This window comes from Paenibacillus sp. 79R4 (genome assembly GCF_013393165.1).
GTDB lineage: Bacteria > Bacillota > Bacilli > Paenibacillales > Paenibacillaceae > Fontibacillus.
In genome coordinates, this window is the sequence record NZ_QJOT01000003.1 from 230687 (window position 1) to 288357 (window position 57671).

Genomic DNA, 57671 nt, shown 5'->3' on the forward strand with positions numbered 1-57671 from the left:
GTTGACCATTTTGAGTCCATAATCCAGGTCAAGTATCATTCGATTTTTCACTTCGGGATTAATCGAGCTATTGGCATCAAGATCGCTTCTTAGGGATTCGATCTGTTGCTTAGCGATGGTTGCTGTATCAGCTCTCATATCTTCATTCGTATTCAACGCTTGAACTGTCGGTTGAATTTTGTGAATAAGGGTATCGCCTTCCTGTCTGCTCATCCCTTGGAAAGGAACGTAAATCTCATTGATTTTACGGATCATTTCTTCCATTACGGTTGCTAGCGGCTTGGTCGTATCATATTCGGGCAAAATAGCTTGATTACGATACACCCCAATCTTCAGCACCTTGTCATACTTATAATTAAATAGTCCTTCGAATTCAAATAATGCGGCTCCAGCTCCATCATTTTTTGTTGCTTCGATAATCTGATCCACAACAGCTGATGTAGGATTACCTTGAAACGCGTCTAGTCCCGATGAGACGAATGCATTGTGTCCTGCTAATGCCATGGAGTTTCTCAAGTCCGTTACCGTTAATTCCGAACCCGGCGCATAAGACATATGGAACAAGTGATCGATTAAATTGTGATCTAACCAGTATTTTACTTCTTGTGCATGCGATTTCGGTGCTTCCTCATAATTCGGCCATACTGCGGCAGTAATTTGTAGCTCTGGTTTGATTTGATGCGCTTCGTCAACTACCCGAACGACCCAGGTATTGATCATGTCCGCACGGAATTGCAGCCATTCATCCCAATAGTGATCTCCTGGATGAAGGTCAAGCGGATCAACGCCATATTTCTCGCTAAATAAATTGCGGGTATACGTGTCATAACCAAAGTCATTCGTGTAATCCTTGGAATCTGGATACCTCGCATAATCCAAATGCAGTGATGCAATGTCATATTTTGTGATGAGCTCATTGTATACAGAGGCAACGAAATCTCTAGCCTGCGGAAGCGCTGGATTAAGCCAATACCACTTGGCATTGTTCAAGCCCACTTCATAATCAATACCTTGTCTGCTGATCATACGCCAATCGGGATGATTCACCACAACCGGTCCGCCAACAAAGAAGTTCTCTACCCAGGCATGAATTTCAATCCCTTGTTTCTTGCCCTCCTCAATAAATGCTCCAAGCACATCAAAGCCTTCATACAAAGGATTTAATTCGGTGTCCGGCAAAGACGTTGGCCAAGTGGTATATCCATTCCACCACGTTTCCAGATAAATGGTATTGATCCCGGTCTCTTTGATTTTCTTCACATGATCTCGAACCTGCTCCAGGTTCTTTTCCTTCGGCCTCATCCAGAGTCCCCTGGTTTGTACTTTTGGAGACTCAAAATTCATATAACTTGCATCCGTCACCTTCTGATCCAAGTCATTCAGTAAATCCATCAACCCGTTGGTACCGCTTTCATTTAATCGTTGTTTGGCCAACTCATAAACGGCCTTCGCTTCTACAATCTTCTGTTCAATATCGGCATAAGGCACATCCATAAAATGATCCTTGGATAATTGGAGCGCTCTCTCTGCACTATCGATACTGATCGATGCTTTATCTAAGTAAGATTCCGGCGTAAAAATCACCAACACTTCTTTTTTTGCAAAATCCAGACTCAATTTAGCTCCGACCAGGGCGTTGTTCTTTAACCATGTATTTTTAACCCCATGACCGGATAATACATAGCCGCCTTCAGGAATTTTACTGTTGTTCCCGCCATTGTTCGTCACATATCCATTCGCATTAACAATGACTTCATTGCCCCATGGGTTCGTGCCAGTCTCCTCGCCATAATTACGATCATAGACGATCAACTGATCCGATCCACGGAATCCTGGATAAGGCACATTGCCGACATCGTCCCAGCCTGCGGGATTATCTTCTTTTACTTTCGGATTAAATGCATCATACGAGGTTCTAGCGGCTTGGTAAATTAAACTATCCGTTACCAGCTCAACCTCTGTGCCGATACTCACTTTATCCGCTAGTTGGTTATAGTATGGACTTGACGCTTGAATCGACAGCACATATCCATCCGCTGGAATGGATGAGTTATTATCAAGATACCCCCCTGTATTGGGATCGCTTGCAATCGCCACGGTATTGGTCACCTTATTGCCAACAACAGTAAGCTCCATTCCCCAAGCATTCTGATTAGTGGTTGCGCCATACGTAGGCTGGTACAACACCACTTCTCCCGTTCCACGCGGTCCATTTATTTTATCAATGCCTACCGCAATACCATTCACTTTCAAATATTTGCTGGGCAAAATCGGAATATCTATGTTAATTGCTTGCACGGACTGCCCCACCACTAAACTCAAGGATGACGCAGCGCTGCCAGAAACCGAAATGACATAACCATTTGCAGGAATATAGGTTCCATTCTGACCATGAACATCATAGGTGCTTTTCACCACCGACACATCATTGGTAATGATATATTGAACGGTATCTTCAGAAAATGGTCTTGTCATCTCGCCAAAATGTCGTGTATAAACCGCGATGGTGTTGGCCGGCTGATCCTGATCCACGACGTCGATCGGTAGGATGCCCTGTTCTGTGATGAGCTGTGGACCTCCGACAACAGGTACAGGTAGCGTGTAGCCAATAATCTCAACCGGGTCTCCCGGACTCATATTGTCTTTAATCCACTGTTCACTCGATCCGTGACCAAACAATACAAAGCCATTCGTTGGTATTTCTACAGCACCTGCACGATAAGTGACTTCCGTTACGCTGTAAGTACCTTCATGGTAGTCTACAACTGCGGCGGCCGCGTAAGGATTGGGATCCGTGAGCTTACTGCTGTTTTCCCTAGTAAACAAAATCATTTCATCCGAGGCTGCAATGGCTCGATTTACTGCTGTAATGCTAATGGTGCTGCCATTTGCAGCTTTCGCTGTGATAGCTTCCGCTTCATCGGCCAACACATTCAACGTCATTCCAGAAAAAAAGAGAGCAAAACATAAGATGAAAGACAGCGTATTCTTTAATCTCATTACCGTACCTCCCCATAGGATTCATGAAAAAGCAGCTTCCCCAGCACTCCCTCTTCATACAGCTCATCTCGTCTAAATTTCTATTTTCGTTCGCGAATTTTTTACGAGCATCACCTCCCATATTTATTTTGGAATACTCCTCCTTATATTCTTCTTTGGGAGAAAAATTCCTCCTTTATAAGATAAAAAAAATAACTTTTCTTTCTTTAAGCTGCAAATTATCGCCGGAAATTTTATTGATCCTCTGCCTATGCTTACATTTTTTGAATCCTCCAAGGTTCTATTCCGTATACAATAAGGAGAATAATACCATACAGGAGCTCATAACCTGCTTGCGTATTTACCGAATTACATAATTTTCATTTAAACTATAGGGGGATACAGCGTGAAAAAACTTGCAGCCGTATTACTATCTTCATCTATTTTATTAAGTACACTTCCAAGCGGGCTTGCCCAAGCAGCAGAAGCAAATGTGACCCGGGGAGAAGTTGTAAATTATCTATTGAAAGTCGTAGATGATTACAATCCTGGTGTCAAAAAGGAAGATATTCTGAAAGGCTATGGCCAAGGAGATGCAAAGGAAAACCAAGATGTATCCCGAATTGAAGCTTTAATAATGCTGAGTCGAGCGTTCTCCGAGCTGCCTGAGCCAAAAGGCAATGATCTGCGTATTGCCAACATCACTGCTGAATTCATTGACATCCCGAAATGGGCTGAGGATGAAATTGCCAAGCTAACAGCGACGGGTATCATTAACGGTTATCCAAACGGAAAGCTTGGAGCTTCCGACCACATTACCATGGAGCAGTTAAATACCTTAACGAAACGCTTGATGGCCCTCAAAGGATCGAATCCACGCGATGATTATTATGAATTCGTGAATAAGACCTGGCTGAATCAATCCACTATCCCAGCTGGAGAAATGACTAATGGTGTATTTAATGAACTGGCAACCTTGAACGAGGATCGCGTCAAAACCATCATCGATGAAATCGTGCAGAAACCACAGCAGGCAGGCTCCATAGAGCAAAAAATTGCCGACTTTTACAAAACCGCTCTTGATGTGGAGCATCGTAACCAACAGGGAATCAAGCCGATCGCTCCTTATTTGACCGCGATTGATAAAGCTTCTTCCATTCAGCAATTGCTTGATACAACTCTAGAAATGGAGAGTGCGATGTCGAACGGTTCCTTGCTTTCTTTTGCCGTTATGGGAGATGCCAAAGACAGTAATGTCAACACTTTGTATTTCTCGGGCCTAGGCACCGTACTTGATAAGAACAGCTATGTTTCCAGAGATGAGCGGACCAAAAACGTATATATTGGTTATTTAACAAAATTGTTCAAACTGTCTGGAGCAGATGAGAAATCTGCAAAAACACAGGCTGAAGTTATGTATTCCTTCGAAAAAGAATTGGCTGCAGCGACCATGGACATTCAGGATCAAGGAAACGTAAATAACTTCTATAATGCCTACAGCAAAGACAAATTTGTCGCACTCTTTAAGTCATTTGATATGGCGAAGGTGATGAAAGAGCTTCACTTCGACAACACGGATAAAGTGATTGTAACCGATATCGGTTTGGTTAATAAAACAGCTGAAATATTAACTGATCCAAATCTCGACACGCTCAAAACCTATGCCAAAGCCCTATTATTAATGAATACAGGCAGTATGCTGTCAGAAGACTTCGTTAAAATCAGCCAAGAGTTCCAGTCTGAAATGTTCGGTGTAGAAGGTGAAAAAACAAATGAGGAAATCGCCCTGATGATCACTCAAGGAGTGATGAGCGATTATCTTAGCCAAGAGTTCGCAGAACGCTACTTCAGCCAAGAAGCCAAGCAAGATGTCGAGCAAATGGTCAAACAGTTTATTGAGGTTTATAAAGAACGAATTCAAGACCTCGATTGGATGTCCGAGACAACCAATGCCAAGGCAATTAAAAAGCTTGATAAAATGACGATCAAAATCGGTTATCCGGATAAATGGGACGATTCACTTAAAAACGTAACTATTAAATCCTACGAGGATGGTGGATCGTTGTTCGAAAATATTGTGGCCATCTCCAAGGCTAGTAAAGCACGCGCGGTTGCTTCGCTCGGCCAGCCTGTTGACAAGAATAGCTGGATGATGAGCGTCTACGACGTAAATGCTTATTACAACCCGTTGAACAACGAAATCGTGTTCCCGGCAGGAATCTTGCAGGCTCCGTTCTATGATCTGAAGGCCAAGCATGAGACAAATCTGGGTGCAATCGGCATGGTTATTGCGCATGAGATCAGCCACGCTTTTGATAATCTGGGCTCCGCCTATGATGAGAACGGAAATGCAGTCGACTGGTGGACAACAGAAGATTATAAGAAGTTCCAGGAAAAATGTGAGCAAGTGATTGCTTATTACGACGGCGTTGAAGTCGTTCCTGGCGTGTATAACAACGGCAAACTGACCGTAAGCGAAAATATCGCCGATCTCGGCGGTATGGCTGCTTCACTTCAGGTGTTGTCCAAAACGGAAAATCCGGATTACAAAGCTTATTTCGAAGGTTATGCCACAATCTGGCGTACTACAATGAACAAAGAAATCGCTAAGTATATGTCAACCGTCGACACCCATTCTGCGAACAAGGTACGTGTAAACCGCACGGTCTCAAACTTCCCAGAGTTCTACAAAGCCTATGAAGTAACCGAAAAAGATGCCATGTACGTGGCTCCCGAGAATCGCGTAAGCATTTGGTAATTCTATAAAAAAGCCGAATGAAATCCAGAAAAAAAGCTGATGCCGAAAAAAAGGGCATCAGCTTTTTGGTTGAAGCGAATCGTTTAGCTTGACATTTGTTGTTTGAATGACGCATCCAATGGGATACACAAGATTTAAGGGCGCTATTTTCAATCGCTGCGGCCTTACGGCTTTCAATGCACGCATTCGGGCAGGATGCGACAGAAATATACTGCAAGATCACGCCAGTTGACGGCTTTCAATCTACGCATCCGTGTAGGATGCGACTATGTACCACCCCATTAAACGCGAAGACCGTACACTTTCAATCCACGCATCCGTGTAGGATGCGACCGCAAACTCCGTTGCATTATCCATCTGAGACGGCTTTCAATCCACGCATCCGTGTAGGATGCGACCAAAGATCGACTGTATGACATCGTGAATTGATCTCTTTCAATCCACGCATCCGTGTAGGATGCGACTATTAAGAGAGGTAAAGGATAATTTGGCACATGGACTTTCAATCCACGCATCCGTGTAGGATGCGACGGATGGGCAATGTTCATGTACTGAATGTTATTGCTTTCAATCCACGCATCCGTGTAGGATGCGACATCCGGTCCGGTACACATTTATTACATTCAGAAAGGACTTTCAATCCACGCATCCGTGTAGGATGCGACGTATAGGAGATTCAGGGAGCAACAAAAGTAAAGCTTTCAATCCACGCATCCGTGTAGGATGCGACCTTGAAGACCAAAAGCAAGCATTGCAGGATGAGAACTTTCAATCCACGCATCCGTGTAGGATGCGACATGGTCAAGGTCGCATTGGTATCGTTGGCGTAGACTTTCAATCCACGCATCCGTGTAGGATGCGACCGTTATAACAACAACATAGATAAGTGGCATAATGACTTTCAATCCACGCATCCGTGTAGGATGCGACCTCGGCGGCAGAAAGAGAGCATCATTACAATGTATTGCTTTCAATCCACGCATCCGTGTAGGATGCGACACCCGGCTCCTCTGCTAACAGCAGCGCCGGATCAAACTTTCAATCCACGCATCCGTGTAGGATGCGACTCCGATTTTGGGGAGAAAATGTCCACGTATCGGTAATTTCTTATTGAATTAATTAATTTGTAGGGTTAACAAATTACATTTTAATCCAATCATGGATAAAAACAATGATATTCATGGTGCGAATCCCCTAGGGATTTCATGTTCGCTTGAGGTTCGCACCAAATTGTTGACAAATATTATAAAAATAATATTCAACTCATCTGCTCAAATTTCCTCTATTTCATCATAAAAATGAGGCAACTTATTCTTAATGAGTTACCATTGATTGAAAATCATCTCGGCTGGATTGATCAGCGTGGTAAAAGACTATATCTCCATCCATCATAGTGAAGGTACGCCCATACGGATCAGTAATCTTGCGCCGGAAACCTTCCATCTGCTGCCACTGATTCATCAGCGGAGCATAGACATACTGTAAATATGGCTTGTCTATCTGCCCATCGCGTATCGTCTCACTGTTAAAATTCACGACAATATAGCCCTCTTTCAGAAAAATCGGAGACTTATCCGTTAAACCTTGATGTGTACGTCCATATTCTGCTACATTTGTCCCTGCCTCTACCGCGAACAATTCTGCAGGCAGACTATACTCCCCATACCATCGTTGAATCGATGCACTGGCCCGTGCTGAATCCACGCCAACAGGCAGACCATTTTTCGGTCCCAGCAAGGTGCGAACGTTCGCAGGAAGCTGTAACAGACTAAGACGACCGATTATTGTTTTTTGCTTAGTCATCTTTTCCTTATAGTACTGAACGTACTGAGCTCGTCCAATATTGGCAACCTGTCCAAACGTATACTCGTGATCATATTTATAGAGCGCCGTATCTGTTAATTCCTCGTCTGGAACATTCCGTAGCCGTTCATTCAGAACAACATAACGTTCCACCTCATCCATCGGTGAACCGATCCTAACATAACTGCTGCGCCCAGTATGATAATACAGATCCACCGGGGTTCGCTTACCATCCTGAGCACTAACAAAATAAAAAGTCGGAGTAATGCGAATCTGATCCTGAGCACCGAACATATTGCCCTTCGTCTTCAAATCAAACTTAAAATGATAGCCTGATTTGATCACCGCATTTTTATAAACAGGATGACTCCCAGGGCGAATCGGTAACGTATACCTCTCCGTATTGCCACGCGTAACCCCATCTATACCGTTAAGACCTACCCAATAGGAAACCCCAGTTGATAACGCTTGTCCTATCTCCGTCCGAAAGACGCTTTCCCAGTTGTAATCGGCAATATCGGTAACATGAAAATCATACACGCGCCCGATTACATCTACAGGTACTATAGCATAGGCGATATGATGCGATAAATTCAGGTTTGCATTCGTCTCATGCGTGGCCCCAGTTGGAGCATTATGAGCAACCGTTTGAAACTCCACATCGTAAAAACCTTCATCCACCCATACCGGCAAATAAAAGGTAAAGAACTCCTCAGACTTTTCAACTTCAATCCAGGTGTTCTTCGGATAAAACTTAGTCTTCGCCTCGTTATACACATCAAATGGGAAACGAATCTGTTTACTTCCTATGTAATTTAAATAATCACGATTCCCATACCCCAGATATTTGGCATGCTGCCCGCTATTCGGCATCTGTACCGTAAAGAGACGCTCCAGAATAACTGCCGAACGATTTAATGCCGGATTCGTCTTCTGGTTATGAGCCTTATCATCCGATACTCCCGGATAAATAACAACCGGAGTATGTACGGTAACCGGATTAATACCATAGATGGCAAAGTTCATCGTATCGGACCCATTAACTTGTTCATAATAAATGGTCCCTGAACTGGGTTCATTTGCTTTATTTGTCTTGCTCATTGGAATGACGTTGTTAGGACTATAAATAACATTGTCTCCTGTCATGGTAGCTATGGGAATCGGCCTAGGTGTTGGTCCATGATTACTTGTGGTTGATCCGCTCATTAACGTCTGATTATAAAAAATAAAAGTATCATTATTGACGTTTACATACACGGCTGACTCTGCAGCTGCCTGTGGATCTGCATCAAAGTTGACCGTAATATCTTCTGGAACAGAAGACGGTTCATAACCTGCAGTCTGCGCTGTTGAATAATACGGAGCGTTATACCCACTTGGCTGAATCCGAATACCTCCATTATTAAAGGCATAGTTCCACAACGCGGATTCCTTAATCTGATAAATCTTGATTCTCTCTATCGTCCAGTACGAATATTCTTTCTCTACGATGACTTGAACTGTGGTTCCCGACTCTCCTGCATCTTCCCCATGATCTGGATTCGGGTCAGGAGTAGGTTCACTCGGAGCTGAGGGCGAGGGCATAACCGTCACATTCACTTCAAAAGTACACTTGCCTACCATTTGTTGATATTCATATTTACTAAGGTAATCCTTCGACCATACATTTCCGTACAAGCTTTCTGTCGTAGGAACGCCATCGAGTACATTGAAGCGTTCATTTCCGCGGCTATCCGCTTTAATGACAGCACTGACGTTAGGGTATAAATCTTCCCCAGCGATCGATTGACCAGGAAGGGGATCTGTACAATCTACACTCCCAGGAGGAGGTGGTGGCGGTCCACACCCAGATTCATTCGGATCAAGCACACAAGAATCAGGCTCATCTGCATAGTATAAATAGAGGTAATAGATTGAGTATGTCCCACTATAAACGATGGTCGGTGGTTTTCCTGGTTTGATTTCCCCTCCGCTTGGAGCTTTCTGATTACTTGCTTTATACCCTTGATATTCCCATGTAACTGTTGAAGGCGTTGCTTCGAAAACATATTGTTGATCTTTTTCAAGCTTTACTTCATAGTCCTTAAACCCATCTATCCCATTAAGAGGATCACCTTTAGTTGTGAAGTGCTTGATGACCGCTTTTCCTTCTGCCGGTTCAAGGGTAATGGTAAATAAGGTTGGAAAGTAGTAGCGCCAACCTTCCACACCTTTGGAAAACTGTTGGCCCTTGGCTTCTTCTTCCTTCCTCCTGTCAATAGGTTCAACCGCTTCTAGAAAACCACTTGTTATATACACTGGGTAAGTTGCAATATTGGTTCCGATTCCTACTGGAGTATATTGTGTATACGAGTAGCCTTTTTTTGAAGTTGCATTTTTATAGTAGTTAAGAGGCTTTTCTTCTAGCTCACCTGTCCTTGCCGCATTAAATACTCCTTCCCAGTTATTTCCTGAGTAAGTAAACTGACTAGGAACAATACTCTTAATTCTCCTGTTAGAATTAAATTGAAATGTATAGTCGAACCCATCAATTACTGGAGACATTCCTGGTCCTACTCCATTTGTCCACATACCACTAGCATTTTTCCAAACCTCGTAATACACCATTCCGAGAAAATAATATACATTTTCATCTCCCGGATCCTGATACATTCGAGTGGGGCCAATGGCCGCTTCAGCTTTGTCAGGATAAATCATAACTATAAAACTAAAAAGTAATATGGCTACAAATATTGACATGATCCATTTCTTTAGTTTTGTCATCCGTGTTCACCCACTTCCCTCATCTAAAAGGATTAGTAAACGCGACGATATAATTTTTAGGGTAGGTTGAATCAAATGCAATGTAATCAGCTGTTTTGAGATCATATTTCTCCCAATTAACATCCGTGTAGATCCCATTCACAAATTTATCCGAAGCACTTAGTACCGGATAATAATTCGTGATCGTTCCATCCCCATGCTTAGTACCAGCATCCAATCCATCACGTCGGTACTTTGCGTTACTATTAGCAACCATATGATAAATAGGCGAACCATTTTCGTTACTACGAATAGCTATATAATCTTGTCCATATATTTTGACCAAGTAAATATCGTATAGAATAAAATCATCGGCCATTTGGATTGGGAGCTGCGAAATATTAAATATCTTAATCCCTTCATATGGATCGTCTGAGACATTGTTCAGTAGATACGCGCTTTTCTTATAGTACTTACTAAAATCCCCCAATTCCCGCATCCTAAACTGCTCATCGTCCGTGCTCAGGATGGTCTTTTCCCCGATCCAGACCCAGTTACCAGCTTTGTCCCAGCTTACCTTTTCGCCAAGGTTCTCGCTGACAAAACGCAGAGGAACATAGGTCCGACCTTTTACTGCTTTGGCTGTAGTATCCATAGTGACTGATTTTCCATCTACTTTCGCAACTTTACTTCCAAGGGTCAATGAAATAGTCTTATCTCCCTTGGTATAGGAGACGGATTTCCCCTGGAAACCCACTTCTGCTCCTAACGCTTCGCTAACACCTCGCAAAGGAACTTGAACACGCCCATTTTCCATCACCGGATCACCGCCATCGAACATAACCTTTTTACCGTTAACGATGACGGCAAGCTTAGGAGCTCCAAAGACTACAGGGCTTTGTTTGCCAGCTGCACCAACAGGTGATGTTACAGAAGAACCTCCCAAATAGATCACACTAATTCCAAGACTTATCCCCAACAATACTTTTACTAGTTTCTTCATCACCAACCACTCTCCTTATCTTCTTTTTTAAATGTAATTCAAAAGTCCACTTTTGATCACGAAGTAAGCCAAGAAGAAATCTCGGCGTTGAATCTTAAATTCACCCCAGCCTTTCGGTGTTCTTATACAAACTACGTACGCTCCGTTCCTCAGTCCAAGCTTTATCCAACCTTCTCAATGCTGAAAACTGGTTTTCGAACAAACTTCTATGAATAGCCAAACCCAATAAGCCCGTCCAAAGCTAGTTATATAACAACAAAAAAGCACACCTCTATTATCAAAAATAAGTAGAAGTGTGCTTCACTGGTTCCATTATATAGAAATTATGGGTATTAGTAAATAGGAAACTTGACCGAATCTACTTGTCTTCGCTTCTGGTAAATCCCTCCCAGGTCGTCTTCAGAAGCTTTGTGGCCCACTCGATATGCCTCTGATCCTCATATTTTCGGTAAGCACATTCAATATGTAAAATAAGAACCAAATACAAATCATAGATTTGGCTCCGAGTCTTCTCGGACGGGGTTAATTGCTCAATACCGTAGCCCCGTAAAAAAGCTGCGGATTGGCCCGACACTGTGCGAAAGTTAAATTCCAGCAAATAATCGCCCCAGAGTGCCCGCTCGCAATCGATCAAACCTGTAATGCGGCCGTCCCGGATAAATACATTGCCATCCCATAAATCCCAATGGACCAGACAAGGGGTCTTCACCTCTTCCAAGCTGGCCTGCGCTTGATCAAGCACTGACCATATCTCATCCTCTGTCATAGGCAAGCTTACCCCGGCATCCCGGGCATCGGCAAGAATTCCACCAAACATGGATCTCAACACATCCGGCCACTCCGTCCCCTGCTGCTCTTGCAGAGCATAATAGCCAAATCGTTCCCCCTCAATATCGTTAATTAAGCGATTAAGACGGCCTAGTTCAGCCTCAATGACTTCTCTCTCTTCCTGAGGCAGCGATTTCTTCACCTTAACAAAGGTTACACCGGACATATATTCCATAATAAAATACTCCAGATCCGTCTGATCGCCACTATAGTAATACACCTCGGGAACCGGAATATCTCCCCGAGCCCGCAAAAGACGAAGAACCTCCACCTCACAGCGCATCATTCCTTTTTCATAACGCATCGACTGTATGGAAGAATCGGGAGCAACCTTAAGTACGACCTTCTTTCCATCGTTCAAGGTTAAGGTGTACGCCGTGTTATACATTCCATCTGTTAACTCTTCCGCATAAGCTATGCTTTTAGTGCCTGCAAAGGCTGTCCTGATAGCCTGATTAAGTTCACTGCGCGCCATCTTTCTCCGAATTGCATTCTGCAATTTCATTCCTCCCCATATCGATGAAGCCACTCGCAGGATGACGAGTGGCTTATCGGTGTATACGGATAATACTTCTTTATTGTAAATTTTTCAATAGATTTTAAAGCTGCTCCAATATTTTGACCCCTCGGCCCGGAATAACCATCCGGCCGCTCACACTCTCAGAAGTTAGTAGATCCACAGCTTTCTTACTCCCCAGATCCACCTCGACATCCGCTGCGTTATGGTTCAACACGAACAGATAGGAGACGCCCTCGTTCACACGCTGAGTCGTCTCAACCCCTGCCGGAGCATTTAATAGCGGCTCAATGCCCTTCTCCGCACACAAATTGGCCAGGAATCCTTTAAGAAACGCAGCTTCCGGACTGCTTGCCACATAGTAAGCTTTGCCCTTGCCATATTTATTTACGGTCAGCACCGGCATGCCTTGATAGAAATCCGAACCGTACTCGGCCAGAACCTTAGCCCCCTCTGCATGAATCAAGTCACAGAGCAAACCACATTCATATTTCCCCTGCAATTCTCCCCAAGTCTGCTTCATCACGATCTGATTATGCTGATCCGGAAACAAGGCATCGATCTCTTCTGCCCAGATACCAAGCAATGGACGCAGTTCTCCAGGATAACCACCAAGCGTAACCAAATCATTCTCGTTCACGATCCCACTGAAGAATGTAGTAACAAACGTGCCGCCGGCAGCTACATAATCCTCCATTTTCTTTGCAAAATCTTCCTTCACCATATACATCACTGGGGCGATTACGATATCGTACTTGCTCAGATCTTCATGAACACCCGCCATATCTGCTTCAATATTCATCTCAAAAAGAGCGTCATAATACTTATGGACTTCCTTCACATAATCGAGAGCTACGGATGGCCCGCTCGACAATCCGACCGCCCAACGGTTCTCCCAATCAAATAAAATCGCCACCTTGGCATGAGCCCGAGCATCCAGCAGCTTATCAGACAACACATGCAATTCCTGCCCAAGCTCTGCGCACTCTCTGAAGACGCGGGTGTGCTCATGACCGACATGCTCAATGACCGCTCCATGGTATTTCTCGCAGGCCCCTATCGAACGGCGCAGCTGGAAGAACATCACTGTATCCGCGCCGTGCGCGACAGCCTGATAGCTCCAGAGGCGCATTACGCCTGGCCGCTTCAGAGAGTTGTACGCCTGCCAGTTCTGTTGGCTTGGTGTCTGCTCCATCAGCATAAACGGTTGACCGCTCTTTAATCCGCGCATCAAATCATGCGTCATCGCCGTATAGCTGACCGGGGTATCCAAAGCGGGGTAGTTATCCCAAGAGATTACATCCAGATACTCCGCCCATTTAAAATAATCAAGCTCGGGATACAATCCCATCATATTCGTCGTTACCGGAATATCCGGTGTATATTTCTTGATTTCTTCATACTCCAGCCTATAGGCATCCAGCAGGCTATCCGATTGGAAACGCCGATAATCAAGTGAAATCCCTTGGAAATTTGTCCGGTTCCCGTCCCATTCCTCACTTAGTTCGTTCGGTGGAACAACTTCGTCCCAATCATAAAAGGTGTGTCCCCAGAACCGGGTATTCCAGGCATGATTCAATCGATCTATCGTTCCATAACGCTCTTTGAGCCAGACGCGAAAGGCCTTTGCACAGTTATCACAATAGCAATAGCCGCCATATTCATTTGAGACATGCCACACGAGCAGTCCTGGGTGATCCTTATAACGCTCAGCCAGTTTCCCAGCCATAAGGGCTGCATATTTGCGATAAGTTGGCGAGTTAGGACAGGAGTTATGGCGTCCGCCAAAGCTGCGTTTTCTTCCCTGCCCATCTACTCTTGTTACATCTGGATACTTCTTGGCCATCCATGCCGGATGAGCAGCGGTGCTTGTTGCCAAACATACATACACCCCGCTTTTGTACAAGCGATCCATGGTCTCATCCAGGGCTGAAAAATCATAGGTGACTTCATCCGGTTGAAGCATCGCCCACGAGAATACATTGATGGTTGCCACATCGATCCCCGCCAGCTTGAACATGCGCTCGTCCTCTTTCCAGGTTTCCGGGTCCCATTGCTCAGGATTATAATCTCCGCCGTACCAAATCTTTGGAAGCTTGTTATTGATCATTGCAAGCACATCCTTTATCCAGAAATATAATTATATTTCAATTGTAACTTTATTACTTTCCGCTTTATATATAATAAAACCGAAACCTAATATGATAATATGGAACTACAAGAGATTGTTTTAAAAGTCCATTTATAAAGCTATTCGACATCGAATCTTGAACTCAGCCGGGCCTTCCGGTGCTCACGTACAAACTACGTACGCTCCGCTCCTCAGTCCCTAGCTTCATCCAAACTTCTCGGTGCTGAAAACTGGTCTTTTTAAACATGCATATAGAAAAAGCGAGGTAACTTTATGAATAGATCTTCATGGCTTGCTGATGAACCTGCCTGGCAAAGATTCGTCTTCGCCCCATCTGGCAATTTGCGGCTTCCGCTTCAGGTTGAGAGCATCGGATGCAATCCGAATCAAGAGAAAATCAATCGTCCGGAAGGCTACCCTTGCTATCACTGGCTGCAAACCGAGGCGGGGGAAGGCGTACTCTCATATGGCCAAGGCAGCTTTACGCTGGCTCGCGGCAGCGGCGTGTTGCTTCCACCCGGCATTCCGCATGCTTATGAATCAATGGGCGAGGCTAAATGGGCCACCGTCTATTTAACTTTTGGCGGAGAAGCCGCCGGAGCGATACTGTCCGCCTTCGGTATCCGTGAATCAAACTTTTTCCGTTGGGAGCAGGATTCCCCGCTGGCCTATTTTCTGGGCGAAATGATCGAAAATATCGGGAAAGGCCCTGACATATTCGGCCTGGAGGCATCCGTAAATGCCTATCGCTTCCTCGGCCTGCTTAGTAAATTCGGGCAGGTCAGCAATTCGTCCGTAACCCGTAATATGGAGAAGCTAGCCCCTTTGCTCCGGTGGATGGAGAACAATTACAGCAACGCCGATATCGGGCTGAATGATCTGGCCCATGTGCTGAATGTGTCAGGGCGGTATTTAAGCCAGCTGTTCCAAAATACTTTCGATCTTTCGCCTTACGCCTATTTAGTGCAAATGAGGATTCATAAAGCCAAAGAAAAGCTGGCTGCGGATTCCCTGTTAACCGTCGCAGAAGTTGCTCATCATACCGGTTTCCGTGATGTCAGCCATTTTATCGCTACCTTTCGCAAGCACACCGGCATGACACCACAGCATTTTCGCAAGCTCCACTAACTCCGGCGAAGCAAAAAGGCAGGGTAATCCTATGATTCCTATCCTGTATAGCTGTAGGATTTACAATTAACCCCCACACTTCACCAAATAACGCGTGCCCGCTTCAAGCCAAACCCGATCGCCATCTCGCTTGGCCTCTCCATCCTGGCTTGAAATATCCAACAACTCGGCATAGCTTACTTTACACCAGCCCGCTTCAGCAGCAAGAATGGAGGCAGTGCTTAGTTTGCCATTCTCCCAAGCTATGTCGACCGTGAAATTTCCCCTGGCTTTTAAGCCTGTCACATGCCCTGAAGACCAAGCTGAGGGCAGCGCCGGCAGCAAATCTATTCTTCCCCGATGGCTCTGCAGCAGCATCTCGGCCATGCCAGCCGTTCCCCCAAAGTTGCCATCGATTTGAAAAGGGGGATGGGCATCGAATAAATTAAGATAGGTAGAGCGTGAAAGCAATGTCCTGACATAATGATAGGCTTCGTTCCCATCCCTTAACCTGGCGTATAGGTTGATCAACCAGGCGCAGCTCCATCCGGTATGTCCGCCTCCATGTGAAATTCGGTAATCCAGCGAACGCCGTGCTGCTTCAGCCCATTCCGGGGTACCATCCGGAGTTATTGCTGAACCAGGATACAGGCCATACAGATGAGAGACATGTCGATGTCCCAGTTCACTCTCAGCATATGAATCGATCCACTCCATCAGTCTCCCATCGGCCCCGATCCGTGGACTGGCCATTCTTTCCAGCGTATCTTCAAGAAGCTCCACCCATGCTTTATCCGCTTTAAGGAGCTGCGCAGCCTCGATGCAATGCCCAAACAGCTCGCGAATCAAGAACAGATCCATCGTTGACGCATAGGAAATACTGCAGGGTTCCCCGCGCTCCGTCAGAAACATATTCTCGGGAGAAGTCGAAGGAGCTGTGACCAGTAAACTGTCCGGGCCCGGAACGAGCCAATCGATACAAAATTCGGCAGCTCCTTTTAGGACAGGGTAAGCCGTGTCCTCCAGATAGACTTTGTCCAAGATGTAAGCATAGTGCTCCCACAAATGACGGCTAAGCCACACTCCCCCCATCGGCCAGCAAGCCCAGCTTGCACTTCCATCCGAGGGCGTCGTTACTCGCCATAGATCTACATTATGGTGAGCCGTCCAACCATTGCAGCCATAATGGATCCTTGCAGTCCGGGCTCCGGCTTCGCTGATCTCTTGCACCATATTGATCAACGGTTCATGACACTCGCTCAAATTGCATACTTCCGCAGGCCAATAGTTCATCTCCGTATTAATATTTGTCGTATAATTGCTGTTCCAGGGCGGCTGCATATGTGGATTCCAGATCCCTTGCAAATTAGCCGGCTGCGTGCCCGGCCTGGAGCAAGCTATCAATAAATATCGCCCATAATGAAAATATAACGCCTCCAGCTCCGGGTCACATGCTCCCGCCTGGTACGCAATCAGCCGTTCATCTGTTGGTTTTGCTGCGGCTAATGCCATCATCCCCTTATCCATTACGGGAACAGACTGCTTATCTGAAGCCTCCTCGGCCCGTAATTTTGACTCCTGACCCTTGTCTAATTCCAGCTCCACCCGGCGGAACAATCCACGATGCTCCTTGATATGCCTACTGCGCAGTTCAGCATCCCGGCGCATGAATGCCGATTGCATCACTGATTTACAACACTCCTCCGGTATTGAATCTGCGCCTTGCCCCTGCCCGGGCACTACATCATAACCTTGAAAATCAGTAGCCGCTGCCAATAAAAGCGTGATGCTCCGTGCATCCTCTATTCGCAGTTTATGATCATCTGTAGCCCTAAGCCTGCCTGCTTCATGCCTGACACTGACCTGTGCTGCGAAGTTTAATCCACGACCTTCCTCATATAGAACAGACTGCGGATGATCTCCCCTATGATTGTCTGCAATATGGCTTGGGCATGAGCCACGCATCATTAGATATCCAGCTTTCTCCACAGCTTCTGCAACATGCTTCAGCGGGGAGTCCAGCGCTACGGTAACCGTGAACGGAGAGTGGTCTTCGCAGTCTATATGTACAACCAATACCTGATCCACGGCGCTGACATACACCTCGCGTGTCATCGTTATGCCCCCGCTTCGAAAGCGAACGGAAGCGATTCCCGTATCCAGATTCAATTCACGCTCATAGTCCGTCACTTCTTCAAGCCCAAGCTGATCGATCCGCAGATTTCCGAGTGGTAAATAGGCTTCTGACCGTGGGCCGAGCATGCCTTTCTCTACCAAAGCTTCAGCTTCTTTATATTTCCCGGAAAATATAAGCTCCCTGACCGGCTGCAAATGCCGAAGTGCTTCATAATTTTGCGGATCACGAGGATATCCGGACCATAATGTGTCCTCATTCAAACAGATCAGCTCACTTTGTCCCCCGCCATGAACCATGCCACCGATCCTGCCATTTCCGACCGGCAAGGCCTCCTCCCAGCAGGAAGCCGGCTGCTTATACCATAATTTCCAGGAAGTCTCTCTGTCACTGTTCACCGTCAATACTGTCACCGCCCTCATTGTTTTCATCAACAGCTAATTCATATTTAATTCTTCATGCCATTACAGATCCCTGTAGAAAAGACCTCATCCTCCACAAAAACGTGGAATCTGAGGTCCTTTCTCGCATTGATAGGCCACCCGAACGAACTGCTATTGAATATCTTTACCTGTAAAGAGTGCAACCCGCGCTTTTACAAGCTCTGTATATTCGGCCTCCATCTTCTCTGCTCCCGCCTGATCTAAATCGTCCAGGAACCCATCGTAAATCTTATCGAAGTCCGTTGTCTTGGCCAGAACAGCCTCCGGAATTTTCTTGCGAATAATATCCTGCGTCTTCTGGTAGATAACTTGATAGTCGCCATCTGTAGGCACCGGCATGTTGTACAAGGCGCCCCATTCCTTGGCCGGGAAGTCACTCTCCTGCGGGAAGAGATCCTTCCAGGTTGTTGCTTGATAGGCGCCCAGCGTTTCCTTCTCGGCAGCGGTATAGCCTGCAACGATCTGTTCCGGGAAGCTGGTGGTATAGTAATTGCCGGATGGATCCTTCACACCATCTCCATAACGTGCACCAAAGGTCAAGTATAAGCCAACGCCCGATTCCTTCGTGAAATTCGTCGAATCATTGGTCTTGCGCTCTTGAATTTCCGTCGGAATCACACGCAGTCCATTCCCGTCCACCGTATAATGCTTGCCTTCAATGCCCCAGTTCCGAAGCACCTGTCCCTCGTCAGACGACATCCAGTCAAGGAATTGGATCGCCCGAACCGGGTCCTTGCAAGCCGTGGTGATTGCGATTCCGTAGCCGTCAACTCCGGCGGATTGGAAAGAATGATCCTCATACTCTTCTGTCAGCGTGACCGGGAAGTGCGCATAAGTGTATTCATCCTTGCCCGCCGTCTTGAGCGCATTTTCCGCATCCTGATAACCCCATTCCTGGTCGATCAGACCAAGTACGCGGCCGCTGGCGATTTTCGCTTTGTACTGGTCATCCTTCTGGACAAACGTATCCTTATCCAGCAATCCTTCGTTGTACATATGGTTCAACCAGCGGAAATATTCCTTCTCCTCCGGACGTTTATAATGGAGCATTGCTTCATAGGTTTCAGGGTTAACATAGTACTCGCCGTCATCCGGTGCGCCTGTGGCCAGGAATGCCGGGTTCGTCACGCTGATCATAATTCTCCAATCGTCGGCATTCAACGTAAGCGGAATCGTCGGCTGACCGTCTGTCGTTGGGTGCTTCTCCACATACTGCTTCAGTACATTCTCGAAATCCTGCACAGTACGGACCTGCGGATAACCAAGTTCTTTAAGCACACGCTGCTGAATTTCAAATCCGCCGCCGGCATCGAAATACTGCTGATCCACACCAACATTCGTAGGAAGCTCATAAATCGCTTGATCTTCATTGCTGTACTTCAAGCGGTTCATATTTTCACTGAAAATCTTCTTAATATTTGGCGCATGCTGATCAATTAAATCCGTTAGATCGATAATGAGGCCCGCATCTACCAATTTGGACAAGCTGCCCTTGGCAAAAATAATATCCGGTACCTCGCCGCTCGCCGCCATCATCGCAACCTTCTGATCTCCGCCGCCACTGCCAACATCATACTCGGCATTGATCGTAACCCCGGTCTTCTCCGTAATCAATTTGCCGACATCGTCCTGCATATTGTTCCAGTTCGGGCTCGCATCGGCACCGAAGAAGGTGAAGGTCATCGGGCTGGTGTCCATGGTATTTTCGGTGTTTTGCCCCGCATTCGTTCCTCCATTATTGCCCGTATTATCAGGCGCTTGGCTATGGTTATTGCTTCCGGAATTACCGCAGCCGCCAATCAGCAGCGTAGTCGCCAGCAGAAGCGCCGCGAACATTTTAGGACTTCTCCATCTCATTTCTGCAATCCCCCTCATAGAAATAGAAGTTATATCGTATAACAGGCTGTAGCCTGCAAATACCGCTGCACTATTTTAGTATCAAGCCTTCACCGCGCCTAATGTCATACCGTCAACAAAATAACGCTGCAGAAACGGATATACGACCAAAATCGGAACGGTAACGACAATCGTAATCGCCATCTTGATCGATTCAGGCGATACCTGGGCCATCTGATTGGCGAGATCATTAGCATTAACCATGCTCGCCCCCTGATTAGTGCTCTGTAAAATCTTCATCAGCTCATATTGCAGCGTCGTCAGATGAGGCTTATTTCCGTTGTACAGATAAGTATCAAACCAGGAGTTCCATTGGCCTACGGCCAAGAACAGCGAGATCGTGGCTAATACCGGCTTACATAACGGGAGGATGACCTTGTAATAAATTTTAAAGTCATTGGCCCCATCCAATTTCGCTGATTCCTGCAATGCATAAGGCAGACCATCGATGAAAGATCGGATAATGAATACATTAAATGCACTAACGATCCCCGGCAGGATATAAATCCAGAACGTCCCGATCAGATGCAGATGACGCATCAGCATATAGGTTGGAACCATGCCGCCGGAGAAATACATCGTTAGGGCCAGGAAGACCGAGACGAATCTGCGTGCTTTGAAGTCAGGACGGCTTAGCGTGTAAGCCAGCATTGAAGAGCTGATCAGCCCAAGCAGCGTGCCTGATAATGTCCTCAATATCGTAATCAGGAAGCCTTGCTTCAAGCTGGAGTAACTAAATATCGTACGGTAATTCTCTAGCGTAAAATCCCGTGGCCATATATAGATCCCGCCCCGAACGGTGTCTGTAGAATCATTTAGCGAAATAGCAAGCACATTCAGAAACGGATACAACGTAATAATCAACACGAGACTTAGAATAACTACGTTAATAATGTCAAAGGTCCTATCTGATCTTGTGGAATTAAATGCTTTTGTCGCAGCCATTCTGCTCCCCCCTACATGATGCTTTCTTTCGTCGTCTTCTTCATGATCCCGTTAGCTGTAAGCAACAGAATGATGCTCACCACTGAAGTAAACATACTGATCGCGGTTCCGTAGGAGAATCGGCTGATCTGAATGCCGTATTTCAGAGCGTATAAATCCAGCACCTCAGAGTAATCCGTGACAAGCGAGTTGCTCAGCTGGAATTGCTTCTCGAAGCCGATGCCAATTAAGTGGCCGAGCGACATAATCAGGAGCACTGAAATCGTCGTGCGAATGCCCGGCAGGGTGATATTCCAGATTTGCCGGAACCGGCCTGCTCCATCCACTCGCGCAGCTTCATAAAGCTCCCTGTCGATGCCGGTAATGGCCGCCAAATAAATGATCGCATTCCAGCCGGTTTCCTTCCACACATCGGAAGCGGTTACAATTCCCCAGAAGTATTTGCCCTCAGCCATAAACTGAATCGGGCCATCTATTACATGAAGCTGAATGAGCAGTTCATTCACGATGCCGTCCATCGACAGCATCTTCGTAATGATTCCGGCTACAACGACCCAGGAGACGAAGTGAGGCAAATAAGAAACCGTCTGTACAGTACGCTTGAAATATTTGCCGCGCAACTCATTCAACAGTACTGCGAACAAAATCGGAATAATGAAGCCGGCTACTAAGCCCATCAAGCTCATCGCCAAAGTATTCCTTAACACCAAATAGAATCTGTCGTCATGGAATAGCTCTACGAAATTTTTAAACCCGACCCACTTCTGCTGGGAGAAAGATTTGGACGGCTTATAATTCTGAAAAGCCATCGTCCACCCCCATACGGGCAAATAGCTGAACACAAATACCCAAATGATGAACGGCATGGACATCAGGTATAAATATTTCTGTTGAACGATGCTCCGCCATACCCTTTTCATCCGTTTTCCGGGCGGCTCAGGAGTGGTGACTGCCTTCTCTTTTTCCGTATCCGCTCTAGCTGACAGCGTTTCCATCTATCCATTCCCTCCTCTGTATAAACCAATGATAATATACCGCCCAGAGAGGAAATACCCGATAGATTTCAGACAAAACCATATAATAATTAGACATCCAATACATAACCTGAGCTATTTACATGCAAATGGCTTATACCGCACCGTTTAATATCGGTACCGTGAAGGAAATCCGCGTCCCTTGCCCATACTCACTGGCAATCACCAGGCCATGCTCTTCACCGAAAGATAGAACCAGACGCTGATGCACATTGCGCAGGCCGATTCGCTTCTGCTCCGACTCCTCGGGATTCACCGTCGATTGAATCACCTCCGCCAGCCGCTCCGGGGTCATCCCCAGTCCGTCATCCTGCACGGTTACACGCATAGCTGGACCGCACAGCTCAACAGTAAGCTGAACATGCACGCCTTCTATCTTGCCTTCAACACCGTGAACGACCGCATTCTCAACGAGCGGCTGAATCACTAGTGGAGGAATCATCATGTGGCTTGCCGCCGGGTCCACCTTGACCTCGAAGCTGAGTCGGTCCTCGTATCTGAACTTCTGGATTTCCAAATAGGAGCGCACCATTTCAATCTCTTCCTTCAATGGCGTTTGCTCTCTGCCGACCTCCAGATTTTTGCGCATCAGCTTTCCTAACAGGCGGACGACATTGGCAATCTCCTTGTCCCCCTTCATGTGGGCGTTCATACGGATCGATTCAAGCGCGTTGAACAGGAAGTGCGGATTGATCTGGCTGGCCATCATTTTCAGCTTAATCTCCCGCTGTGCCAGCTCCAGCGTATTGTTCTGCTCCGTCTTCTCTACGATCTGGTCCATCAACTGCCGGATGCTGTCGACCATATAGTTGAATTGACGGGATAATTGCCCGATCTCATCATTGCCGTCGATCCGGGACACGACATTCATATTTCCCAGCGCCAGCCGGTTGAACTGACGGCTTAGCTGGAGCAGACGATTGGTCGTCAGGAAAGAGACGATATAGACGAAGAATAGGGCGATGATCAGCACAAGAAAAATGATCAGCAGACCGATAAAGCTGACTTTGTTAGCGTCCTCCATAATGGAAGCCGTGTCGAAAATGGAGACGATTTTAAGAATGCTTGTCCCTGCTTCAGGCATGAGCTGATCTACGATCATATAGGAGGATTCACCATGAATATCTAGCTTGTGGGCCCCTTTTCCCTGTTCATTCAAATTTACTCCATAATCCAGATCATTCAGGGTTGAGCCGACCAGTGCCGGATTTTTGGCAGCGACGATATATCCCCGCTCATCGGCAATCAGCGTCTCGAACGGCTCCTGGCGCAGCATCCGGTTCAATTCCTCCTGATCCAACGAGACAATCAGCACTCCGCTGGTATGGGTCTCCGGAAAGTTTACCTGCCGGACCAGGCTGAGCTTGCGAATCGGAATTTCTTCCTCATCATCGATGTATTGCCAGATGGCTCTTCGGCTCTCCATCGCTTCCCTGTACCAGTTGGTAGATTCAATCTTGGCATCAACTGGAACAAGCTCCAGATTATTAATCAAAGTTGGATTTCGGTAATAGAAGCGAATCTCGGCGATCTCGCGATACATGTTAATGTAACGGTGGAAGCTGTCAAAGGAAAGATAAGCCTTCGTTAATTCAAGCACGCTCGGGTAATGGGTCGAGGCGACCTTCTCCAACGATTTGTCCATGAGCAGCGTATTCGATACATCATTTGGCATGCGCATTATATTGCTGAGCTGGGTCTTGATCTTCTGAACATTGTTGGTCGTCTGGGCAATCGCCCGTTCCATTGCCTGGGCCCTGAAATAACTAACGACCCCACCGCCCACCAGCAATACAGGAATCATGACAACGACAAGGTATGAAATAATCAGCTTATGCTTCAGCTTCAAATTATTGGTCATACGAATCGCCTTGCTTAACACAAATCATCGCCTCCTTAAAAACCGAATATCCCCTGTCTTCTTCGAAGAGGGGATATTTCGGGCCTGAACTAATCAGGGCTTACACTAGCATAATATTCGATATTGTATATATACTTCAAGATTACTGCACTGCCAGGAGCGATGTCCATTATTTAAGTTGTATAGAGACTTCCACCTCTCCGGAGTAAACAGGAACTTCGATGATGCCTTGCCCGTTCCATTGCCCCCCTTGGACCTGCGTTACTTCACCTATTCCATGTAGAGATATTTTGAAGGCTTTGCCTGCTCCTTCAGCCTGCAAGGACACAGCAGCACCTGTACGGGCAACACGCACTGACAGCTCTGTCTCGCCACTTTTATTCCGTACAGTCCTCGTAACTGTGACATGATCCTCCAGCTGATAAATCCCAAGCTCTACACCATCCGCAAAATCGTAGTCTGGGCGAGCATCGTTAGCGCCAACAGGCAGGATCGAGTTGGGACGCACATACAGCGGCAGGCTGAAGAAATCATAAGTTTCCTTGCGCCATTTACCGCCTTCCACCGCCTGGCCTGTCAGGAAATGGGTCCATTTGCCTTCCGGCAAATAATAAGATACCTCGCCCTTCTCGCTAAACACAGGAGCTACCAGCAGAGAATCGCCCAGCATATATTGGCGGTCCAGCACTTCAGCTGCCGGATCATCCGGGAACTCCAACAGCATGGCGCGCATCGAGGGAAGTCCCTGTTCTGTCGCTTGCATCGCTGTATCGTACAGGTACGGCATCAGACGGCATTTCAACCGGGTGAAATATCTTGTTACGTTCACCGCTTCCTCATCGTACGCCCAAGGCACCCGGTAAGAGCTGCTGCCGTGCAGTCGGCTGTGGCTGGACAGCAGCCCGAAGGCGAGCCAGCGCTTAAACACATGGGCTGGAGCCGTGTTCTCGAAGCCGCCAATGTCATGGCTCCAGAAGCCGAAGCCCGATAAGCCCAAGGATAGGCCGCCGCGCAGCGTCTCCGCCATCGACTCGTAGTCGGCATAGCAGTCGCCGCCCCAATGAACTGGGAACTGCTGTCCTCCAGCCGTCGCTGAACGGGCGAATAATGCCGCCTCATTTTTGCCCAGCTTCTCTTCCAGCACTTCAAACACCACTTTATTGTACAGATAAGTATAATAATTGTGCATTTTTACAGGGTCAGAGCCGTCGTAATAGACCACATCCGTCGGAATCCGCTCGCCGAAGTCGGTCTTGAAGCTGTCCACACCCATATCGATTAACTCGCGCAAGCAGTCCTTATACCATTCACAAGCATCCGGATTTGTAAAATCAACCAGCGCCATGCCCGGCTGCCACAAGTTCCACTGCCATACATCGCCGTTTGCCTTCCTGACCAGATAACCTCGCTCTCTGCCTTCCTCAAACAAGCGGGAGCGCTGGGCGATATAGGAATTGATCCAGACGCAAATTTTCAGCCCCTTTTCTTTCAAGCGCCCGAGCATTCCGGCCGGATCGGGAAATACTTCCTCATCCCATTTGAAATCCGTCCAGTGAAAGCCGCGCATCCAGAAGCAGTCGAAATGGAATACATGCAGCGGCAAATCCCGCTCCGCCATACCATCCACGAAAGAATTGACCGTCGCCTCATCATAATTCGTTGTAAAGGAGGTTGTTAGCCAAAGCCCGAATGTCCAGGCTGGAGGCAGCGCCGGGCGTCCAGTCAATGACGTATATTTGCTAAGCACGCCCTTGGGGTCAGGCCCATCGATAACGAAGTATTCCAACGATTCGCCGGGAACGCTGAACTGCACCTTTTTTACTTTCTCCGAGGCAACTTCGAATGAGACTGCACCCGGGTCATTAACAAATACGCCATATCCTTGATTCGTAATGTAGAAGGGAATGTTCTTATAGGCCTGCTCTGAGCTAGTACCGCCGTCCTTATTCCAAATATCAATGGCCTGACCATTTTTCACAAAAGCTGTGAACCGTTCGCCCAGCCCATACACGAGTTCACCTACCGATAAATCAAGCTCCTCACGCATATAGGTCTGTCCACCGTTCTCCGTAATATGCGCCATCGATTTAGAGCGGCTGCCTGTAATCCGCTGCGTACCCCGGTAGAAATCAACGGACCATTCGGCCCCTTTGCTAATCCGAACGCTCAAATTTCCGCTTTTCAATTCGGCGTATTCGTTCGTCTCCGTAATCATGCTATGCTGGCCGCCTTGCATCAGCCCAAAACGAGGACCATGGTCTACTGTGCCGGCAAAATGAACCAGCTTTACACCAATCACTCCCGGCTGCGGAGAGTGAAACTGCACAGTTAGCAGCGTCGTGTTAATCATATCTCCGCGACTGCGAATCGGTGTTGTCGAAGCGTAAGCCGTCAATTTATCATCTTCCGCCCTAAAATCATGAGCCTGTACAGCTGAATCCAGCGTATACTCCTTGCGGATCAACCAATTGCCATCTGTAAATTTCATAAGTTTGCCCGCCTTTCTGTCCACAGCATCGTTAGATGCTTCAAATAAGGTTCTAGTTGCATTATACTGATATCAATAGAAATAAACTTATATAATCCGCTTCATATATAACACTATATTGATGAGGTGAAGAATCATGGATCAAGCACAACGCCGTTCTCTCAAAGAGGTCAGAACACATGGCAGTGAACTGCTTCCCTTCGGCACTTATTGGTACAGCTATGGGCCCGGCGAGCATGTGATAGACTGTCACTGGCATGATGAAGCCGAGATTTTCTATTGTGCTCAGGGCTGTACCTTATTCCAGGTCGACACTGACTATTTTCTGGTTCAAGCTGGGGAAGCGGTCTATATCGACGCTGGAGACATCCATGCCGCTCATGCTTACGGGGATGAAGGCTGCAGCTTCTTCTCTTTCGTCTTTAATACAAATCTACTGGCTAGTGCCCAATATGACGCGGTTCAGGAGAATATCATTATCCCCCTGCAGGAGCGAAGAGCGACGCTGCCGAGATGGATTAAGCCGCAAGAGGATTACGAGCTTGAGCTGCTTGAGCATATTACAGCGATTAAGAAATGCTGTGAAGATCGACTTTCCGGGTATGAAGGGGCTGTCAAAGGCCATCTCTATCTAATGCTGTCCGGATTGCACAGCAGAAACCTGGCTTGCAGCCGGACGAGCAGCAATCGCAGCGAATCTTCCAAAATCGAAAGATTGAAAACAGTCATCCAATATATTCAGGACCATCACGGGCAGCCGATCCGACTAGCTGAGCTGGCCGCGCTGATTCCGATGAGCGAAGGGCAGTTTTGCCGTTTCTTCAAATCGATGACGAGACAGACGCCAGTTGATTACATCAACTCCTACCGGATTCGTCAGGCGGTCGAGCTGCTTAGACGTACCGATCGGAAAATATCCGATATCGCGTTGGAGGTCGGCTATGACAATATCAGCTATTTCATTCGGGTATTCCGAAAGACTATGAACAGCTCCCCTTCCGAATTCCGCAAGAAGCTGCAGGACTCCATGGAGGGACCAGAGTAACGATCCCCCCATTAGTCCAAGGCTTCTATAATAAGGCCCGGCGCTGTAGCATTATTCAATGAGAGGCCTATGTTAAACTAGCCGGAGCCAGCTTAACTGGACCTCCCCCCTCAGTGTCAGATAAACAGGATGTCTGCCGCTGCATGATTCTATCGGAACTCTCACTGTTGACCATGCCTGACGGCCGCCTGTCGCCATCACCTTCCCGCTGGCTGCGACAGATCCGTCAGGACGATCCAGCGTCAGAATGATCTCTCCGCCTTTGATATTTCCTGACACTCTCGCTTCCAACCAGGAAGCCCCTGTCCCTAAGTCCACATCATGAAATGCGATCCAGCCTGCTCCCTGCCGAAGAGCCAGGCTTTCTCCTCCCTCGCGGCACTCATCGATATAGACGCCGTTATAATCATCATAATTAACTGCTCTGACCGGTTCACGAAGCGAACGGGGCGGAACGGTTTCTCCTTCCACGCTCAGCCGGGCAAACAGCTTCATATCTTGCGAAGAAGGGCCAATTCCGAGCATATATTCGCCGCTCTCAACGCAGTAGTGTTCCCGGGTGACATCCCAGAAGGCCAGGTCTTCCGCCTTCAATTCGAAGCGGACGATTTGCGAGACTCCGGCTTCCAGATGAATCCGCTGAAAGCCCTTGAGTGTCTTAAGCGGACGAACCACACGGGAATCACTGGCTCGAACATAGAGCTGAACCACTTCATCCCCGGCCCTTTCTCCTGTATTTATAATTTTCACAGATACTGACACAGCATCGCCCGCCTGGATCGCCATCTGATCCAGGGAAAGCTCCTCATAGGCAAAACGGGTGTAACTCAACCCGTGTCCAAATGGATACAGCACCTCCCCATCAAAATATTGATAGGTACGTTTTCCTTTTATAATGTCGTAGTCCATTAGCTCCGGCAGCTGCGAGACTGATTTATACCAGGTCATATTCAAGCGACCCGCTGGATTGTAATCCCCATACAGCACATCGGCCAGCGCCTGCCCAAGCTCCTGAGCGGCATGGGATGTGTATATCATCGCTGGTATATGCTCCTTCTCCCAGTTCACGGCGAACGGATAGCTGCCGACGATGATGACCACGGTATTCGGATTCGCGGCGTGAACAGCCTGAATCAGAGATTGCTGAGCAGGGGGCAGGACAAGATCCGGACGGTCGATCGTTTCTTTTCCATTAATAAATGGACTATTGCCGACAACAACGATCGCAGTCTCTACCTGGCTGGCTGCATATGCCGCTTGCTCAATGCCATCTGCAACGACCTCGATGATAAATTCATCCATGGCGAAATCTGAGGAGACAAGATTTTTCGCCTTCTGTCCGTCCCGATCCTCCTGCTTATCTTGATCCCTGTATTTCGCTTGGCCATCCTGATCTCTCCAGTCCGTGATCACACATCCCTGTTCATCCACCATAATCGGTCGACCTTCCCACGACTTCATTCGTACAACACCACCGCTGTCTCCCACCGACGGTTCAACATCGAAGGCTTCCTTCACAAACCAGCCGCGAGCTTCATTCGCCGATGCCAAAAGTTCGCTATCGGTCTCAGTCACAAACTTGCTGCAGCTAAGCGCCTTGAAGGTTACATTGCCCCAACCCCAATCATTCCGCTCGAACACCTCGGCCTGCTCGGCATCTGGGCAGACCGCTTCAAGCCGAGCTTGCTCGCCGCAAACAACTACATATTGGCCTGTCGCCGCCGAGCGAAGCCGGACATGATCAAGTCCGGAATGGAACCGTGCGGAGCCCCCGTTCAGCTTCCTATTGATGCCTTGCAGCGGGGTGACCCGATACGGCGGCGTGCCGCTGTACCAGTCGGTAAATGCTTCGTCCGCCAGAGGTCCGACCACGGCGATGGAGCGCATATCGCGCTCTAACGGCAGCAGACCATTATTTTTTAATAGAACGATCGATTCTTGCGCTGCCCTGAGAGATAAAGCCGAATGCTCCGGCGCGCATAGCTTCGACTCCGGAACCATGCTATACGGATTCCGTTCAGCCGGATCAAATTCACCAAGCCGAAACCGGATGCGGAACGTATTGCGAAGCGCCCGGTCAAGATCCTCCTCAAGCAGCAATCCCCCGCTTAAAGCATCATGCAGCGCTTGATAGGAAATATCCTGCTCATCTGTGATACTATCGACACCCGCTCTGACCGATCCGGCCACGGCTGCGGCATAGGAATCCACATAGTGGTGATCGATTACTGTTCCAAGCACATCTCCGGCATCGCCGACGATAAAGCCATTCATCCCCCATTCGCCCTTCACGATCTTGTTGACTTCATCATTGAAGTTGCACGGTCTCCCGTTAACTCCGTTATAGGCGGTCATCATTGAACCTGCCTTGCCCTCCCGGAACGCCATCTCAAAAGGCTTGAGATAATATTCCCGCTTATTTCGCGGATCGATGCTGACTGAGGCGCTGCCGCGCTCCAGTTCATTGTTGTTGCCATAGAAATGCTTGAGCGTAGCAACTGTCTTGTAATAGAAGGGATGCTCTCCCTGCATCCCTCGCACGAGCTGGGTAGAGAGAACACCGGTTAAATACGGATCCTCTCCATAAGCTTCCTCGGTCCGCCCCCAACGCGGATCACGCTCCATATCCACGGTAGGCGCCCAGATGGTGAGGCCGTTAATAGCCGGATCTCGCTGATAATAGACGCGGGCCTCGTCCCCGATGATCGAGCCGATCTGACGCAGCAGTTCAGGGTTCCATGTACAGGCCAGCCCGATATTTTGCGGAAATACCGTCGCTTCGCCAAGCCAGGCCACACCATGCGCTCCCTCTGTACCATGCTTATATTTCTTTACGCCGAGGCGCGGAATCTCTACCTGATATTGACACATGAGTTGCACCTTCTCCTCCAGCGTAAATCTGGATAGAAGATCGTCCAACCGCTCTTCCAGCGGCAAATCCGGGTTCTGATAAGAATAACGCCCGTCCATATTCATAGCTCTAACCTCGTCTCTATATTTTTATGAGAGCGTTTCACTGTAGTGCCATCTTACCTTGCTTTCATGGAGCTTCATACAGGGATAATTAGAGGCTTTTTCATATAGAAATCTATAAATTTCTGTAAAAAAGAGCCGGACGGTCCGTTCAGACTGCCCTGCTCCTAAGACAACAAATTATTCATTTCCGGCCTTTTTGCGGTAAGCTGAAGGAGATGTGCCTACATATTTTCGGAATTTGGCATGAAAATAATCGACATTGGTATACCCGACCTTCTCGGCTACCTGATAAACCTTCAGTCCTTCCTCCAAATACCCCTTTGCATTTTCGATTCTCACTTTATCCAGATAAGTATTGAAATACTCGCCGGTCTCATTCTTGAACAATTTCCCCAAATAAGCGCTATTATAGTTAAAAATTCCCGATAAGGTCTCCAGCTTCAAATTGTCGCGGAAATTTCGGTGGATGAGATCCAGCATAATTCGCACCTCGCGGTGCCTGCCCGTATCCTCGTTCATTGGTGGGGCTATCGATTGCAGCAGAGATCCAACCTGCTCGAACATATCTCCGATTGTACGCACGCGGTAAATATCCGCGACCCGATCACAATATCCCTTACTCTGGCTTTGCAGCTCTGGTCTTTGCTTTAATTCCCTCCCATGGATGAGTGTCAATAACTCCACAAAACGCTGCTTGATCTCTCCTTCATTGAAATGACGACGGATCAACGTATGACCAAATTCAACAATAAACTGCTTAATCGCATCCAGATTGCCAACTTCTACAGCATAATACAGCTGCTCTTCCGCGTTACTGGTATTTTTCTCTTCAGCCTCTATATCAGTTGCATGACTCCGAAGCTTGTCTAACAGCTCCCCTGATAGAATTCTGCCCCGTTCAAAGAAAAACTGCTGCTTGATCAACTCCAGTGCAGAAGTATAGGACAGGGGAATATCGCCTAGTTCCCTCACCCGTTCTCCCAACACGACAGTGAACTCGGCTGCGCCGCTTTCTTGCAGTTCTTGATATACATCATCATGCTCCACTTCGAGCAATGGTTCCTGTAACAATACGCCAACATAACCTTGATGGCTAAATACATAACCGCGGCCGCATTCTTCAAAGCGGGCGCCAAGCTTCCTCCTCAGCCTATTAGCCTCATTCACATCGCTTCTCTCATCCTTCGGGGAGACCACTAGCAGGATCTGATACTTCCTCCAGAGCAATCCGAGTCGATCCGCCTGCTCGTGAAGTGTAAATTCATCATGTTCCATCGACCCGGACAAGATGGATTGAATGAACGCTTCACGTGTCCACTCCTTTGAGACATTCTGCCATAAGGAAGCCTTCTTCGCTTCATCAATCACCTGCTCAATGCGATACAAATATTGAATCAACTCATCCTCATCCACCGGCTTCAGCAAATAACCGTCTGCCCGGTTCGTCATTGCCTTCTTGGCGTATTCAAAATCCGCATAACCGCTCAAGATCAAAATATGCAGCTGCGGATCTTGCTCACGCAACCTCTCGATTAATTGCAGGCCGTCCATCCCCGGCATACGAATATCCGCGATCACCAGCTCCGGCGAATAAGTCTGATACTTCTCCAAGGCTTCTTCACCATTGGACGCTGTATCCACCACGCGGAATCCGTAATTCTCCCACTCGATAAACATCCTGAGCCCTTCTCTTTGTTTCGGCTCATCATCAACAATCAGCACCTTATACATTCCAAAACCCCCCAGCGGAATATGCAATTCAGTGTGATTCCAGCCACCACTTGCCGGATAACCGGTAAACTCATCTGCACCATACACTCTATTAAAGCGTTTACAATTTAATTATATTACTTTTCGTATAGGCTGCTCCTGCATAATTATGCCTACTTGTTGCACTATTTTGATATTCGTCAGCCATTTACTGAACACGATCTTATCCGTTCTCCTTCCGCCACTTGGCAAGCAATTGCTCGCGATGCTCAGCAGCCATGTCGAACCGGTACGTTGGTAAGAGAAGCTCCAGATTAACGGAAGTCAGCAGGGGATGAACCTGAATATTGGGAAGCACGGGAAAAGAAAATGCCGAATTCATATAATCCGTCTGTGCGCTTCGCGATAGAACAAAATCAGCCAGTTTTCTCGCTGCTGCTTTATTATTTCCATTCTTTAGGATCGATACCGCCCCAATCTCCCAGCCAGCCTGAGGAGGGACCTCGGAATGAATGGCATAACCTGAATTCCTGAACCGCAGCTGATCGCCCATAAAGCTGACGACGGCGGCGACCTCACCTTGGGCCAGCCGCTGTGCCGAGCTGATTCCTGAAAAAGTAGTCGTTGCACTTTGCTGTTTCAGCGCATGTACCAAGGCAATCGCCTGATCCTCCCCTCGCTCCTGGGCGAGCGAAGCAAGCAGCGTATACCCTGTTCCAGACGTCTCCGGGTCAGGTATCTCGATCTTGCCCTTCAGCTCGGGACGCAGCAGATCCTCATAACGCTCCGGCAACGGCAAGTCAGCCAGCAACGGGTCCTGCTTCCATACCTGCTCATTAACTCCAATCGCCAGCGGTCCCATATACATGCCTGTCCAGTACCCCTGCCTGTCCTTATATTTATCAGGAACCTGATCACTGAGGCGCGGAGAATAACGGATCAGTTTGCCGCTGTTCTTCAATTGCTCATGCAAATCCGCCGGTCCGCCCAGGACGACGTCGATCCCCGTTTTGTTCATCGTTAGAAGGTGATAGCTTGCTTCGCCGCCAGACATTCGGATGACCTCATAGGATACACCCGTCTCTTTCTTGAACTTCTCCAGCAGGATACGCGACTCATCCTCCTGAAAAATAACATAGACTTTCAGCGGCTGACTGCTTTGCTGCCCTGGATAGAGCATAACAATAACTGCCACAGTAAGTGCGATCAATACGACAATCAGGCCTTTCTTCTTCAAACGGACCACTCCCCTCTTGAGCAGTCTGGACAAGCTTCTCCAAACAGCTTCCTTGAAAGTCTGAATAGACGCCAAAAAAGGAAAACCGTCGTTTTCCTTTTTTGAGCCTATTTGCTGAACCTATTTGCGCTTCTAGCCATGCACTATGAGCCGTGCTTCTTAATGATATGAATCTTGTCAGCGGCTGCACCTATCTGCACAATGCCGTCATAGACCTTCTTGCCGATATCATAAGCATCTACGATCCACTCCTGGCCGACCTCATCGATGAGGAAATAACGCTGCTTCTCACCGAGGAACATGGATGATTTGATGATACCTGTTATATGAAAATCACTATTCTCCGACGGTTCAATCCGCAGTGATTCCGGCCGAACGCACAGGAGAACTTCTTCACCGACAGCAAGCTGTTCCTTGGCTTCGATAGTCACTGTATCTCCAGCCTGCCCGTATTGTACCGTTGCCAATCCGCCCTCTATTTTTACAACCTTGGCTTCCTCAAAGTTTGTCGTACCGATAAAATCCGCCACATACTGGGTACGAGGCTCATAGTAAATTTCATGCGGCGTACCATATTGATCGATCTTGCCACGGTTGAATACTACGATCTGATCCGACATTGACAGCGCTTCGAGCTGATCATGCGTAACATAAATGACCGTTAATCCGAGCTCCTGCTGGATCGTTCTCAACTCGACCCGCACTTCTTCACGCAGCTTGGCGTCAAGGTTACTCAGCGGCTCATCCAGAAGGATAATCGGCGAGTTCATGACCAAGGCCCGAGCCATGGCGACACGCTGCTGCTGCCCCCCGGACATTTCATGCGGATACCGCTCTTCCAGCCCGGTAAGCTTGACCTGAGCCATAGCAGCCTCCACCCGCTGCTGGATTTCCCCTTCCGGCCGCTTCAGAATATCCAGACCATAAGCGATGTTATCGAAGACGGTCATATGCGGGAATAGAGCGTACTCCTGGAACACCATCGGAGTGCCCCGCTTATAAGGCGGCAAGTCATTGACCAGCTTGCCATCGATCCAAACCTCGCCTTGATCTATGGTATAGAAGCCTGCGATGGACCGCAGCAAAGTCGTCTTACCGCAGCCACTCGGACCGAGAAAGGTAATGAATTTGCCACGTTCGATTTGCAGGTTTATATTTTTCAGGACATGGTTCGTACCGAACACCTTGTTTACGTCTTTCAAATCTAGCAGAATATTGGATTCCATCATGCCCACTCCCTTCTATTTAACTACCTTATATAAATGAACTTAGATATTTTCATAAATTCCGGTTTTCAACACCGAGAAGGTTGAACAAAGCTAGGGTCCGAGGAGCACAGCGTACGGTCTGGGTACGTGAGCACCTGAGATGTTTCCGGAGGAAACATGACTTCGTAAGCATTCGCTTAGGGCCCGGCTGAATTCAAGATTCAATGTTGAGTTTACTTCTTTGATTAGCTTCGTGTTAGATATAGAATTTATAAGTTATCAACGAAGTTGATGAATTCTATATCGCAAGAAAACCTACCTTTGCACCGCGGTCGCTCATCCCTGAATTGCTTCGATCTGATTTTCTTATCAAAAGCGGGCTTTTTGAACTACCTCTAAAAATCAAAGATTTTTACTTTGGAGCGGAAAATCAGCTTAATTACCCCAAGTGTGCCAAGCGTTGCGCCCATCAGTCCGACCGCTACGGCTGCTGCCCAATAGTAGGTGCCCGTCTCCGCATAGTTAAAGATCGATACAGATGCGACCACCCATTTCGGGGTAATTAAGAAAATAATTGTACTTAGCGTATTCATATTTTTCATAAACGCATAGACGAAGTTGGCTACGACAGTCTTCTGCAGCATCGGGAAGACAATTGATGTCAGTGTCTTACGGCTGTTGGCGCCGAGATTTGTCGCCGCTTCCTCGATCGATTTATCAACCTGCTTAAAGGAGGCGGACAAGCCGCGATACCCGACCGGCATCTGCTTCAGCAGCATGGCGATGATGATTAGTGCCGCTGACCCCTGCAATACAATCGGCCCCTTGCTGAACGCGACGATCAGGGCAAGACCCACGAATGTACCCGGCAAAGCGATTGGTAACACCGCGCTGAAATCGAGCAGCTTCTTACCCGGGAAGGGTTTGCGAACAACGATATAAGCCAGAACAAGGGCGAAGGCTACGGCCAGAATTGCGCTGATGAGCGACAGAACCAAGCTGTTCATCACGGCAGGACTGGAGGAGCTGAATACGACCTTGCGGATATGATCAAGCGTAAAGCTGTTGCTGCGACCGAAATTTTCCGTAAAGGCAAACAGGATCGTCACAGCGAACATGGAAATAATGAACAAAGACATCAGGCTGTTGAACAAAAAGAGTACGACATCCATCTTCTTGGAGGTAGTGATCCGATTCAGACCGGATACCGGCTTGCCGGTAATCGTCGAATAAGAGCCCTTGGATAACAGTTTGTTCTGTACCCAGAAGACAAGTAGTGCCGGAATAACGAGGATGATCCCCATCACGGATGCAAGTCCAGGCTCGTTATTAATAATCTCCCCGTAGATTTCAACCGCAAGCAGCGAATAGTTGCCACCGATCAGCTTCGGGTTCCCGAAATCGGCAAAGCAATTGATTGCCACGAGCAGAAAAGCATTAAGAACGCCTGGAAAAGCCAGCTTGAGTGTAATCGTACGGAACAGCTTGAAGCCGCGCGCTCCGAGATTTTGGGCAGCAATCTCCAGATTCGGCGAGATGGAACGAAGTACACCGGTAATCGTCATATAGGCCAGCGGGAAATAGGAAATGGTCTGTACGATCCACAATCCCGGCAAGCCGTACAAATCAAGCTCGAAATGGAAATTTGTATTCAGCCATTGCGAGATCATGCCGCCGCGGCCGAACAAGAGCAGAAAAGCAAGACCGCTCATCACCGATGGCGCTAATAATGGAAGAAAAGCGATGAAACGGAAGAACTTCTTCCCCCTAATATTGCTGTAATGAATCGCATAAGCGTAAATAAATCCGACCGCCGTTGCTGTAAAGGCAGAAAGCGAGGAACTGATTACCGTATTTAACAAAGCTCTGCCATAACGCGGCTTGCTAAAGAACGTTCCCCAGTTGTCAAAGCCGGAGGAGAACACGACAACAATCAACGGGTAAATTACAAATAAGGCAAGGAATATGAAGCTGGTTAACACGAGTACGAGCGTTGAAGGATCCCTGAAGAGCCTCTTGATCGACTCCCCAATGCCTTTTTTTTCTTTCATCATAGGGGGCGACTCCCACCTTTCTACTGTCTATTAGGGGCATGGACATATCGGTTATTCCGGGAGGTCCGATGCCCCTTGTATGCTAAGTGGCTCTCTTATTTCAAATCTTTCAACGCGCTCTGCAATTCCTTGCGCTGCGCAGCAGCCTTCAACAGGTCATAGGAGGAGTTGTAATTCGTTGATTTGATGTCGATACCGCCCTCCGGGATCGGTACGGAATCCTTCACAGACACCGCATAAGCGGACTGTGTGTAAATCTCTCCCGGTTCCTTCGTAAGCATATAATCCATCAGCTTCTTCGCGGCTTCCGTATTCGGGCCGTTCTTCACGATCGACAACGCGCCTACCTCATAACCAGCCGCTTCAGGTACAATGCTCGTAATCGGATTACCTTGGTATTTGATCTTCAATTGGTCGCCAAGGAATGTAATTCCGATCGTGTACTCACCTTTGGCTGCTTTTTGAATCGGCTCAATCCCGGATTTTGGTCTCTCCTTCAAGTTAGGCAGAAGCTCCTTCATGTAATTTAGCATTTCATCATCGCCCCACACTTGTGCCAGGGAAGCTACAGCCGTATATGCCGTACCGGAAGTCGCCGGGTCGGACATGCCGATTTCACCTTTGAATTTCGGATCAGTCAACTCCTTGAAGGATTGAGGGTACGGGGCATCGCCGTACTTCTCCTTCCAGCGGTTCTCATTAATGCCAATAGCCACAGGATTCAAGTAGAATCCGGTCCAATGTCCTTCCTTGTCCTTCATATTGTCAGCAATATCGGACGCATTTGGCGATACATAAGCTTCGAGTGAACCGGCTTCCTTCAAAACCTGATGGGAATCGGCCGGCCCCCCCATCAGGAAGTCGGCTTGCGGATTTGACATTTCATTCTGGATCCGCGATACTGCCTCGCCGCTAGGCAGACGCAAAATATCATAATCAATTCCGGTCTCCGCCTTGAATTTGTCCAGTATTTTACGCGCTTCTTCCTCTTGGAAAATGGAGTAGACAGTAATCTTCTGTTTTTCTTTCCCGCCAAACACTCCGGATTTGTACATAAAGAACCCCGCTACCAATACGATAACTATGACCGATAAAATAATGACTGAGCCGCTGTTTCTTTTATTTCTCGCCATTTCGGTAAACCATCCCTTCATGTTCAATATGAGGTCTCGTTTAACTTGAAATAGGCTCTTTGATTGGTCTCATCCAACAGGTCGTACACCACGAAGTAAGCGCTATTGTACCGATCCAGGTGAATCCAGTGCCTCTTCGTCTGCTCAACGCCGCTAAGCTGGATCACAAAATGCGCATCCGGTGGCTGCTGCAGATCTGTGAAGTGACTGAAATCGATAATACGCGTGGACGCGGTAATCTGCGCGGCAAGATCGTTCCTCTCCGCTTGCGAGAGAGGCATAAGCTTGCCGGCATCCAGCGTGAACACATCGTTCTTCCCGTTCTGCACCGCAGAACCGATCATCGCGGTGGTCAGGATTTTATCGATTAGCGTGCTCTGTAGCTTGCGTATCCCGGCGCTTACATCGAGGGAGTTGACCAATTCATTACCGAATTGGAACGCACCTGTCTCTACCTGAAATGGAATATCCTCCTGGTCCAAATAAGTCATTTTTCCCGTCAGCAGCAGTCTGGGTGTTTGGGTTTGTGCTCGCTGCTTACCGGCGGATAGAAGCCCGGAGAATGAGGATTTCAATTTCAGCAGTTCCTTCGGATCCTCAATAGAAACTGTACCAAGCCCCGGATAGGTGATATCGACACGCATCGGAACGCCTGAGACTCGTTCAAACTGATCTTGCTGAGGCGGCACGATTTGGACCACATCGACAGGAATCCGGAAGGAGTAGGCACAGATTCCAATAAGCAAGCATCCGATAATGACCTGAAGCAGGATGAGGCGAAACCATGAAAGCCCTTTCTTGTCCTCTGGCATTAACTTTACCCTCCACTTATATCAAAAAAATTTTAGTTTTGTATCAGTTTTGTAACAGCGCTTACATTGGGCGGATAAATTGAAAATTCCAGCTTCACCTCTGTGCCCTGCCCGACTTCGCTGATCATGGATATGCTCCCGCCCTGAAGTTCCATGAACTGCTTGCAGATAGGCAATCCCAGGCCATGGGAATGCTCGGAGATCTCGCGCCCTTGCTTTTCCTCCGCAGGCAAGAACAACTTCATTTTCTCTTGCTCGGATATGCCTTTGCCATTGTCCACAATACGAACGGTACCACACCGTTCATCATGAAGAAGTTCAATATGAAGCAGAGTGCAGTCGCTATGCTTAATGGCGTTATCGATCAGGTTGAACAGCACCTGCTGCGTACGCTTAGGATCGAGGTAGACGGTACATGGCAATATTTTGACGGAAGTGAGTATATTCGATTTCTTGAGTGTCGGTTGAAGAACGCGAAGGGTGTCCGTGATAATATTGCCCAGCTCGGCCTGTTCCAGTGCAATATGCCAAGCTTCTTCGCCTTTAAGTGAAGTTTGCAGCAGATCCTCGACCATATTCAACAAGCGCGTGCTCTCCTTGCGGATGTAGAAATTGCAATCCTGAACATCCTCCAGCCGGTCTATTCTGGCCATCAGATCGGAGAAGCCAATAATAGAGGTGAGTGGCGTCTTTAATTCATGAGTAATGTTATCGTAAAAGGCCTTCTGTTTGCCCTGTTCATAATGGAGCATATCGATATGATGCCGCAGTGCGTCCGACATATGGTTGAAATCTCGCGCCAATTCGCCGATTTCATCTCGGGTATTCACCTCTATCTTGCGGCTGAAATCACCGATAGACACCAGCTTGAGCGCTTGCTTCAACGCATGCAGAGGCCGCATCAGAAAAGAGGAAAAGGAATAGCTCGCCACGAGTGAAAGGGCAAGACAACCCAGCGCGGCTCCGATAAACCAGATACGCATTTGATTCATCGTCTCGATATTCTCATGAAGGTCCAGCAAATAACGGAACCCGCCCACAATTTTCCCCTCATACCAAAAAGGGACGGAATAAATTAAATACCTGGTCCCTTCCCCCTCGGCAATCACCGTTGCCGTATCGCCAGCTAATGCAGACTTGATATCATCTCGCTTCAGCAAATTCTCTTTATCGCTGCTGCTGCCCACGATGGTCTCATCCGGCGCGAAAAGCTGAACCTGAAAATTAATGCTGGAGCCCAAATGAGAAGCGATAAAGGGAGCGTACTTGCCTGAAAACAACTGCTCGATATCGATCTTCTGATCGTTGACGATTTTCAAAGCTTCGATCCGGTGCAGTGCAGAATACTGGTTCAATGACTGGGTATCGCTCTCGATCATGCTCTTATTCAGCGTATAAGTGACGATGAAGTACATCGCCGTAAGCAGCATAACGATCGTAACCGCATGCTGTATGAACATTTTGTTGCGCAGCCCCATCTCCATCTGCTATACCTCCAGTTTATAGCCTGTCCCATGTACGGTTGTTACCAGATTCTCATGAGGCTTAAGCTTCTCGCGCAGGCGCTTTACCATCATATCGACGGAGCGTGTTTGGCCATAATATTCATAACCCCAGACCTGGTCCAGCAATTCCTCACGGGTGAACACCTTCTTGGGGTTGCTGCATAGCAGCCAAAGGAAATCGAACTCCCTGCTGGTCGTCTTAAGTGGCTGCCCGGCGATCGTACAGGAGCGTTCATTTTTATCAATCTCAATGACCCCGATCTGAATAGTCTCAGATGTTGTAACCGTTTTCTGCATTCGCCGCATAACAGCCTTGATTCGTTCAATGAGTTCCCGGGTCTCAAACGGCTTGGTCAAATAATCATCCGCTCCAAGCTGGAAGCCTAATATTTTATCATTCATTTCATTTTTGGCGGTAAGCACGATTACAGGCACCGTCTTATATTTCTGCTGCATCACCTGAAGCAGCTCGAAGCCTGAGCAATCCGGCAGCATCAAATCGAGCAGGATCAAATCTGTGGCTCCAGCCTCAAGCTCCTTCAAACCAGCGGCGACCGTCCCCGCAACAACAGGATGAAACCCTTCGACCTTCAGACTTAATTTCAACAGCATCTGAATACTGGGATCATCCTCGATAATTAAGATGTTCATTTGTATCCCCCATTTTTATCTCTATTGTGGTTCTCCTGCAGGTCTGTTCCAGTTAACTGCGGCAACCGTCCCCTTGTTCGCTCAATCGCTCAGCGTGTCTTGCCAACTAAAATCAACCGTCCCGTACTGCTAATCCCAAGCTCCTCAAGGAAATACAGTACGCTATCGGTACGAGAATCAATCCCTTTTCCGATGTAACGGAAATACAGTTCGCTATTGGAATGAAATCAAGCTCTTTTTCAATGTAACGGAAATAGCATACCTTATTTGACTTTTTCGGCCAGAAAACAACCGCTTTTCAGGCAATTAAGCGCTTCCAGTTCCGTTAGAAAATAAAACTATGTCTTTCCACGCTAATAAGAGCATACAGTTCCGTTAGCACCGACGACATCTCCATTCGATGAACCTCTCTATCCTCTAATACTTAAACATATTCATATTATTTCTTCTAGAGGTTGTTCAAAAAGTCTGCTTTTGATAAAACCCTCAACACAACAAGGCTATTCAAGGATGAGCAACCGCGATTCAACAACAGATTTTTGTTGCGAATAGCATTTCATCAGCCTAGCTGATGGAATATAAATCCTATCTCTGACACGAAGTAACACTGAGAGCCTTATTCGGCATCGAATCCTGAATTCAGCCCCGCCTTAGCGAATGATTACGAAATCATGTTTCAGACGGAGCATCTCAGGTGCTCACCTATCGCCTACAAGCCTCCTATGCTACCGAGGTCGAGGTCGTTTTCTGGGAACATACGTGCAGTTCTGCTCCCGGGCCCCCCAAGCTTCAGCCCACGTAAGCGTATTGAAAAAAGCAAATGGAAAGCATCAGCGTCGGTGCTGAGAGCCTCACTTTTGAACATGAACTTCTACCTTTATCATAACGGCAGTTTGCCTGCTATGCATTAATATCCATAAATTAACACTCTCCCCAGCTTAATAATCCTTCCCGTTTATTTATAGCATCTTCGCTAAATACTTGTGATATATATGCATGTCCGATGAAGGCAAATTATGCTATGATCTGACCAAAAGGCTTCGTTCAATTGCACAATATAAATTTCCAATTTCAGGATTCCATTTTGATTATTCCATCCTAGAGGAGGAGTTCAAGTTGTTTCAGCTTTCCAGGGAGCAAGCTCAGGAAATCGTCGATAAAATGATGAAGGACATTCCTTACAATATCAATATCATGAATCATGAAGGGATCATTATCGGAAGCGGGAATCCTTCAAGGGTCGGTACGGTTCACCAGGGGGCCGTTCAGGCGCTGACAAGCGGGAAAATGGTGAAAATCTGGAAGGACGGACACTATGAAAAACAAGGGACCAACGAGCCGATCGTCATCGATCATAAACGCGTTGGCGTAATCGGAATCAGCGGAAATCCCGAGGAAGTCAGCCCTTTCTGCCGGATCGTGAAGACGACGGTCTCCCTGCTGATCGAGCAAGGAATTGCCCTGAAAAGTCTGGAGGATGAAGCGAATCGCAAAAAAGCTTTCCTGGAAAGTCTGCTCAGCCATGTCGGAGCCTATTCCCAAAGGCTGCAAAAAGAAGCTGCACAATACAAAATCGATTTACTGCTAAAAACGACAGCATTGCTCGTTCAAAATTGCAAATTGGATGAAGAATACTCCAAGCTATTGCTGCTTGTTCCTTCTTTCATGATCGATGAAGACACCCGTCTGCTGCTGATTCAAGACAAAAGCTCTGTGAACAGCTTTATTGAGCGAATGACTGCCGGACAGCCGAATATTCTGATGGCTGCGGGTCGTCATGAAGCGAGCATCGCTGCCAGCTATGCTCAAGCTAAGAGCGCTATGAACGTAAGGCAGGCGCTGGATCTCCCGAAGAAAGTCGTTCATTATGATGAAGTAAAATTTCTCGTCAAGCTAAGCAACACCTGCATGCATGAGAATGGAAATATCGTCAGCAAGCTTGAAGATACGGCCGACCTGTTAGAGACGCTGCGCGTCTTCATTAACCAGGATGGCAGCATCTCCAACACTTCCGAGCAGCTGAATATTCACCGCAATACATTGCAGTACCGGCTCAAGCGGATCAAGACGATTACGGGAAAAGACCCGAGAAATATTCTTGAGCTGTTCGAATTAACCCAGAGCCTGCTTGCCCTGTATAGTTAAATGCGGCTAGGGCTAGGGTGCCGCCTAATACGGAAAGGGCGTTTACTCCTTTCACCGATTACAAAAGAACCTTCAAATCCAACCTATACGGAAATGAAGGTTCTTATTATGGTTTACAGTTTGCCTTATTTAGAGTTCAATGCGATCAATCTGCCGATATTCTCGCAGGTCCGCTCCACATTCTGCGCACCTTCCGCCAGCACCTTCTCCAAATCAGCAGCCCCCGGCACGATGCCAAATACCGCGTCGATCCCTTCATCATAGAGGGTATCGATGCCTTCGCCGATATAACCTGCCACAGCAATGACTTTCTTGCCGAGCTGTTTGGCTGCTTGAGCTACACCGTAAGGCGTCTTGCCAAACTTCGTCTGGAAGTCGATACCGCCTTCGCCAGTAAACACATAGTCGGCCTCAGCCAGCTTATTCTTCAAATCGGTATGCTCGATCACGATTTCAATACCCTTCTGCATCGTGGAACGGGTAAAAGTCAGCAAGCCCGCTCCGAGCCCTCCGGCAGCGCCTGCACCGGGGTAGTCACGCACGTCCTGGCCAAGCTGCTGCCGGATCACCTCGGCATAATGAGCCAGGTTGTTATCAAGCTGCAGCACCATCTCCGGCGTGGCTCCTTTCTGCGGGCCGAACACCTGGGATGCGCCATGCTCGCCGCATAGCGGATTTGTGACATCGCTGGCCACGATGAGGCTGACCTCCTGCAGGCGCGGATCCAGCCCGGATACATCGATCGTGGCCAGCTTGTTCAGCCCGCCGCCGCCGCGCGGTATGCTTTTCCCCTCTGAATCGAGGAATTTCACACCCAACGCTTCGGCCATCCCTGCGCCACCATCATTCGTGGCGCTCCCGCCGATCCCGATAATAATTCGCTGTACGCCCCGGTCGAGACATTCCGCAATAAGTTCTCCCGTGCCATAAGTCGTTGTGATAAGAGGGTTCTTGGTCTCCTTGGTCACCAGATGAATCCCACTGGCCGAAGCCATCTCAATTGCGGCAGTTCCCCCATCGCCGAGTATCCCGAAACGGGCTATAACTGGCTGACCCAACGGACCGGTAACTTCCTTCTCATACAACTGCCCGCCGCTGGCATCAACCAGCGATTGCACCGTACCTTCCCCACCGTCCGCCATCGGAACATGAATATATTTCGCCTGCGGATACACCTTCCGCAGCCCCTGCTCCATTGCGATGCAAACTTCCTTGGCCGTCATACTCTCTTTAAATGAATCCGGCGCTAGTACAAATGTTTTCTCCATCATTCTCTCACCCCACCCAACATATTAAAAAGCTTTATTGCGCTAAAAAGCCATCCTTATTCAATCTGCATTTAAAGCAAGAATCCGTACATTAAAGTTGCTACAATAGTCATCGTCCCGCCGACAATCGCTTCATAAGGAATTAGCCCCATCCGCTGTTTAATGCTCATATTCATACTGCTTGCGGTAACGTGGAAGTAGTTCCCTTGCGGCAAGGAGTCGATTACGGTCGCCCCGGTATGCACCATAACGGCAGCCGCCATCGGGGCTGTTCCCATATCGAGAATCGCTTGACCGAACGAACCTGTAGCAAGTATAACCCCAGTAGAAGTCGAGGCGGTTGCAGCAGCCATAAGAATACCCGAGATTGGAGCCAGGAACGTTCCCGAGATCCCTGAGGCTTCAATCAAGGACACAACCTGAGTAGACAGATCCGAAGCGGAGATAAGCCCGGCGATCCCGCCGGCACCGATCAGGATCAGCACTGTTGCTGTCATCTTGTTCAATCCGGATGCCGTATATTTCAGAATATGCTTGCCTTGTCCCATCGCCAGCATGCCAACTACCCCGGCAATCGGCAAAATGTACATCGCGTCTACCTTAAAGCTGGACAGCGCATCGATTCCGGCAATCGAACCGATCGGGTTAATCATCAGCAATATAACAGCTACAAGCGGTGCAACTATGGCCTTCTTCAGCGGCGGATACTTCGAAGTATCAATCTCGGTGTCCTGAACCGCCTCTGCGTCACTGACCATTACTCCTTTGCGTTTCAAAAGTGAAGCCACGATAACGGTGACAACAAGTCCAAACAAAGCCGGAACAAAACCCGCGATCATAACATCACTTAAGTCTAATCCAAACCCGCGTGCAGCGGCAATCGTATTGGGGTTCGGAGAGATAATATTTCCTGCCTTCCCGCCGCCTGAAAGCGCAAGCAACAAGGCAAGCTTGGAGATGCCCATCTTATTGCCGACTGACAGTGCGATAGGCGCTACGATCAATACTGCAACCGGAATAAATACCCCAACCGCCGTAATAATCATAGTAGCAAGCGCGAGTGCCAATATCGCCTTCCCGCCGCCAAATTTCTTAACGATTGCCTGGGCGATCGTCTCTGCCGCCCCGGATTCCATCATGACACCAGCCAACACACCGGCTGCCAACACACGAATGACCGTACCCATCACGCTTTGTGTTCCACTAACAAGCACGTTGATCGTCTGTTCCAGATTGGCTCCACCGATCAAAGCCCCGACGATCGCCCCCAGAAATAAAGCGTATACAGGATTAAGCTTTTTCAAGATCAATACGATTGCGATTGCGAGACCTACCAGTGCTCCAATCCAACTGATCGTAAATCCATCCATCTGCTGTTCCTCCTAAGTTGTATTTTCTATCTCTTATCTTGGATACGCTTTCATTATAGGTCTTTATCCGCAAAAATTATATTGATTAAAAGACGAAATTCATTGTGCAAATGAACAATATTATCGACCCCATCTATATCTTTAATGAAAAGATTAAATTTTAATCTAATCAGTTCTCATATTACTATTGCCAATTTAGGAACAATCCACTATGATGATGTTATTAAAACTCCTTAAAGTTATAGCGCTTTAATTTATTTTGTAGAATCATCCCGAAATATCTGAACTATTTCAATATTTCTCTCCACAAAAGTTAAAGCGCTTAAACTTTAAACAAGTGAAAGGCTGGTGCTGCTGTGACCTTTAAAGAAAGCCGGCGACAAACCTTCTATATGTATCTATTCATCGCTCCCTGGCTGATCGGCTTCCTCGTGTTTGCGCTTTACCCTATTTTAGCATCGCTTTATTACAGCTTTACGGATTATGACATTATTCATCCACCCCGGTTTATCGGGCTGGCCAACTACATCGAGATGTTCCATAACGAGTTGTTCTGGAAATCCGTAGTCGTTACGCTGAAATATACCTTTATAGGCGTACCTGTTCAATTGCTGCTGGCGCTCGGATTTGCCCTGCTGCTGAATCAGACGATTCCTTTCCGCGGCTTTTTCCGAACCGCTATGTATTTTCCGAGCATGGTCTCAGGGGTAGCGATGTCTCTGTTATGGTATTGGATCTTCAACCCGCAGATCGGATTATTTAACTACATACTCTCCTGGTTCGGAATCCATGGCCCTGCCTGGCTGATGAACCCCGATACTGCGCTGTATGCCTTGATTATTATGACCTTATGGACTGCAGGTACTGGAATGATACTGTTCCTCGCCGGATTGCAGGGCGTTCCTGCCAGTCTGATCGAAGCTGCAAAACTTGACGGAGCCGGCCGTTTTAAAACCTTCCTCCATGTCACACTTCCTATGCTCTCACCGGTACTGCTCTTTCAACTCATCATGAGCATCATTGATTCCTTCCAAGTATTCACACAGGCCTATGTTATGACTCAAGGGGGACCGAATTACTCCACCTGGTTCTATGTCTACAACTTATATACAAGCGCTTTCAAGGAATATCGAGCTGGCTACTCCTCGGCTCTAGCCTGGGTACTGCTGATCGTTGTCATGATCTGTACCGCGCTCATTATGAAAGCATCCGACCGCTATGTTCACTATGAGGGAGGAGGACGCAAATGAACACTGTACCGATACCCAAACGCCGTACCGTTTTTTCGGGCTCAGACTCCAAGCGTAAAGCAAGCACAACGCAAATCATCAGTTTTATCACGTTGATCATCACGACCTTTATCATGCTGCTTCCCCTGTTCTTTATGGTCTCCACCTCGCTAAAATCAAAGCGGGAAATGCTCAAGTTCCCTCCGACCTTTCTACCGGAGAGCTGGCAATGGAGCAATTACAGCGAAATCTTCGACACGCTGCAATTCGGCACGCTGTATAAGAACAGTCTGATTATTGGCGTCGTCACTGTGTTCGGAACGCTAATCTCATCAGCTTTGGCAGCGTACGGATTCTCCCGTTACAGAGGGAAAGGCAATCAGCTGTGGTTCATGCTGCTGCTGGCAACGATGATGCTGCCGTATCCGGCGATCATGATTCCGCAATTTATTTTCTTCTCCAAGCTGAACTGGATCGATACTTTTCTGCCGTTAATTGTTCCATCCTTTTTCGGCTCGGCCTATAACATCTTTCTGCTGCGGCAATTTTTCTCGACCCTGCCTGAAGACTTATTCGACGCCGGTAGGATCGATGGCTGTGGCGAACTGCGGATGTGGTACAAAATTGCCCTGCCGCTGTCCGGCCCTGCCCTGGCAACCGTAGCGATCTTCGCCTTCATTTACAGCTGGAACGATCTGCTAGCGCCGGTGTTGTATCTGAGTTCAACGGAACGCTTCACGCTGCCAGTAGGGATGGCTTCATTAACCTCTTCCAGGTTCCGCATCCCGCCGTGGCATCTGCTTATGGTTGCTTCCGTGCTGGCGATGGTGCCGATCGTTACCCTGTTCGCTGTCGCCCAAAAACAATTTGTGGAAGGGATTGTGCTTACGGGCATTAAATAATCCCCCGTACACGTTGTCTGCTTACTAGGCAAGGTTAATCATATTACTTTAATTGGAGGGTTCGTTTATAATGATGAATAAGCTGCGACTTAGCTCCGTTTTCCTGTTAACTCTGATTGTGGCTGCCGTTATGGCTCTGTCAGGCTGCTCCGGCGGCAAATCGGCTGCCGAAGTGACGCCGGGAACGGACAACAATTCGTCCAAATCTGGCGGCGGCAAAGATGAGCAGGTAACGATCACTTATTACACTATCGATTCCGAGGACCGCACCTTTGTCGAAAAATTAGTGCCTGACTTTGAGAAGGAACATCCGAATATTAAAGTGAAAGTAGATAAAGCGCCTTATGAGCAGTTTGACAGCAAGCTGCAAACACTGATCGCCGCAGGCAAATCTCCGGACGTGACAAGCCATTACGGATACGGCGGATTCGCAGAATACTATAACAAAGGAATGCTGCTTGATTTGACGGATCTGATCAAGGAAGACGGATTCAGCGCCGAAGCAAACAACATTCCCGACAATTTAATAAAGATTTATACAATCAATGACCATGTGTACGGCATTCCGCTGAACATGTATGTTACACTCATGCTATACAACAAGGATATGTTCGATGAGGCCCAGCTGCCTTATCCAACCAGTGATTATGAAGACAAGGACTGGACCTTTGAGAAAATGGTCGAGTACGCGCGCCCGATGACGGTCATCTCCGATGATATCGCCAAGACGCAATACGGATTAGACTTCTTCTGGTCCGAACGCGACAATCGTCCGCTCTATTTCGGGGCCGATCCTTATTCCGCAGATACATGGACCAATGGCGGAGTCCCTTCAGAAACTTATTTTGATACTTCAAAAGTTATGGCCGCCTATCACAAATTGTTCGACCTCATCTTCAAGGATAAGGTATCCCCGACCTCCGAATGGAGCAAGAGCGTAGCCGGACAAAATGGCGATCCCTTCGTTGCCGGAAAAATCGGCATGTCTGTCGGTGGGTCATGGAACCTGGCTGGGGCCAATGATTTTCCATTCCATATCGGTGTAGCTGCCGTGCCTTGGGGCGGAAATGATAAGGTCCGCAGTACTTTGTACGTTGATCCGCTATTCATATTGAAGGATTCCAAGCATCCGAAGGAAGCGTTTGAATGGATCAAGTATCTGATTCGCGCCGACATTCAAGAGGAATCGATTGATCTGAGCGGCGGCAATCCGCCGGTGAACACAGAAGCAGCTGAGGCCTATTATAAGCATTTTGAAGGAATTGATCCGCAGGATATCAAAAATGTGTACGAGGGCGCTGTAAAATACGGCTTTGAATCGTTCAACCACCTGATTACGAACTACTCGCAAATCAATGATATGTTCATCAACGAAATGCAGCCGATTGAGACCGGGCATAAAACTATAGAAGAGGTTATGCCGGTGATTCAAAAGAAAGTGACGGATATTATTAAAAGATAAGCCATTGTGATGGAATAATGCACGCAAGGAGAATGCAGATGAAGGTAAGCATTTTTGATGTTGCCAAAAAATCCGGCCTGTCCGTAGTAACTGTATCGCGTGTATTAAACGGAGCAGAAACCGTACGGGAGAAAAATCGCCAAAAAGTGCTGGAAGCGATCAAGGAACTCGATTATCAGCCTAGTGCCGCCGCGCGCAGTCTGGCCCGTGGGAAGACGGGAATTATCGGCCTGATCGTGACGACGCTGCAAGATTCCTTCTTTGACGCTGTCGTCAAGGAGCTTAACGAGATTCTGGCCATGCAGGGGTATTTCCTCGCCGTCTCCGTGTCTACCGGCATGGAGTCGGATGACAGCCATTATTTGTTCCAGGAGGATCGGGTCGACGGCCTGATTCTCCTCTCTCCGATGGAAGAGAGCAAATATATCCTGGAATTGAAGCGCCGTGGCATCCCTTATGTGCTAATCGATAACCAACTTCCGGAGAACGACGCTTATTCGGTGACGATCGACAACTATAAAGGAGGCTACGCGGCTACGAACCACTTGCTGGAGCTTGGCCATACTTCCATCGCCCATATTTGCGGGCAGGAAATGTTCCGCAGTACACGGGAACGCCGCAGCGGATTCCTCCGGGCCCTTCAAGACAACGGGCTTGCCCCATTCGAAGTGGTGCACGGCGAATTCGAGATTGCTTCCGGCTATGATACCTGTAAACGCTGGCTCGCTGAGGACCGTTTGCCCTCCGCCATCTTCGCTGGCGACGACCATATCGCTCTCGGCGTTATCAACGCCTTGCAGGAGAGCGGGCTCTCCGTGCCCGGGCGAGTCTCGATCGTCGGATATGACGATCATTATATCGCTTCCAAGCTGCGCCCGCATCTAACGACCGTCCGCCAGCCGGCGGACCGGATCGCACTGGCCGCGGCCGACATGCTGCTGGGCCGCATATCCGGCAAAACGAAGCGCGCCGCCAGCATGCACATCGACCCTGAGCTGATCGTCCGCGAATCGACCGTTGCCGCAAACCACAAGTGAATATGAGGAATAACAAAAAGAAAACCTGCAGAAATGCAGGTTTTCTTGCTTTTTAACAGCATATAAAGTTATATGACTGCAATATATAGGATTTTAAGCGAAGCCGGAGAATTCTCGTGATGAACTAGAAATAACTCATTTTTGCAGGCATTTGATCATTTAATGTCAGATCGGAACCAAAGAACAGCAGATTTGCAGTTTCTTTTTGGTTGTCAAGATGGATGATGCACATGGAGTAATCCGTAACAACTTTTGCTCTTGCGTAACGGAGCATTCATTGCCAGGCAACCGAACCGGAATTCTGTTCGATTCCCTGTTCGCCGTTTTACGTCCAGCAGCATCGCTCTTAGTAGCTTGCGGCAGCCTCCCCCAAGGGGTATTACGACAGTTTGGCTATTTGGCTGTTTGACAGTTTGCTGTCTGCCCGTGAGGCAGCTTTACGTTTTTACGCAGTGTGTTTACCAAGCATAAGCCTGTGGCGCAGCGCCGCCAGGTCCTGGGAAGATCTCATCGAGACGCTTCAGCACAGCTTCATCAAGCTCGATATCGCAGACGCGAAGCGCGCCCTCCAATTGCTCCAGGGTCCGCGGGCCGATAATCGGGGCAGTCAGGGCCGGATGGGCCAGCGTCCAGGCCAGCGCCACATTGGCTTCGCTCTCGCCAAGCTCGCGGCAGAGTACCGCAAATTCGTCGAGCTGGTTCGCATGTTGCTCATAGCGCGTGTTCTTCTCCGTTCTTGAACCCGGAACCTTCTTCGAGGCATTCCCGCCAAGCAGTCCACCCTCCAGCGGGCTCCAGGCAACAACGCCAATGCCAAGCTCTTCGGCTGCCGGAAGCACCTCCAGCTCCGGCAAGCGGCAAAGCAGATTGTATTTATGCTGCTCGGACACAAGGCCAAGCATATGATGATTCTTCGCTTCATATTGCGCCTTAACCAAGTCGCGGCCTGCAAAGTTGCTAGAACCGATATAGCCGATCTTGCCCTGCAATTGATGTATATGAAATGCTTCCCACAGCTCGTCCCAGGATACGTTCCGGTCTACGTGATGCATTTGATAAAGCTCAATATGATCGGTCTGCAGACGGCGCAGCGAACCTTCCAGATGACGGCGGATTTTGTATGCGGACAAGCCAACTTCCCCGTTAGGTCCGTCGAGCGGATCGCTCATGTTCCCATATACCTTTGTCGCCAGTACGACCTTCTCGCGGCGGTTGCCACCCTGTGCGAACCATTTTCCGATAATCTCTTCAGTTCGTCCAGAGTTCTCGCCCCAACCATAAATATTAGCGGTATCAAAAAAGTTGATCCCCGCACCCAGCGCTGCATCCATGATACGAAAAGATTCCTTCTCATCCGTCGTTACACCGAAATTCATCGTACCCAGACATAACTTGCTTACCTTTAAGCCGGAACGTCCTAACGCAGTATACTTCATTGAACACAACTCCTTTATAAAATAGTAAAATCTGGCCATCATTTAACACTATCCTCTACCAAGGCCAGCTATTCCCTTCCACATCAACGAACTCCAACCTCTGCTCAGCTACAGCAGATGACGGGTTTAAGAGCCGTTCGCGAATCAGCTGCAGAATTCCATCCGCCGACTGGGCCGGCGTCAGAGCCGCTTCCGCATCAAGCCCTCCGTGCATATAGGTCTGCACCCATCCGGGATGAACGACGAGCATGCGGACGCCATCTGATTTCAGGCTGTTGAACACTTGCTTGGACTGCATATTCAGAGCGGCCTTGGACATGCCATAGGCGAACCAGCGATCCCGGCTGCACTGCCCGATGCTTCCTGCCTCAGAGGAGATATTAATGATCAGCTTCTGCGCGCTGTTCCTAATCATCTCATGCAGCGCGTTCGTCATCCGCAGCGCCCCAAGCGCATTGACATTGTACACTTGAAGCATGTCCGAAAAATCGAGCTCATCGCTTACACCGGACTGAATATCGCCGAGAATCGCCGCATTGTTGATCAGCAGATCCACCGTCTCACAAGCTTGTTCCTGCACAGCCTGGACCGCAGCCTTCACGCTCTCATCGCTGCCTACATCCAGATCGACGAGAATAAGCCGCTCTCCATAAGCTGTAACCAGCTCGGAAAGCGACTTCCCCCGTTTATCATATCTTCCAGCAATCACGCGATACCCTTTATGCAGCAATCCGCGAACCAGTTCAAACCCGACGCCATGATCGGCACCCGTCACCCAAGCGGTAAACATCATGAGATAGAAGCTCCTTTGGAAAGAAAATAGTTGGTTCTCTTTCCATTATAGGGTTAATACGGCCCGGACACTATGCCCTTTTTAAGAATAATATTGGCATAAAGCGCCAGCTCCCCGGTAGATACGACCGCATAAGCCCGCTTGGCCCGCTCATAGAAAGCAAATCGCTCTACCTCGTCAAAAACCTCTGATCTCGTATCATATTGCGCAACGATACTCTTGTAGCGATCCCAGACCGGGGTTTCCACCGGATCGCCAGGAGTTACAGCCATGAGGACTGCAGGGCGATCCACATAGGTATCGAGCGGAAAAAGCGGCAGAATCGCCTCCAGCAGCTCGGGTACGCCATGTCCATCACAGCGTACAAGCCGCTGGGCGTGGCTGGCCGCCGGGAAGTTCGCGTCAGCGAATACGATCTCATCCGAGTGACCCATTTCCATCAACACTTTGATTAGATCAGGCGAAATCAAGCTGGAAATTCCTTTTAACATGGCATAACCTCTATCAGCTGCTGATACCGTGTATAAGCCGTTTGCCATTCGCTTTGCTGCTCCGGGACATACGTGCTTATAGCAAATGAAGCTTTAACCAGCTCCACACCTTCCTGCATGTCAGCCAGATAACCGCCGGCTTGCAGCTGCACGAGCATATTCCCGATTGCGCTGGCCTCAACCGGCCCGGTCCAGACCGGCCGACCTATCGCTCCCGCCGTGAAGCGGCACAGCAGCTCATTCTGGATACCGCCGCCGACCATATGCAACCCGTCAAACACCGTTCCGGTCAGGCGTTCGGCCTGCTCCAGCACCATACGGTACTTGAGCGCCAGGCTCTCCAGAATACAGCGCACTGTCTCGCCGACCGTCCGCGGCTCAGGCTGACCACTCTCGCGGCAATAGGCCGCGATTTCCTCTGGCATAGAATCCGGATTCATAAATCGCAGATCATCGGGATCAATTAAGCAACCGAATGGTTTTGCCGTCTCGGCCAAGGCAACGAGCTGCGGATAATCAAACAGCTCTCCCTGCTGTTCCCAAATGCGCCTGCACTCCTGTAGAATCCATAGGCCCATAATATTTTTCAAAAGATGATAGGTGCCCCCCGCTCCTCCCTCATTGGAAAATTCCAGCTTCAATACATCGGGATGAAGCAGCGGTGCTTGCATCTGCGTTCCCAGCAAGGACCAGGTTCCGCTGACAAGATAAGCAAAGACCGGCGATGCTGCGGGCACCGCGGCGGCCGCCGACTCCGTATCATGCGAGGCTGCGGCAATTACCTTGAGCTTTGGTACGCCCAACTCAGCACGGATTTCCTCCGTAAGCTGCCCGATTTCCGTCCCCGGTTGTACCGGATCTATGAACAGGGCCTCGGGCAGTCCCAGCTCCCGCATCAGCGGCTTATTCCAAGCCCGCTTCGCCGGATCATAGAGCTGCGTCGTCGTTGCCATCGTAAATTCACAGGCTTTGCGCCCCGTTAGAAAATAGTTCAGCAGATCAGGCGTCAACAGCAGCGTCTTCGCCATCTCCAGCTTCGGAGAGTTCGCCTTCTTCATCGCATAGAGCTGATACAGCGTATTAAACGGCATAAATTGCAGCCCGCTCTCAGCGAACAGCCGCTCAGCCCCCAGCTTCGCAGACAGCTCTTCGACCAGTCCCTCGGTCTGGCGGTCGCGATAATGATACGGAATGCCAAGCAGTTCCCCGCTCGCATCAAGCAATCCAAAATCCACCCCCCAGGTATCAATCGCGCAGCTCTCCGGCTTATAGCCAAGCTGGAACGCTTGGCGAATGCCTGTCTTGATCTCTTGCAGCAACCCGGGCGTGTTCCAATGCAGATGTTCACCGATACGAACGGGCGTATTGGAGAATCGATGAATCTCGGTAATTTTCAATCGTTTGGCGCTGCCAGAACCGGCTGCCTCTATTTCTCCAATTAAAGCTCGACCGCTGCCAGCTCCAAGATCAAACGCCAGAACGGTTGGTGTGTGAGTCATTCGTCGCACCGCCTGTTTATTTCATTTTTTGCAGCAGCTGAATCCGGTAATCCTCGCTCTCCAGCGCCGCGATAGCATCTACCTCTTCCTCCGTAAGCACGGAAGGCGTCCCCGCAGCCTTGGCGGCCAAATATATTTTGGCGCTCTCTTCAACGACCTGCGTACGGTAGAAAGCTTCGCGCAGATTCCGGCCTGTAGTCACAAGTCCATGATTGCCCAATAAAATCGAGCTGGCCTCGTTTACCTTGGCAGCCACCGCATCCGCTAGCAAGTCCGTCGTTGGAATGACGTAAGGAATGAAGGCGGTACGCCCGACCAATGCCGCTTGATCCGGGAACATAATCGGCAGTTCCTCTGCGATCAATGTAAAAGCAATGCAGTGAGACGGATGCGTATGCACCATTGCTTTAATGTCCGGATTTTGACGATAGCCATACAGATGCATCAGCACCTCAGAGGATGGACGATAGCCGCTGTCGCTGATTTCCCCACTGGGAATATCGACTTCAACCCACTCTTCCGCCCGGATCTCCTCCAGAGCAAAACCGCTTGGCGACAAATACATTTTGTCTCCAGCGCGGGCACTGATATTGCCACCGGGACCTACGACGAGGCCCTGGTTAACAATTTTTTGCGCGTATTTGCACAGTTCGTTGCGAATATCTATGTTTTGCATGGTAGTTCTTTCCCCTTTCCTAGACAAAACCGCTCAAGCTCTGTTCGAAGTCATTTATACAGCGGTCCGAAATTCTTGCAAGCGCGGAAATCAGCGCCCTCGCTCTGCTCCGTACCAAACAGGCCCCATGCCCGCGGACGGAATATCCTCTCCTTCGCTACATTGTGCATGCTTACCGGGATGCGCAGCATGGAAGCAAGCGTGATCAGATCCGCACCGATATGCCCATAGCTGATTGCACCATGGTTCGCTCCCCAATGATCCATCACGTCATAGACGCTGGCGAAGGCACCGTTTCCTGTTAAGATCGGCGCGAACCAGGTGGTTGGCCAGGTTGGATCGGTCCGTTTGTCGAGCGTATCATGCACTTCCTGCGGCAGATCAACCGAATAACCTTCAGCAATTTGCAGTACCGGGCCAAGGCCCTTTACAAGATTGAGGCGAGTCATCGTCATCGGCATCCCGCCGCGGGTCAGATAGTCCGTCGAGAAGCCGCCGCCGCGGAAATACTCTACCGAAGCCGGGCGCCACTGAGCAGCCCCTAACGTGGCTTGCACCTCTTCCCCGGTAATCTCCCAAAATGGCTTCAAGGCTGGCTCGCCGTCAAGCTTCTGCTCGCCAGTACCGTCCAAGGCCGCTGATCCTGAGTTGATCAGATGAAGGATACCATTAGCAGCCTGACCTTCCAGCTTGTAACCGGCAACGCGCTCTACGGAAGCAGGGCTCCAGTACGTTCTTACATCAGCGAAAATCTGCGCGGTATTTGTAAGCAGGTTGCCAAACAGCATGCCAACTCCGTTCAGGCTGTCATTTTCCGTAGCGACGGTAAATGGCGCTCTTCGTCCGTTCCAGTCAAAGGAGGAGTTAAGCATCGTCTCCATAAAGTCACCGTTCGGGAAGTGGTCTGTCCATTGCCGCTGGCCCTGGAAGCCGGATGCAATGGCATGATGGCCGTTCGCTTCCTCGCCGAAGCCAAGCTCAGTCAGGCGCGGATTGCCGATCATTAGATCGCGGGCGATCAGCGTCATTTTTACAACCGTCTCCCACTCCTGATCCTTGCGCTCGCGTGAAGTTTGCAAAAGCTCCGGATTATTGTCAGGGCCCTCGGTGCAGTTCTCCTTCACCCAGGCCAGCGCTAATTTATATTCCTCAGGATCATAGATTTCCTCGTCGATCCTTCTCGTAAATTCACTCATATCGATATATTCATTGCGCATGCCAAGATACTCCTGGAAGAAGCTGTCGTTCACAATCGAACCGGCAATCCCCATTGAGACGGAGCCCATCGATAAATACGCTTTGTCGCGCATCAGTGCCACAGCAAGACCGCTGCGGGCAAAGCGAAGCAGCTTCTCCTGCACGTCATCAGGAATATGATCATCGCCCTCATCCTGGACATCTTCACCGTAAATGCCGAACGCCGGAATTCCTTTTTGCGCATGGGCGGACAATACGGCCGCCAAGTAAACCGCTCCGGGACGTCCCGTACCGTTGAAGCCCCATACCGCCTTCGGCATGCTGGCATCCGTATCCATCGTCTCCGTACCATAGCACCAGCAAGGTGTAACTGTGATCGTCAGACCAACCTCGGATTGCTTGAATTTCTTCGCCGCCGCAGCCGCTTCGGCTACACCGCCGATACAGGTATCGGCAATCACGCATTCAACCGGATCGCCATTCGGGTATCTAAGCTCAGACGTTAACAGCTTGGCGACCGCCTTCGCCAGGTTCATCGTCTGCTCTTCAAGCGATTCCCGTACCCCTCTTCTTCTTCCGTCTATCGTTGGACGAATCCCGATCTTCGGAAAACCGTCTTTCCATCTGTAATCGCTTGCAGTCATACAACATCCTCCTCTAACTTGGTTATGTCTTCATTCTAGTAGGAGGCTGAGGGGGCGATAACCCACTATGCTGTCTTTTGACTGGAGGAGGTGGTCAATATAGTGTACCTGGGGATGGAAGTGTACAACATGGGTGGAGTGAAAGACCATGATGCCATGCCGTTAATACGCAAACCGTTAGGCATTTTCGATCCGCCTCCGGCATTCTACAAAAACGCAAACATATGTTCTTTTATATCAGAATAAAATTGGTATAATAGAGTGGACAATTGAATCTTGGGTGGGCATGGTATCCCTTCTGAACATTTTCTCCGATTCGAGGTAGAGTATTTGGGGAACTGGACAGGAGGTGATTCCATGAAAATAGAAGCTGCGATAACAATTATGATATTATTCGCAACATTTATCGTTGCTCTTTTATCGTATATTGGAAGCAATTTCAAGAAAAAGTAAAAAACCCACCCCAAGGTTAGCGCCAAAGGTGGGTTTTACCCTATAAGCATCAGAAGGGATATCCCCTCC

Annotated in this window: 37 protein-coding genes and 1 CRISPR repeat array (1 of these 38 cut by a window edge); of the genes, 9 read left to right on the forward strand and 28 right to left on the reverse strand. The window is 48.5% G+C overall.

Annotated features, from left to right (window positions below; genetic code table 11):
* Positions 1-3000: the 5' portion of an S-layer homology domain-containing protein gene (locus DMN77_RS05085; RefSeq protein ID WP_179013812.1), read on the reverse strand. Its footprint begins 1662 nt before the window's first position; 3000 of the gene's 4662 nt are visible here — the first part of the coding sequence; the start codon lies at positions 2998-3000; its stop codon lies beyond the left edge, outside the window.
* 385 nt (positions 3001-3385) lie between these two features.
* Between DMN77_RS05085 and DMN77_RS05090 the strand changes: the two genes are divergently transcribed.
* Positions 3386-5737, forward strand: coding sequence for a M13-type metalloendopeptidase (locus DMN77_RS05090; protein WP_179013814.1), 2352 nt, complete (start codon positions 3386-3388; stop codon positions 5735-5737).
* Between the two features lie 170 nt (positions 5738-5907).
* A CRISPR array of direct repeats spans positions 5908-6804; the repeat unit is 32 nt; unit sequence CTTTCAATCCACGCATCCGTGTAGGATGCGAC.
* 247 nt (positions 6805-7051) lie between these two features.
* Here DMN77_RS05090 and DMN77_RS05095 read toward each other — a convergent pair.
* The 4 genes from DMN77_RS05095 to DMN77_RS05110 form a co-directional block, all read right to left on the reverse strand.
* Positions 7052-10303 (reverse strand): DUF5704 domain-containing protein, encoded by a 3252-nt coding sequence (locus DMN77_RS05095; RefSeq protein WP_218652861.1) that lies wholly within the window; start codon positions 10301-10303, stop codon positions 7052-7054.
* A 19-nt stretch (positions 10304-10322) separates the two neighbouring features.
* Positions 10323-11285, reverse strand: a complete 963-nt coding sequence (locus tag DMN77_RS05100; protein WP_179013815.1) for a copper amine oxidase N-terminal domain-containing protein — start codon at positions 11283-11285, stop codon at positions 10323-10325.
* Between the two features lie 358 nt (positions 11286-11643).
* The gene (locus tag DMN77_RS05105) at positions 11644-12612 is read right to left on the reverse strand and encodes a phosphotransferase family protein (protein WP_179013817.1); all 969 of its coding nucleotides are present in this window, start codon (positions 12610-12612) and stop codon (positions 11644-11646) included.
* Between the two features lie 100 nt (positions 12613-12712).
* Complete coding sequence (locus DMN77_RS05110; RefSeq protein ID WP_179013818.1) at positions 12713-14740, reverse strand: beta-galactosidase; 2028 nt, start codon at positions 14738-14740, stop codon at positions 12713-12715.
* Between the two features lie 294 nt (positions 14741-15034).
* On the opposite strand from DMN77_RS05110, the gene DMN77_RS05115 reads away from it, so the two are divergent.
* Positions 15035-15889: a helix-turn-helix domain-containing protein gene (locus DMN77_RS05115; protein WP_179013820.1), complete on the forward strand. Its 855-nt coding sequence runs from the start codon at positions 15035-15037 to the stop codon at positions 15887-15889.
* Positions 15890-15955: 66 nt separating this feature from the next.
* On the opposite strand, the gene DMN77_RS05120 is transcribed toward DMN77_RS05115, so the two are convergent.
* From DMN77_RS05120 to yicI, 6 genes are all read right to left on the reverse strand, one after another.
* On the reverse strand, positions 15956-18433 hold the full coding sequence (locus DMN77_RS05120; protein ID WP_256872242.1) for a glycoside hydrolase family 95 protein: 2478 nt from the start codon (positions 18431-18433) through the stop codon (positions 15956-15958).
* Positions 18434-18556: 123 nt separating this feature from the next.
* Entirely contained in the window at positions 18557-20302 is a 1746-nt protein-coding gene (locus tag DMN77_RS05125; protein WP_179013821.1) for an ABC transporter substrate-binding protein, read from the reverse strand.
* Between the two features lie 81 nt (positions 20303-20383).
* Positions 20384-21286, reverse strand: a complete 903-nt coding sequence (locus DMN77_RS05130) for a carbohydrate ABC transporter permease (RefSeq protein ID WP_068782200.1) — start codon at positions 21284-21286, stop codon at positions 20384-20386.
* Positions 21287-21297: 11 nt separating this feature from the next.
* A complete protein-coding gene (locus tag DMN77_RS05135; RefSeq protein ID WP_179013823.1) occupies positions 21298-22281 on the reverse strand; it encodes an ABC transporter permease in 984 nt (327 codons plus the stop codon).
* 133 nt (positions 22282-22414) lie between these two features.
* The gene (locus tag DMN77_RS05140; protein ID WP_179013977.1) at positions 22415-24181 is read right to left on the reverse strand and encodes a cache domain-containing sensor histidine kinase; all 1767 of its coding nucleotides are present in this window, start codon (positions 24179-24181) and stop codon (positions 22415-22417) included.
* A 169-nt stretch (positions 24182-24350) separates the two neighbouring features.
* Positions 24351-26669 (reverse strand): alpha-xylosidase, encoded by a 2319-nt coding sequence (gene yicI / locus DMN77_RS05145; protein WP_179013824.1) that lies wholly within the window; start codon positions 26667-26669, stop codon positions 24351-24353.
* 136 nt (positions 26670-26805) lie between these two features.
* Between yicI and DMN77_RS05150 the strand changes: the two genes are divergently transcribed.
* Positions 26806-27714: an AraC family transcriptional regulator gene (locus tag DMN77_RS05150; RefSeq protein ID WP_179013826.1), complete on the forward strand. Its 909-nt coding sequence runs from the start codon at positions 26806-26808 to the stop codon at positions 27712-27714.
* Between the two features lie 72 nt (positions 27715-27786).
* On the opposite strand, the gene DMN77_RS05155 is transcribed toward DMN77_RS05150, so the two are convergent.
* The 9 genes from DMN77_RS05155 to DMN77_RS05195 form a co-directional block, all read right to left on the reverse strand.
* Positions 27787-30690, reverse strand: a complete 2904-nt coding sequence (locus DMN77_RS05155; protein ID WP_256872243.1) for a glycoside hydrolase family 3 protein — start codon at positions 30688-30690, stop codon at positions 27787-27789.
* Positions 30691-30867: 177 nt separating this feature from the next.
* A complete protein-coding gene (locus DMN77_RS05160; RefSeq protein ID WP_068782205.1) occupies positions 30868-32421 on the reverse strand; it encodes a response regulator transcription factor in 1554 nt (517 codons plus the stop codon).
* 202 nt (positions 32422-32623) lie between these two features.
* Positions 32624-33637: an extracellular solute-binding protein gene (locus DMN77_RS05165; protein ID WP_179013828.1), complete on the reverse strand. Its 1014-nt coding sequence runs from the start codon at positions 33635-33637 to the stop codon at positions 32624-32626.
* 143 nt (positions 33638-33780) lie between these two features.
* Positions 33781-34866, reverse strand: coding sequence for an ABC transporter ATP-binding protein (locus DMN77_RS05170; protein ID WP_179013829.1), 1086 nt, complete (start codon positions 34864-34866; stop codon positions 33781-33783).
* A gap of 374 nt (positions 34867-35240) precedes the next feature.
* A complete protein-coding gene (locus tag DMN77_RS05175; protein ID WP_068782208.1) occupies positions 35241-36899 on the reverse strand; it encodes an ABC transporter permease in 1659 nt (552 codons plus the stop codon).
* Between the two features lie 95 nt (positions 36900-36994).
* A complete protein-coding gene (locus DMN77_RS05180; protein ID WP_179013830.1) occupies positions 36995-38032 on the reverse strand; it encodes an ABC transporter substrate-binding protein in 1038 nt (345 codons plus the stop codon).
* A 23-nt stretch (positions 38033-38055) separates the two neighbouring features.
* Complete coding sequence (locus DMN77_RS05185) at positions 38056-38844, reverse strand: DUF3919 family protein (protein WP_179013832.1); 789 nt, start codon at positions 38842-38844, stop codon at positions 38056-38058.
* A 32-nt stretch (positions 38845-38876) separates the two neighbouring features.
* The gene (locus tag DMN77_RS05190; protein WP_179013833.1) at positions 38877-40328 is read right to left on the reverse strand and encodes a sensor histidine kinase; all 1452 of its coding nucleotides are present in this window, start codon (positions 40326-40328) and stop codon (positions 38877-38879) included.
* A 3-nt stretch (positions 40329-40331) separates the two neighbouring features.
* Entirely contained in the window at positions 40332-41000 is a 669-nt protein-coding gene (locus DMN77_RS05195) for a response regulator transcription factor (RefSeq protein WP_179013835.1), read from the reverse strand.
* 1116 nt (positions 41001-42116) lie between these two features.
* Between DMN77_RS05195 and DMN77_RS05200 the strand changes: the two genes are divergently transcribed.
* A complete protein-coding gene (locus tag DMN77_RS05200) occupies positions 42117-43145 on the forward strand; it encodes a CdaR family transcriptional regulator (protein ID WP_256872244.1) in 1029 nt (342 codons plus the stop codon).
* 125 nt (positions 43146-43270) lie between these two features.
* On the opposite strand, the gene DMN77_RS05205 is transcribed toward DMN77_RS05200, so the two are convergent.
* Both DMN77_RS05205 and DMN77_RS05210 read right to left on the reverse strand, forming a co-directional pair.
* Positions 43271-44416, reverse strand: a complete 1146-nt coding sequence (locus DMN77_RS05205; RefSeq protein ID WP_179013838.1) for a glycerate kinase family protein — start codon at positions 44414-44416, stop codon at positions 43271-43273.
* Positions 44417-44484: 68 nt separating this feature from the next.
* On the reverse strand, positions 44485-45783 hold the full coding sequence (locus tag DMN77_RS05210) for a GntP family permease (protein ID WP_179013839.1): 1299 nt from the start codon (positions 45781-45783) through the stop codon (positions 44485-44487).
* Positions 45784-46139: 356 nt separating this feature from the next.
* Between DMN77_RS05210 and DMN77_RS05215 the strand changes: the two genes are divergently transcribed.
* The 4 genes from DMN77_RS05215 to DMN77_RS05230 all read left to right on the forward strand — a co-directional run bounded on the left by DMN77_RS05215 (position 46140) and on the right by DMN77_RS05230 (position 50413).
* Complete coding sequence (locus DMN77_RS05215) at positions 46140-47033, forward strand: carbohydrate ABC transporter permease (RefSeq protein WP_372775409.1); 894 nt, start codon at positions 46140-46142, stop codon at positions 47031-47033.
* The gene (locus DMN77_RS05220) at positions 47030-47914 is read left to right on the forward strand and encodes a carbohydrate ABC transporter permease (RefSeq protein WP_068782215.1); all 885 of its coding nucleotides are present in this window, start codon (positions 47030-47032) and stop codon (positions 47912-47914) included. The genes DMN77_RS05215 and DMN77_RS05220 overlap by 4 nt, the downstream gene beginning before the upstream one ends.
* A 70-nt stretch (positions 47915-47984) precedes the next feature.
* Positions 47985-49376: an ABC transporter substrate-binding protein gene (locus tag DMN77_RS05225; protein WP_256872246.1), complete on the forward strand. Its 1392-nt coding sequence runs from the start codon at positions 47985-47987 to the stop codon at positions 49374-49376.
* A gap of 38 nt (positions 49377-49414) precedes the next feature.
* Positions 49415-50413 (forward strand): LacI family DNA-binding transcriptional regulator, encoded by a 999-nt coding sequence (locus DMN77_RS05230; protein WP_068782216.1) that lies wholly within the window; start codon positions 49415-49417, stop codon positions 50411-50413.
* Between the two features lie 458 nt (positions 50414-50871).
* Here the strand turns inward: DMN77_RS05230 and DMN77_RS05235 are convergent, their stop codons facing one another.
* The 6 genes from DMN77_RS05235 to DMN77_RS05260 are packed head-to-tail and all read right to left on the reverse strand — an operon-like array spanning position 50872 to position 57149.
* Positions 50872-51849 carry an aldo/keto reductase gene (locus tag DMN77_RS05235; protein WP_179013841.1) on the reverse strand — a complete coding sequence of 326 codons (978 nt, stop codon included), beginning with the start codon at positions 51847-51849 and terminating at the stop codon, positions 50872-50874.
* 55 nt (positions 51850-51904) lie between these two features.
* Positions 51905-52642: an SDR family NAD(P)-dependent oxidoreductase gene (locus DMN77_RS05240; RefSeq protein WP_179013842.1), complete on the reverse strand. Its 738-nt coding sequence runs from the start codon at positions 52640-52642 to the stop codon at positions 51905-51907.
* A gap of 53 nt (positions 52643-52695) precedes the next feature.
* Positions 52696-53133, reverse strand: a complete 438-nt coding sequence (fucU, locus tag DMN77_RS05245) for an L-fucose mutarotase (RefSeq protein WP_068782219.1) — start codon at positions 53131-53133, stop codon at positions 52696-52698.
* Positions 53127-54632 (reverse strand): rhamnulokinase, encoded by a 1506-nt coding sequence (locus DMN77_RS05250; RefSeq protein ID WP_179013844.1) that lies wholly within the window; start codon positions 54630-54632, stop codon positions 53127-53129. Before DMN77_RS05250 ends, fucU begins: the two co-directional genes overlap by 7 nt.
* Positions 54633-54648: 16 nt before the next feature.
* Positions 54649-55308: a class II aldolase/adducin family protein gene (locus DMN77_RS05255; RefSeq protein WP_068782221.1), complete on the reverse strand. Its 660-nt coding sequence runs from the start codon at positions 55306-55308 to the stop codon at positions 54649-54651.
* A gap of 50 nt (positions 55309-55358) precedes the next feature.
* Positions 55359-57149 carry an L-fucose isomerase gene (locus DMN77_RS05260; RefSeq protein WP_068782222.1) on the reverse strand — a complete coding sequence of 597 codons (1791 nt, stop codon included), beginning with the start codon at positions 57147-57149 and terminating at the stop codon, positions 55359-55361.
* A 357-nt stretch (positions 57150-57506) separates the two neighbouring features.
* Between DMN77_RS05260 and DMN77_RS23770 the strand changes: the two genes are divergently transcribed.
* Positions 57507-57602, forward strand: coding sequence for a putative holin-like toxin (locus tag DMN77_RS23770; protein WP_372775412.1), 96 nt, complete (start codon positions 57507-57509; stop codon positions 57600-57602).
* Positions 57603-57671 lie beyond the last annotated feature (69 nt).

Coding starts and splice junctions, on each gene's coding strand:
- DMN77_RS05095 (WP_218652861.1), bottom strand. CDS start 10,303: ATGACAAAACTAAAGAAATGGATCATGTCAATATTTGTAGCCATATTA.
- DMN77_RS05100 (WP_179013815.1), bottom strand. CDS start 11,285: ATGAAGAAACTAGTAAAAGTATTGTTGGGGATAAGTCTTGGAATTAGT.
- DMN77_RS05110 (WP_179013818.1), bottom strand. CDS start 14,740: ATGATCAATAACAAGCTTCCAAAGATTTGGTACGGCGGAGATTATAAT.
- DMN77_RS05115 (WP_179013820.1), top strand. CDS start 15,035: ATGAATAGATCTTCATGGCTTGCTGATGAACCTGCCTGGCAAAGATTC.
- DMN77_RS05120 (WP_256872242.1), bottom strand. CDS start 18,433: ATGAAAACAATGAGGGCGGTGACAGTATTGACGGTGAACAGTGACAGA.
- DMN77_RS05125 (WP_179013821.1), bottom strand. CDS start 20,302: ATGAGATGGAGAAGTCCTAAAATGTTCGCGGCGCTTCTGCTGGCGACT.
- DMN77_RS05130 (WP_068782200.1), bottom strand. CDS start 21,286: ATGGCTGCGACAAAAGCATTTAATTCCACAAGATCAGATAGGACCTTT.
- DMN77_RS05135 (WP_179013823.1), bottom strand. CDS start 22,281: ATGGAAACGCTGTCAGCTAGAGCGGATACGGAAAAAGAGAAGGCAGTC.
- DMN77_RS05140 (WP_179013977.1), bottom strand. CDS start 24,181: ATGACCAATAATTTGAAGCTGAAGCATAAGCTGATTATTTCATACCTT.
- yicI (WP_179013824.1), bottom strand. CDS start 26,669: ATGAAATTTACAGATGGCAATTGGTTGATCCGCAAGGAGTATACGCTG.
- DMN77_RS05150 (WP_179013826.1), top strand. CDS start 26,806: ATGGATCAAGCACAACGCCGTTCTCTCAAAGAGGTCAGAACACATGGC.
- DMN77_RS05155 (WP_256872243.1), bottom strand. CDS start 30,690: ATGAATATGGACGGGCGTTATTCTTATCAGAACCCGGATTTGCCGCTG.
- DMN77_RS05160 (WP_068782205.1), bottom strand. CDS start 32,421: ATGTATAAGGTGCTGATTGTTGATGATGAGCCGAAACAAAGAGAAGGG.
- DMN77_RS05170 (WP_179013829.1), bottom strand. CDS start 34,866: ATGATGGAATCCAATATTCTGCTAGATTTGAAAGACGTAAACAAGGTG.
- DMN77_RS05175 (WP_068782208.1), bottom strand. CDS start 36,899: ATGATGAAAGAAAAAAAAGGCATTGGGGAGTCGATCAAGAGGCTCTTC.
- DMN77_RS05180 (WP_179013830.1), bottom strand. CDS start 38,032: ATGGCGAGAAATAAAAGAAACAGCGGCTCAGTCATTATTTTATCGGTC.
- DMN77_RS05185 (WP_179013832.1), bottom strand. CDS start 38,844: ATGCCAGAGGACAAGAAAGGGCTTTCATGGTTTCGCCTCATCCTGCTT.
- DMN77_RS05190 (WP_179013833.1), bottom strand. CDS start 40,328: ATGGAGATGGGGCTGCGCAACAAAATGTTCATACAGCATGCGGTTACG.
- DMN77_RS05195 (WP_179013835.1), bottom strand. CDS start 41,000: ATGAACATCTTAATTATCGAGGATGATCCCAGTATTCAGATGCTGTTG.
- DMN77_RS05205 (WP_179013838.1), bottom strand. CDS start 44,416: ATGATGGAGAAAACATTTGTACTAGCGCCGGATTCATTTAAAGAGAGT.
- DMN77_RS05210 (WP_179013839.1), bottom strand. CDS start 45,783: ATGGATGGATTTACGATCAGTTGGATTGGAGCACTGGTAGGTCTCGCA.
- DMN77_RS05220 (WP_068782215.1), top strand. CDS start 47,030: ATGAACACTGTACCGATACCCAAACGCCGTACCGTTTTTTCGGGCTCA.
- DMN77_RS05225 (WP_256872246.1), top strand. CDS start 47,985: ATGATGAATAAGCTGCGACTTAGCTCCGTTTTCCTGTTAACTCTGATT.
- DMN77_RS05230 (WP_068782216.1), top strand. CDS start 49,415: ATGAAGGTAAGCATTTTTGATGTTGCCAAAAAATCCGGCCTGTCCGTA.
- DMN77_RS05235 (WP_179013841.1), bottom strand. CDS start 51,849: ATGAAGTATACTGCGTTAGGACGTTCCGGCTTAAAGGTAAGCAAGTTA.
- DMN77_RS05240 (WP_179013842.1), bottom strand. CDS start 52,642: ATGATGTTTACCGCTTGGGTGACGGGTGCCGATCATGGCGTCGGGTTT.
- fucU (WP_068782219.1), bottom strand. CDS start 53,133: ATGTTAAAAGGAATTTCCAGCTTGATTTCGCCTGATCTAATCAAAGTG.
- DMN77_RS05250 (WP_179013844.1), bottom strand. CDS start 54,632: ATGACTCACACACCAACCGTTCTGGCGTTTGATCTTGGAGCTGGCAGC.
- DMN77_RS05255 (WP_068782221.1), bottom strand. CDS start 55,308: ATGCAAAACATAGATATTCGCAACGAACTGTGCAAATACGCGCAAAAA.
- DMN77_RS05260 (WP_068782222.1), bottom strand. CDS start 57,149: ATGACTGCAAGCGATTACAGATGGAAAGACGGTTTTCCGAAGATCGGG.
- DMN77_RS23770 (WP_372775412.1), top strand. CDS start 57,507: ATGAAAATAGAAGCTGCGATAACAATTATGATATTATTCGCAACATTT.